This is a genomic window from Streptomyces sp. NPDC055254 (assembly GCF_053606025.1).
Window position 1 is genome coordinate 13,995 of the sequence record NZ_JBSGQV010000034.1, and the last position, 54,700, is coordinate 68,694.

52 protein-coding genes, 1 tRNA gene and 1 pseudogene (1 of these 54 running past the window's edge) are annotated in these 54,700 nt (G+C 71.4%); 17 read left to right on the forward strand and 37 right to left on the reverse strand.

The window, feature by feature from the left end; all coding sequences use genetic code 11:
* Positions 1-255: 255 nt before the first annotated feature.
* Genes fabI through ACWFQ8_RS25700 form a run of 14 tightly spaced genes read right to left on the reverse strand, consistent with a single transcriptional unit; the run spans position 256 to position 12,259 of the window.
* A complete protein-coding gene (gene fabI / locus ACWFQ8_RS25635; RefSeq protein WP_453788619.1) occupies positions 256-1,026 on the reverse strand; it encodes an enoyl-ACP reductase FabI in 771 nt (256 codons plus the stop codon).
* Positions 1,027-1,746 (reverse strand): 3-oxoacyl-[acyl-carrier-protein] reductase, encoded by a 720-nt coding sequence (gene fabG, locus ACWFQ8_RS25640; RefSeq protein WP_453788620.1) that lies wholly within the window; start codon positions 1,744-1,746, stop codon positions 1,027-1,029. It abuts the gene before it with no gap.
* Positions 1,746-2,072, reverse strand: coding sequence for a ferredoxin (gene fdxA / locus ACWFQ8_RS25645; RefSeq protein ID WP_453788621.1), 327 nt, complete (start codon positions 2,070-2,072; stop codon positions 1,746-1,748). The genes fabG and fdxA overlap by 1 nt, the downstream gene beginning before the upstream one ends.
* 30 nt (positions 2,073-2,102) lie before the next feature.
* On the reverse strand, positions 2,103-3,341 hold the full coding sequence (locus tag ACWFQ8_RS25650) for a beta-ketoacyl-[acyl-carrier-protein] synthase family protein (protein ID WP_453788622.1): 1,239 nt from the start codon (positions 3,339-3,341) through the stop codon (positions 2,103-2,105).
* Entirely contained in the window at positions 3,341-3,580 is a 240-nt protein-coding gene (locus ACWFQ8_RS25655) for an acyl carrier protein (RefSeq protein WP_453788623.1), read from the reverse strand. The genes ACWFQ8_RS25650 and ACWFQ8_RS25655 overlap by 1 nt, the downstream gene beginning before the upstream one ends.
* A gap of 45 nt (positions 3,581-3,625) precedes the next feature.
* Entirely contained in the window at positions 3,626-4,633 is a 1,008-nt protein-coding gene (locus ACWFQ8_RS25660) for a beta-ketoacyl-ACP synthase III (protein ID WP_453788624.1), read from the reverse strand.
* Positions 4,633-5,712 carry a fatty acid desaturase family protein gene (locus tag ACWFQ8_RS25665; RefSeq protein ID WP_453788625.1) on the reverse strand — a complete coding sequence of 360 codons (1,080 nt, stop codon included), beginning with the start codon at positions 5,710-5,712 and terminating at the stop codon, positions 4,633-4,635. The genes ACWFQ8_RS25660 and ACWFQ8_RS25665 overlap by 1 nt, the downstream gene beginning before the upstream one ends.
* Positions 5,709-6,668, reverse strand: a complete 960-nt coding sequence (locus tag ACWFQ8_RS25670) for a VlmB-like protein (protein ID WP_453788626.1) — start codon at positions 6,666-6,668, stop codon at positions 5,709-5,711. Before ACWFQ8_RS25670 ends, ACWFQ8_RS25665 begins: the two co-directional genes overlap by 4 nt.
* Positions 6,668-7,231 (reverse strand): flavin reductase family protein, encoded by a 564-nt coding sequence (locus ACWFQ8_RS25675; protein WP_453788627.1) that lies wholly within the window; start codon positions 7,229-7,231, stop codon positions 6,668-6,670. The genes ACWFQ8_RS25670 and ACWFQ8_RS25675 overlap by 1 nt, the downstream gene beginning before the upstream one ends.
* Complete coding sequence (locus tag ACWFQ8_RS25680; protein WP_453788628.1) at positions 7,228-7,710, reverse strand: hypothetical protein; 483 nt, start codon at positions 7,708-7,710, stop codon at positions 7,228-7,230. Before ACWFQ8_RS25680 ends, ACWFQ8_RS25675 begins: the two co-directional genes overlap by 4 nt.
* Positions 7,711-7,713: 3 nt before the next feature.
* Positions 7,714-8,229 carry a type II toxin-antitoxin system RatA family toxin gene (locus ACWFQ8_RS25685; protein WP_453788629.1) on the reverse strand — a complete coding sequence of 172 codons (516 nt, stop codon included), beginning with the start codon at positions 8,227-8,229 and terminating at the stop codon, positions 7,714-7,716.
* Positions 8,222-9,514 (reverse strand): aspartate aminotransferase family protein, encoded by a 1,293-nt coding sequence (locus tag ACWFQ8_RS25690; protein ID WP_453788630.1) that lies wholly within the window; start codon positions 9,512-9,514, stop codon positions 8,222-8,224. Before ACWFQ8_RS25690 ends, ACWFQ8_RS25685 begins: the two co-directional genes overlap by 8 nt.
* A gap of 11 nt (positions 9,515-9,525) precedes the next feature.
* Positions 9,526-10,668: an acyl-CoA dehydrogenase family protein gene (locus tag ACWFQ8_RS25695; protein ID WP_453788631.1), complete on the reverse strand. Its 1,143-nt coding sequence runs from the start codon at positions 10,666-10,668 to the stop codon at positions 9,526-9,528.
* A gap of 34 nt (positions 10,669-10,702) precedes the next feature.
* A complete protein-coding gene (locus tag ACWFQ8_RS25700; RefSeq protein WP_453788632.1) occupies positions 10,703-12,259 on the reverse strand; it encodes an aldehyde dehydrogenase family protein in 1,557 nt (518 codons plus the stop codon).
* Between the two features lie 299 nt (positions 12,260-12,558).
* On the opposite strand from ACWFQ8_RS25700, the gene ACWFQ8_RS25705 reads away from it, so the two are divergent.
* On the forward strand, positions 12,559-13,572 hold the full coding sequence (locus ACWFQ8_RS25705; protein WP_453788633.1) for a bifunctional lysylphosphatidylglycerol flippase/synthetase MprF: 1,014 nt from the start codon (positions 12,559-12,561) through the stop codon (positions 13,570-13,572).
* A gap of 461 nt (positions 13,573-14,033) precedes the next feature.
* Here ACWFQ8_RS25705 and ACWFQ8_RS25710 read toward each other — a convergent pair whose 3' ends face one another.
* A complete protein-coding gene (locus ACWFQ8_RS25710) occupies positions 14,034-14,528 on the reverse strand; it encodes an AfsR/SARP family transcriptional regulator (RefSeq protein WP_453788674.1) in 495 nt (164 codons plus the stop codon).
* Between the two features lie 6 nt (positions 14,529-14,534).
* A pseudogene (locus ACWFQ8_RS25715) lies at positions 14,535-14,807 on the reverse strand (AfsR/SARP family transcriptional regulator); the annotation flags it as partial.
* Positions 14,808-15,179: 372 nt separating this feature from the next.
* Here ACWFQ8_RS25715 and ACWFQ8_RS25720 point away from each other — a divergent pair.
* Together ACWFQ8_RS25720 and ACWFQ8_RS25725 are read left to right on the forward strand one after the other, a co-directional pair.
* Entirely contained in the window at positions 15,180-15,830 is a 651-nt protein-coding gene (locus ACWFQ8_RS25720; RefSeq protein ID WP_453788634.1) for a ScbR family autoregulator-binding transcription factor, read from the forward strand.
* Positions 15,831-16,041: 211 nt separating this feature from the next.
* A complete protein-coding gene (locus tag ACWFQ8_RS25725) occupies positions 16,042-16,677 on the forward strand; it encodes a TetR/AcrR family transcriptional regulator (RefSeq protein ID WP_453788635.1) in 636 nt (211 codons plus the stop codon).
* Between the two features lie 292 nt (positions 16,678-16,969).
* Here the strand turns inward: ACWFQ8_RS25725 and ACWFQ8_RS25730 are convergent, their stop codons facing one another.
* The 6 genes from ACWFQ8_RS25730 to ACWFQ8_RS25755 form a co-directional block, all read right to left on the reverse strand.
* On the reverse strand, positions 16,970-17,662 hold the full coding sequence (locus tag ACWFQ8_RS25730; protein WP_453788636.1) for an SGNH/GDSL hydrolase family protein: 693 nt from the start codon (positions 17,660-17,662) through the stop codon (positions 16,970-16,972).
* A 238-nt stretch (positions 17,663-17,900) separates the two neighbouring features.
* Positions 17,901-18,602, reverse strand: a complete 702-nt coding sequence (locus ACWFQ8_RS25735; RefSeq protein WP_453788637.1) for an SGNH/GDSL hydrolase family protein — start codon at positions 18,600-18,602, stop codon at positions 17,901-17,903.
* A gap of 40 nt (positions 18,603-18,642) precedes the next feature.
* Positions 18,643-20,100, reverse strand: coding sequence for a DHA2 family efflux MFS transporter permease subunit (locus ACWFQ8_RS25740; protein ID WP_453788638.1), 1,458 nt, complete (start codon positions 20,098-20,100; stop codon positions 18,643-18,645).
* Between the two features lie 109 nt (positions 20,101-20,209).
* Entirely contained in the window at positions 20,210-21,703 is a 1,494-nt protein-coding gene (locus ACWFQ8_RS25745) for an MmgE/PrpD family protein (protein WP_453788639.1), read from the reverse strand.
* Complete coding sequence (locus ACWFQ8_RS25750) at positions 21,700-22,701, reverse strand: diacylglycerol/lipid kinase family protein (RefSeq protein ID WP_453788640.1); 1,002 nt, start codon at positions 22,699-22,701, stop codon at positions 21,700-21,702. The genes ACWFQ8_RS25745 and ACWFQ8_RS25750 overlap by 4 nt, the downstream gene beginning before the upstream one ends.
* Positions 22,691-23,602, reverse strand: a complete 912-nt coding sequence (locus ACWFQ8_RS25755) for a class I SAM-dependent methyltransferase (RefSeq protein ID WP_453788641.1) — start codon at positions 23,600-23,602, stop codon at positions 22,691-22,693. Before ACWFQ8_RS25755 ends, ACWFQ8_RS25750 begins: the two co-directional genes overlap by 11 nt.
* Before the next feature lie 335 nt (positions 23,603-23,937).
* Between ACWFQ8_RS25755 and ACWFQ8_RS25760 the strand changes: the two genes are divergently transcribed.
* Positions 23,938-25,443: an MmgE/PrpD family protein gene (locus tag ACWFQ8_RS25760; RefSeq protein ID WP_453788642.1), complete on the forward strand. Its 1,506-nt coding sequence runs from the start codon at positions 23,938-23,940 to the stop codon at positions 25,441-25,443.
* A 262-nt stretch (positions 25,444-25,705) separates the two neighbouring features.
* On the opposite strand, the gene ACWFQ8_RS25765 is transcribed toward ACWFQ8_RS25760, so the two are convergent.
* From ACWFQ8_RS25765 to ACWFQ8_RS25775, 3 genes are all read right to left on the reverse strand, one after another.
* Positions 25,706-26,797, reverse strand: coding sequence for a ferritin-like domain-containing protein (locus tag ACWFQ8_RS25765; protein ID WP_453788643.1), 1,092 nt, complete (start codon positions 26,795-26,797; stop codon positions 25,706-25,708).
* Positions 26,798-26,897: 100 nt separating this feature from the next.
* Positions 26,898-26,986: transfer RNA gene (locus ACWFQ8_RS25770), tRNA-Gln, on the reverse strand.
* A 147-nt stretch (positions 26,987-27,133) separates the two neighbouring features.
* On the reverse strand, positions 27,134-27,748 hold the full coding sequence (locus ACWFQ8_RS25775) for a ScbR family autoregulator-binding transcription factor (protein WP_453788644.1): 615 nt from the start codon (positions 27,746-27,748) through the stop codon (positions 27,134-27,136).
* A 542-nt stretch (positions 27,749-28,290) separates the two neighbouring features.
* On the opposite strand from ACWFQ8_RS25775, the gene ACWFQ8_RS25780 reads away from it, so the two are divergent.
* Positions 28,291-31,539 (forward strand): tetratricopeptide repeat protein, encoded by a 3,249-nt coding sequence (locus tag ACWFQ8_RS25780; protein WP_453788645.1) that lies wholly within the window; start codon positions 28,291-28,293, stop codon positions 31,537-31,539.
* 129 nt (positions 31,540-31,668) lie between these two features.
* On the opposite strand, the gene ACWFQ8_RS25785 is transcribed toward ACWFQ8_RS25780, so the two are convergent.
* Positions 31,669-31,905, reverse strand: a complete 237-nt coding sequence (locus ACWFQ8_RS25785) for a hypothetical protein (protein WP_453788646.1) — start codon at positions 31,903-31,905, stop codon at positions 31,669-31,671.
* Between the two features lie 2 nt (positions 31,906-31,907).
* Positions 31,908-32,789 (reverse strand): mycothiol conjugate amidase Mca, encoded by an 882-nt coding sequence (mca, locus tag ACWFQ8_RS25790; RefSeq protein ID WP_453788647.1) that lies wholly within the window; start codon positions 32,787-32,789, stop codon positions 31,908-31,910.
* Positions 32,790-32,912: 123 nt separating this feature from the next.
* Between mca and ACWFQ8_RS25795 the strand changes: the two genes are divergently transcribed.
* Together ACWFQ8_RS25795 and greA are read left to right on the forward strand one after the other, a co-directional pair.
* Positions 32,913-33,317 (forward strand): DUF4307 domain-containing protein, encoded by a 405-nt coding sequence (locus ACWFQ8_RS25795; protein ID WP_453788648.1) that lies wholly within the window; start codon positions 32,913-32,915, stop codon positions 33,315-33,317.
* A gap of 149 nt (positions 33,318-33,466) precedes the next feature.
* Positions 33,467-33,964 (forward strand): transcription elongation factor GreA, encoded by a 498-nt coding sequence (gene greA, locus ACWFQ8_RS25800; protein WP_453788649.1) that lies wholly within the window; start codon positions 33,467-33,469, stop codon positions 33,962-33,964.
* A gap of 161 nt (positions 33,965-34,125) precedes the next feature.
* Here greA and ilvA read toward each other — a convergent pair whose 3' ends face one another.
* Positions 34,126-35,367 carry a threonine ammonia-lyase gene (gene ilvA / locus ACWFQ8_RS25805; RefSeq protein ID WP_453788650.1) on the reverse strand — a complete coding sequence of 414 codons (1,242 nt, stop codon included), beginning with the start codon at positions 35,365-35,367 and terminating at the stop codon, positions 34,126-34,128.
* A 249-nt stretch (positions 35,368-35,616) separates the two neighbouring features.
* On the opposite strand from ilvA, the gene ACWFQ8_RS25810 reads away from it, so the two are divergent.
* The 3 genes from ACWFQ8_RS25810 to ACWFQ8_RS25820 all read left to right on the forward strand — a co-directional run bounded on the left by ACWFQ8_RS25810 (position 35,617) and on the right by ACWFQ8_RS25820 (position 36,902).
* Positions 35,617-36,138: a MarR family winged helix-turn-helix transcriptional regulator gene (locus ACWFQ8_RS25810; protein ID WP_453788651.1), complete on the forward strand. Its 522-nt coding sequence runs from the start codon at positions 35,617-35,619 to the stop codon at positions 36,136-36,138.
* A gap of 90 nt (positions 36,139-36,228) precedes the next feature.
* Positions 36,229-36,651, forward strand: a complete 423-nt coding sequence (locus tag ACWFQ8_RS25815; protein ID WP_453788652.1) for a sigma factor-like helix-turn-helix DNA-binding protein — start codon at positions 36,229-36,231, stop codon at positions 36,649-36,651.
* On the forward strand, positions 36,648-36,902 hold the full coding sequence (locus ACWFQ8_RS25820) for a hypothetical protein (RefSeq protein ID WP_453788653.1): 255 nt from the start codon (positions 36,648-36,650) through the stop codon (positions 36,900-36,902). The genes ACWFQ8_RS25815 and ACWFQ8_RS25820 overlap by 4 nt, the downstream gene beginning before the upstream one ends.
* Before the next feature lie 37 nt (positions 36,903-36,939).
* Here ACWFQ8_RS25820 and ACWFQ8_RS25825 read toward each other — a convergent pair whose 3' ends face one another.
* Positions 36,940-38,097, reverse strand: a complete 1,158-nt coding sequence (locus ACWFQ8_RS25825) for a cystathionine gamma-synthase (RefSeq protein WP_453788654.1) — start codon at positions 38,095-38,097, stop codon at positions 36,940-36,942.
* A 76-nt stretch (positions 38,098-38,173) separates the two neighbouring features.
* On the opposite strand from ACWFQ8_RS25825, the gene ACWFQ8_RS25830 reads away from it, so the two are divergent.
* From ACWFQ8_RS25830 to msrA, 4 genes are all read left to right on the forward strand, one after another.
* Positions 38,174-39,280, forward strand: coding sequence for a hypothetical protein (locus ACWFQ8_RS25830; protein WP_453788655.1), 1,107 nt, complete (start codon positions 38,174-38,176; stop codon positions 39,278-39,280).
* A 198-nt stretch (positions 39,281-39,478) separates the two neighbouring features.
* A complete protein-coding gene (locus ACWFQ8_RS25835; protein ID WP_453788656.1) occupies positions 39,479-41,074 on the forward strand; it encodes a M48 family metalloprotease in 1,596 nt (531 codons plus the stop codon).
* Positions 41,071-42,225 (forward strand): hypothetical protein, encoded by a 1,155-nt coding sequence (locus tag ACWFQ8_RS25840; protein WP_453788657.1) that lies wholly within the window; start codon positions 41,071-41,073, stop codon positions 42,223-42,225. Before ACWFQ8_RS25835 ends, ACWFQ8_RS25840 begins: the two co-directional genes overlap by 4 nt.
* A gap of 104 nt (positions 42,226-42,329) precedes the next feature.
* Positions 42,330-42,992, forward strand: a complete 663-nt coding sequence (gene msrA, locus ACWFQ8_RS25845) for a peptide-methionine (S)-S-oxide reductase MsrA (RefSeq protein WP_453788658.1) — start codon at positions 42,330-42,332, stop codon at positions 42,990-42,992.
* A gap of 109 nt (positions 42,993-43,101) precedes the next feature.
* Here the strand turns inward: msrA and ACWFQ8_RS25850 are convergent, their stop codons facing one another.
* Positions 43,102-44,148 carry an NAD(P)-dependent alcohol dehydrogenase gene (locus ACWFQ8_RS25850; protein ID WP_453788659.1) on the reverse strand — a complete coding sequence of 349 codons (1,047 nt, stop codon included), beginning with the start codon at positions 44,146-44,148 and terminating at the stop codon, positions 43,102-43,104.
* Positions 44,149-44,348: 200 nt separating this feature from the next.
* On the opposite strand from ACWFQ8_RS25850, the gene ACWFQ8_RS25855 reads away from it, so the two are divergent.
* Positions 44,349-45,290, forward strand: a complete 942-nt coding sequence (locus ACWFQ8_RS25855) for a helix-turn-helix transcriptional regulator (RefSeq protein WP_453788660.1) — start codon at positions 44,349-44,351, stop codon at positions 45,288-45,290.
* A gap of 93 nt (positions 45,291-45,383) precedes the next feature.
* On the opposite strand, the gene ACWFQ8_RS25860 is transcribed toward ACWFQ8_RS25855, so the two are convergent.
* Together ACWFQ8_RS25860 and ACWFQ8_RS25865 are read right to left on the reverse strand one after the other, a co-directional pair.
* Positions 45,384-46,652 carry a L,D-transpeptidase gene (locus tag ACWFQ8_RS25860; RefSeq protein WP_453788661.1) on the reverse strand — a complete coding sequence of 423 codons (1,269 nt, stop codon included), beginning with the start codon at positions 46,650-46,652 and terminating at the stop codon, positions 45,384-45,386.
* Positions 46,653-46,784: 132 nt separating this feature from the next.
* Positions 46,785-47,126: a hypothetical protein gene (locus ACWFQ8_RS25865; protein ID WP_453788662.1), complete on the reverse strand. Its 342-nt coding sequence runs from the start codon at positions 47,124-47,126 to the stop codon at positions 46,785-46,787.
* Positions 47,127-47,233: 107 nt separating this feature from the next.
* Between ACWFQ8_RS25865 and ACWFQ8_RS25870 the strand changes: the two genes are divergently transcribed.
* Positions 47,234-47,563: a hypothetical protein gene (locus ACWFQ8_RS25870; RefSeq protein WP_453788663.1), complete on the forward strand. Its 330-nt coding sequence runs from the start codon at positions 47,234-47,236 to the stop codon at positions 47,561-47,563.
* A gap of 64 nt (positions 47,564-47,627) precedes the next feature.
* Here the strand turns inward: ACWFQ8_RS25870 and hutH are convergent, their stop codons facing one another.
* The 5 genes from hutH to ACWFQ8_RS25895 form a co-directional block, all read right to left on the reverse strand.
* Positions 47,628-49,169 (reverse strand): histidine ammonia-lyase, encoded by a 1,542-nt coding sequence (gene hutH / locus ACWFQ8_RS25875; protein ID WP_453788675.1) that lies wholly within the window; start codon positions 49,167-49,169, stop codon positions 47,628-47,630.
* Between the two features lie 97 nt (positions 49,170-49,266).
* Entirely contained in the window at positions 49,267-50,379 is a 1,113-nt protein-coding gene (locus tag ACWFQ8_RS25880) for a diguanylate cyclase domain-containing protein (protein WP_453788664.1), read from the reverse strand.
* 96 nt (positions 50,380-50,475) lie between these two features.
* Positions 50,476-51,276 (reverse strand): enoyl-CoA hydratase/isomerase family protein, encoded by an 801-nt coding sequence (locus tag ACWFQ8_RS25885; RefSeq protein WP_453788676.1) that lies wholly within the window; start codon positions 51,274-51,276, stop codon positions 50,476-50,478.
* A gap of 49 nt (positions 51,277-51,325) precedes the next feature.
* Positions 51,326-52,486 (reverse strand): adenylate/guanylate cyclase domain-containing protein, encoded by a 1,161-nt coding sequence (locus ACWFQ8_RS25890; RefSeq protein ID WP_453788665.1) that lies wholly within the window; start codon positions 52,484-52,486, stop codon positions 51,326-51,328.
* A 138-nt stretch (positions 52,487-52,624) separates the two neighbouring features.
* On the reverse strand, positions 52,625-53,488 hold the full coding sequence (locus ACWFQ8_RS25895; RefSeq protein WP_453788666.1) for a biotin--[acetyl-CoA-carboxylase] ligase: 864 nt from the start codon (positions 53,486-53,488) through the stop codon (positions 52,625-52,627).
* A gap of 349 nt (positions 53,489-53,837) precedes the next feature.
* Here ACWFQ8_RS25895 and ACWFQ8_RS25900 point away from each other — a divergent pair, with 349 nt between their 5' ends.
* Positions 53,838-54,700 carry the 5' portion of an acyl-CoA carboxylase subunit beta gene (locus ACWFQ8_RS25900; protein ID WP_453788667.1) on the forward strand. The gene runs 739 nt beyond the window's last position, so the window shows 863 of its 1,602 coding nt (coding positions 1-863); its start codon is at positions 53,838-53,840; the stop codon falls past the right edge of the window.

Here is a 54,700-nt window from a genome sequence, read left to right on the forward strand (position 1 = left end):
CGGTTTTGTCCAACCCCCGGCGGGGCCCCCTCCACTTTTCCTCGCGCCGGCGCCGCCCAGGACGTCGTGGCTCCGTACGGCTGTCTCGCGCCGGCAGCGACGACGCCCGCCACCGATGGCCCTCGTGCCCGTACGACAACACCCTCCTTGTCCGGCGGCCTCCGGTCCCTCCGAGCGAAGCAACCGCCCCGTTCCCGGCCAAGCCTCGGGAACGGGGCGGTTCTCGGTGTCCGTACACGGGGTGGGAAGGAGGGCCTAAGCCCCGATCGCGTGGACACCGCCGTCGACGTGGACGATCTCGCCGGTGGTCTTGGGGAACCAGTCCGAAAGGAGCGCCACCACGCCACGGCCCGCGGGCTCCGGGTCCTCCACGTCCCACTCCAGCGGGGAGCGCTGGTTCCACACGTCCTCGATGTCCGTGAAGCCCGGGATGGACTTCGCCGCCATCGAGTTGAGCGGGCCGGCCGACACCAGGTTGCAGCGGATGTTCCGCTTGCCCAGATCCCGCGCCAGGTACCGCGACGTCGCCTCAAGTGCCGCCTTCGCCGGGCCCATCCAGTCGTAGTGCGGCCAGGCGAACTGCGCGTCGAAGGTCAGGCCGACCACCGCACCGCCTTCTGCGGGCATCAGCGGCAGGCATGCCATCGTCAGCGACTTCAGCGAGTACGCCGACACGTGCATCGCCGTCGCCACCGACGCGAACGGTGTGTTCAGGAAGTTCCCGCCCAGCGCGTCCTGCGGCGCGAAGCCGATCGAATGGACCACACCGTCCAGCCCTCCCAGCTCGGCACGCACCACGTCCTCGAGCCGGGCCAGGTGCTCCTCGTTCGAGACGTCCAGCTCGACCACCTTCGCCGGCCGGGGCAGCTGACGGGCCACGCGCTCGGTGAGGCTGGGGCGGGGGAACGCGGTCAGCATGACCTCCGCCCCCTGCTCCTGTGCCAGGCGCGCCGCGTGGAAGGCGATGGAGGAGTCGAGGAGCACGCCGGTGACCAGGATGCGCCTGCCGTCGAGGATTCCACTCATTCAGTGCCCCATACCCATTCCGCCGTCGACCGGGATGACGGCTCCAGTGATGTACGAGGCTTCGTCGGAGGCGAGAAACACCACCGCCGCCGCGACCTCGTCAGGGCGCGCGTACCGGCCCAGCGGCACCCGCTCCACGATCCGCGCCCGCTGCTCGTCGGTCAGCGCCTGCGTCATGCCGGTGTCGACGTAGCCGGGTGCGACGACGTTGAAGGTGATGTTGCGCGAACCCAGCTCGCGGGCGAGCGAGCGTGCGAAGCCCACCAACCCCGCTTTCGACGCCGCGTAGTTCGCCTGACCGGCAGAGCCGAGCAGCCCCACCACCGACGAGATCAGCACCACGCGGCCCTTCTTGGCCCGCAGCATCGCGGAGGTGGCGCCCCGCACCACCCGGAAGGTGCCGGTGAGGTTGGTGTCGAGGACGGAGGTGAAGTCCTCCTCCGACATCCTGAGCAGCAACTGGTCGCGGGTCACACCGGCGTTGGCGATCAGCACCTCGACCGGACCGTGACTCTCCTCGACCTCCTTGTAGGCCTGCCCGACCTGCGCGGAGTCGGTGATGTCGCACAGGACCGGGAGGAAGCCCTCCGCTCTCAGGTCCGCCGGGTCACCCGTGCGGTACGTGATCGCGACCTTGTCGCCGACCGCGGCGAAGGCGCGGGCGATGGACAGACCGATGCCGCGGTTTCCTCCGGTGACGAGGATCGAACGGCCGCCCATCAGTGCGCCACCCCCTGCGGTTCCAGGGCGGCCACCAGCGTGGAGTCGCGGTCGTACGGCCCCGAGGAAGCGGCGCCGCCGGGGGCACCGACGGTCTCGAAGAACTCGGCCGTGGACGTGTGGAAGACGTGCCACCGCGCGGGGAGGTCCGTCTCGAAGAAGATCGCCTCCACCGGGCACACCGGTTCGCAGGCACCGCAGTCGACGCATTCGTCCGCGTGGATGTACAGGGCCCGCCGGCCTTCGTAGATGCAGTCCACCGGGCATTCGTCGATACAGGACTTGTCCTTGACGTCGACACAGGGCTGGGCGATCACGTACGTCATGAGGATCTCATCCACAGGGTCGGGGGCGGGTCACGCCCGGGAGAAGGCGAGCACGGCGTTCTGGCCGCCGAAGCCGAAGGAATTGCTGATGGCGACCTCCACGGTGGCCGTGCGCGCCGTCTTGGCGACGACGTCCAGCTCGACCTTGGGGTCCTGGCTGTCGAGGTTGGCGGTGGGCGGGATGACTCCCCGGCTGACGGTGAGGGCGGTGACGGCCGCCTCGATGGCGCCGGCGGCTCCGAGCGAGTGGCCCACCACGCCCTTGATGGAGGTGACGGCGGGCCGCTGACCCAGAACCCTGCGGATCAGCTTCGCCTCCGCCACGTCGTTGAGCGGCGTCGACGTGCCGTGCGCGTTGACGTGGTCCACGGCGTCGGGGGCGAGTCCGGCGTCGTCGAGCGCCGCACGCAGCGCGAGTTCGGCGCCCGCGCCCGTGGGATCGGGAGCGGTGGCGTGGTGGGCGTCCGCGGAGGCGCCGTATCCGCAGACGTTCGCGTACACGCGGGCTCCTCGGGCCTTCGCGTCGGCCGCACGCTCCAGGACGAGGACGGCGGCCCCTTCTGCGGGGACGAAGCCGTCGCGGTCGACGTCGAAGGGACGCGATGCCGCGCGCGGGTTGCCCTGGCGGCCGCTGAGTGCGCCCATCTGGCTGAAGCCGGTGATGATCGAGGGGATCAGGCACGCCTCCGTACCGCCGGTGATCACCACGTCGCAGACGCCACGGCGCAGCAGTTCGCGGGCCATGCCGATGGCCGTGGTGCCGGACGCGCAGGCGGTGGCGGTGACGAAGTTGGGGCCGCGGGCACCGTGCTCCATCGCCACGTATCCGGCCGACATGTTGACCGCCAGCATGGGGATCAGCAGCGGGGACACGTTCAGCGGGCCGCCGTCCAGGAGGACGTGGTGTTGCTTCTCCCAGCTGCCGGCGCCTCCGATGCCGCTGCCGAGGACGACGGCGACCCGGGTGCCGTCCCAGTTGCCCGGGTCGAGCCCGCTGTCGGCGACCGCCTCAGCAGCGGCGGTGAGGGCGAGCTGGCTGCTGCGGTCGTAGCGCCACGCCTTGCGTCGCCCGATGGCCTTGTCGGCGTCGTAGTCGGGGATCCAGCACCCGATGTGGGCGGGGGTGCCCTCCAGGGCCGGGACCTCCGAGGCGACCGTGCCCTCGGGGTCACGTATCACGTCCCAGGACGCCTGGGCTCCGATCCCCGCCGCGGTCACCATGCCGATCCCGGTGACCGCGGCGTCGAACGAGCCGGTGGAGCCTGACATCAGGCCACCACCAGCTTGCTCTCGATGACGGACGCGGCCTGGCCGAGGGTGTCCTCGGAGCCGAGGTCGTCGTCGGACAGCTTGACGCCGAACTCCTGCTGGACCGTCAGGGTCAGTTCCACCAGGGCCAGTGAGTCGAGTTCGAGCTTGCTGAAGGTGTCCTCGGGGCCGACCTCGTCGGTCTCGAAGCCGAAGTTCTTGACCAGCAGCTGGACCAGACGCGGGTAGGTGTCGCTCATGGCGGTACTCCTTGCGAGGTGATGGCCTACAGAGATGACGATCATTCAGACGGATGTGACTTCGGGCCACGTCAGGGTTGCCGCGCCCCAGGTCAGCCCGCCCCCGAACGCGGCGAGCGCCGTGCGGTGCCCGGCTCGCAGGGTGCCCGCGGTGACAGCGTCGGCGAGGGCCAGGGGGATGGACGCGGCGGCGGTGTTGCCCACCCTGTCGAGATGGACCGGGAAGCGTGATCGGGGCAGCCGCATCTGATCGGCGACCGCGTTGATGATGCGAAGGTTGGCCTGGTGGGCGACGAACACGTCGATGTCGTCGAGTGTCCACCCGGCCCGTGCCGCGGCTTCGAGGGAGGCGTCGACCATCCGCTCCACCGCGTTGCGGAAGACCTGTGCGCCCTCCATACGGAAGTACGGGTCGGCTCTTTCGGCGTGCTCGGCGCGGATCGGGTCGCGCGAGCCGCCCGAGGGGATCCGGATCAGCTCGCTTCCGGTGCCGTCGCTGCCGAGGACCACCGGCCCGAGCGCGCCGGGCTCGTCCGGTTCGCCCGCGCGCAGGACGACGGCGCCGGCCCCGTCCCCGAAGATCGCCCGGGTGGAGCGGTCCTCGGGGTCGAGGATGCTGGAGTACGTCTCGGCCCCGATGACCAGGACGCTGCGCGCCGTGCCTGCGGCGATGAGGCCGCCGCCCACGGCGAGGCCGTACAGGAAGCCGGTGCACATCGCCGCCACATCGAAGGCGGGCACGGTGCCCAGGCCCAGACGGGCCGCCACCGCCGGCGCTGTGGCCGGGCAGGAGTGGTCCGGGGTGCTCGTCGCCACGATGACGGCGTCCACCGCATCCGTCGAGGCGGACTTGAGCGCCCGTTGGCCCGCCTCGACGGCGAGGTCGGAGGTGGCCGTGCCGTTCTCGGCGATGTGCCGCTGCCCGATCCCGGTGCGGCTGCGGATCCACTCGTCGTCGGTGTCGAGCTCCCTCGCCAGGTCCGCGTTGGTGATCACCCGGGGCGGCAGATGGGTGCCCAGCCCGCACACCACCGCCGCGCGCCCCGCCGCCATCAGGCGCCTCCGACCTGGAGTCGCGCGGTCCGCTCCAGGGCAGTGACCTCGTCACTGACCTCGCCGAGGTAGTCCGACACGTCGAGATAGGAGCGCATCAGCGACACCTCTACGTACGGCATTCCGTGACTGACCAGATACTCCTTGATCAGCGGCTGGGCACGGCGCAGGTTGCGGCGCGGCATGGAGGGGAAGAGGTGGTGCTCGATCTGGTAGTTGAGGCCACCGTAGAAGAAGTCGGTGACCCGGTTGGGCAGGATGTTGCGAGAGGTCACCACCTGGCGGGTCAGCCAGTCGAGCTCCTCCTCCTCGCCGTCGCGCACAGGCAGGCCCTTGTGGTTGGGCGCGAAGAGCAGCCCCATGTAGAACCCGAAGAGGGCCTGGTGGACGACGATGAACGCGAGGGCCTTGACCGGCGGGAGGACCAGGAAGACGGCGGTGAAGTACGCCGCCAGGTGCAGGGTGAGCAGGACCAGGTCGGTGACCACGTAGCGCTTGATCACACCCATGCGGGCGGCGATGTATCCGGAAAGGTGCATGCGCAGCCCTTCCATCATGATCACTACGTAGAACATCCAAGCCTGGTGGCGCACGATGAACCGAGCCATGCCGCTGGTCTTCTTCGTGTGGTGCTTGGAGGTGAAGATGACCTGGCGACGTGTGATGTCGGGGTCGAGGGAGAGGTGGTTGGGGTAGTTGTGGTGCTTGGTGTGGTGCCCCACCCACCAGCCGAAGCTGACCCCGGTGAGAAGGTTGCCGTGGATGTAGCCGATGACGTCGCTGCCCTTGCGGGTGCGGAAGATCTGGCGGTGTCCGGCATCGTGGCCGATCAGGTCGGTCTGGCCGAAGCACATCGCCAGGAAGACCGCGACGGCCAGCTGCCACCAGCTGTCGCCCACCAGGGCGAAGGCGGTCCAGCCCGCGGCGAGCAGCAGCAGATTGACGGCGATCTTGAAGACGTAGTAGGCGGGCTCTCGATCCATCAGGCCGGCCCGCTTCACCACTTTGGTGACCTCGTCGAAGCTGGCCGTCGGGCTGTCGGCGCCGCCCGCGGCACCGGCCCCGCTGGCTGAAGTCATATCGCCTCCTCGAGCCCCATGTAGGCGAGCCGGGTGTGCTGCATCTTTTCGGCCCACGCCTTGCCGGTCTCCATGCGCTCCTCGGGAGTGGTGTCGGCCAAGCGCCGCCCCGGCCACGCCTCGTAGTCGCCGAGCAGATGGCCGTGTTCGTCGATGCCCTTCTGGAACAGCGTCTCCCGGCGCAGCACTTGCTCGGTGGTGGGCAGCCGGCCCCACAGTTCGTAGCCCTCCGCCATCAGCTCCAGGAGCCGCGGCTTGTCTTCGGGGTGCTTGAGCAGGTGCTCGCGCAGGATGGAGCTGCCGACGGTCAGGTGGCGGATCTCGTCGATGCCCGCGCCTCGCTCGATGTCGGCGGCCGCCGGGTCGAAGACCCGCCACTTGCGCTCGCTGAGCTCGGCGGCGGGGGCGAGGACGCCCTCGACCAGGACGGTCAGGACCAGGACGCCGCCGATGAAGTCCCGCTCGTCGCGCAGCACCCTGAGGCCGAAGTCCTCCAGCGGTACGAGGATGGACTCGCGGTCCTCGGCGGCGAGCCGGTCCACCTCGGCGAGCAGGTCGTCGGGGGCGGTGCCCAGCTGCAGCAGGTGGCTGCGGAACACCATCGCGTGCCGCGCCTCGTCGATGAGCTGGGTGGAGTAGAACTCCATGGTGTCGTTGTCGGGCGCCAGGGCGACCATGTATCCGATGGCCCGGGTCGCCTTCTCCTCGGCGATGGAGCGGAAGGCCAGCTCCTGTTTGATCGCCGCGTTGAGCGGACCTTCCTGCCGTACGACGTCCAGCGGCTGTACGTCGTCGGCGTGCCCGAGGATCCGGCCACGCAACGTTCCCTGCGGAACGGACCGCAACCAGTACGCCAGATCGCACGTCGCCGCCGAGAGCTCCAGGTTCAGTGCCCCGTCCATGAGCGAGGGGGCCTGCTCCCAGTCCGCCTCGGAGGGGATGTTCGAGGAGGTCATCACTGCTTCCTTTCGGTATTCATCGCATTGACGGGGTTCGCGGCGTGCGGGGCGGAGGACGGGCCCGCGTGCAGCACGCCGGCGAAGTTGACCAGAGGGGCGCCGACGGTGGCGGCGCCGGTCAGCACGCGGGCGATCACCAGTTCGTGATCGCCTGCGGCCACCGTCCGCTCAAGTCGGCATTCGAGCCAGGACACGGCTCCCCGCAGCCGTGGCGCACCGTGCGGTGACGGCTCCGCCCACACCCGGGGCGGCAGCTGGGCAAGGCCCCTGGGCCGGCGGCGCCGGGCGAAGTGACGGGCGAGCCACTCGTGGTCGGCGGCCAGGCCGTTGGCCACGAACGCCTCGGCGGCGAGAAGGGATGTGAGGCCCCGGCTTCCTTGGCGCAGCGCGACGCAGACCCTGGGCGGGTCGCCCGGGATCGTGGTCAGTGTGGAGACCGTGACCCCTTCGGCCTCGGCGGGTCCGCCGCAGGTGAGGACCGTCACGCCGGTGACGAAGTGCCGCATCGTGGTGTTCAGCGCGGCCTGAGCGGCGGCCGGGACCGTGGCGGAGTTCGTCATGTGACCGTGTGCAGGGCATCGTTGCTGCCCGTCGAGGCGGCGGCGGTGAACTCGCTGTGGAATCTGCGGTACGCCGGATGGGCTTCGGGTTCGAAGCGCAGTCCGAACGGCTTGAGGAAGTTGCCGAACAGCGCCCGGTCGCCGAAGAGGTGGATGGCCAGGGCGAGCAGCGCCCACTCGGCGCCCCACAGCCAGATCCAGGCCAGCGCCACGAGGCCCTGGGTGACCAGGCTGTGCATGACGTTGTAGGCCAGGTAGTACCCCTTGGGAATGTCGCCGTGCCCCTTGCGCCGGAACGCGATGGCGCCGGGGATGTAGCCGACGAGGTCGATGTAGAGGAACAGACCGATCGCGACCCACCAGCGGATCTCGCCGAGGTGGGCGAAGAAGAGAACGACGGACACCACGAGACCGAGGGCGTACTCCGCGCGTATGAGTCGGGCCGTGGTGGGCGTCATGAACAGGTTCTTGGTGTCCATGGCTCACTCCACCGGTGCGCCGGCGAGCTCGGGCTCGGCGGCCGGGCGGGCCACGGCCTGGGCCAGGGCCTCGTCGCCGACGACGGTTCCCCTGCCGCCGAACAGCCCGATGACGACGCGGGCGATGGTCTCCTTGATGACCCGTTCGGCGACGGGGTCGAGGATGCCGGCCAGGCTGGGGATGCCGAAGTCGAACTCGGCGCGGAAGTCGACCACACAGCCGTTCTCGGTGCCCAAGACGCGCCAGGTCCCCTCGAAGGAGTCGAAGTCTCCGTCGAGTTGGGTGAAGGCGATCGTCAGGTCGTCCGGGTCGAAGTGGTCGGACTCGGTCCAGCGCAGGATGCCGTTGCGGAAGTAGACCTCCCAGTCGCTGGTCTCCTTGTCGGCGCTGATCTCATGAATGGTCACGGCGCGGACCACCGGGGCGAGCTCGGGGTAGCGGGCGAACTGCTTCACCTGGTCGTACCCCCCGGCCGGTGAGGTCCCAGACAGCTCGACGGCCACGTGAACACTACGCATGGGCGGAGTCACCTTCGAAAGTCGATACGTATCGGGCAGCCTGCGCTCGGCAGGCGCGGTCGAATGCCTCGTACAGGAAGCTCGCGTCCGCGGCGCTGAGGACGGCGGGCGGCGTGAGCCTGATCACCAGGTGCGAGTTGAGCGAGTGGTTGGCCACCACGCCCTGCGAGATCAGTTCGATGAGCAGATCGCCCGCGGGGCCGGGGATCGCGAACTCGATCCCGATGAGCAGGCCCCGGCCGCGTACCTCGCGCACCACCGGACCGAAGTGGCGCTGGGCGATGTTGCGGATGGTGGTGAGCATCTCGGCACCGAGGTCGCGAGCCCGGTCGACCAGGCCGTCTTCCTCGATGGCGGCGAGGGCGCCGCGCACGGCGGCCATGGCCAGGGGCGTTCCGGAGAACGTCGAGGTGTGCAGGTAGGGGTCCTTGTCGAAGGCCGCGAACGCCTTCGGGGTCGCGATGACCGCGGAGACGGGCAGGATGCCGCCGCCGAGCGCCTTGCCGGCGAGCAGCACGTCGGGCGTGACGCCCTCTGCGTCGGCGCCCCACCAGGTGCCCAGGCGGCCGAGGCCCGTCTGGATCTCGTCGAGGACGAAAAGCGCGTCATAGGTGCGGCACAGCTCCTGCACGGCGCGCAGGTAGCCGGGCGGCGGCAGTACGACCCCGGCCTCGCCCTGGACGGGTTCGACGACGAAGCAGGCCCGCCCCGGCATGGTCTTGAGGAGTTCCTCCAGTGCGTCCGCGTCCCCGTAGGGCACGTGGTGGACGCCCGGCAGAAGCGGGCGGAACGGGTCTTGGAAGACGTCCTTGCCGGTCAGGCTGAGGGCACCCATGGTCTTGCCGTGGTACCCGCCGTGGGTGGCGATCAGCTGGTCCTTGCCCCGGGTTCGGGCGATCTTGATGGCGGTCTCCACCGCCTCGGCACCCGAGCAGGCGAAGTGCACCCGCTCCAGGCCGGCCGGGGCCCTGGCGGCCAGGGCCTCGGCGGCCAGGGCGGCCTGGGGTTCGAGGAAGACCCGGCTCGCGACGGGATGGCGCCCGAGCTGCTCGGTGACATGGCGTACGACGGTGGGGTGCCGGGCGCCGGTGATCAGCACGCCGTAGCTGCCGCAGTTGAGGAAGCGGCGACCGTCGTCGGTGGTGATCCAGGGGCCTTCGGAGCCGGTCTCGATGTGGCCGCCGAAGAGCTCGCCGAGGGTGGCACGGCCCTTGCTGAGGTGGGCGCGATACAGCCGCCCGACGTGCTCCCGGTCGTGAGCCGGCGCGTCCGTGATGGTGGTCATGTGACAGCTCCTCAGGCCAGCCGCAGCGGCTTGCCGCCGATGTGCTCGACGAACGGCTCGGCGAAGCTGGAGCGGGACGGTGGGTGGAAGGAGAGCCCGTTGGAGGCTGCTGCCAGATAGCCGATGTCGCCGCTGCTGATGAACGCCATTCCACCGAGGAGTTCCACGGCCCTGCGCACGGTTTCGCCGATGGCGTCCTGGGCACCGTAGCGGGCCACCAGGGACTTGCCGAGCGCGGCGTTGCCCGTCTCGCCGTCCTCGGTCATCCGGGCCACGCCTTCGAGCAGCAGGGCGGCCGTCTCCAGGCGGGTGACCAACTGCGCCCGCTCGGAGACCGAGCCGCGCCCGCCGGTGGTGACACGCTCTGCGAGCGCGCTGGCGATGCCGAGATACGAGGCGGAGATCAGCATCTCGAACCAGATGAAGCCGACGGTCTGGAGCTCGTCCAGCTCACCGCTGTCGCCCACCTCGGTCCGCATGACCTGCTGTTCGTCGACCAGTACGTCGGTGAGGCGAATCTCGTCGCTCTCAGCGCCCGCCAAAGCCCAGCTGGACCAGAAGGGATGGACGGTGACGCCCTCGGTCTGGCGGGGCACGAGCAGCACGGCCATCTCACTGGTGCCGTCCGGTCCGGGCAGCGCGACGCTCGCCGTGAGCAGGTCCATGGAGGAGGAGAGACTGCACGGCTTCTTGGAGCCGTTGATGCGGTAGCCCTTGCCGCCCTCGTCCAGTCGGGCCTCCATGGTCGGCGCGAGGATGCCGCGTCCTGGCCTTCCCTCGGCGAAGCCGGAGGCGACCAGCAGGTTCTGTTCCACGATCCCCTCGAGCAGCGCCCACTCGACACCACTGGACTGAAGGCTGCCGGCAAGCGAGAAGAGCGTGGCGACCGAGAAGTGGTGCATCGTGGTGGCCACGGCGAGGGAGGGCGATGCGGCGGCGAGCGCGCGGGTCACCTCGACCGCTTCCAGGGGGCCCGCGCCGAGGCCCGCATACGTCTTGGGGATGACCAGGGCGGGTCCGCCGTGCGAGCGGAACAGCTCGATGGCGGGGCTGTCGGGCCGCTCCAGGTCGTTGAGCGAATGCTTGGCGAGCGCGCCGAGCAGTCCGGGCAGATAGCGCTCGCAGGTGTCGCGGGCGGCATCCAGTGCACGCATGGGAACTCCTTCGCAGAGGCGGGATGCGGGGTGGTTACGAGGTCTTCTTCTCGCGCAGAGTCCGCCAGGCTCCGAAGACCGCGTCGCGTGGCCGGGAGCCCGTGGAGATGCTCACGCCCTGGACATGGGAGGTACGAAGAATCGGGTAGTTGGCCTCGCCGAACACGCCGCCGGTCAGCCCCGTGCCGCCATGGGTGGGCAGGCAGGGCAGGAAGCCGATGTGGGAGTCGTTGACCTTGAGCAGACCCCCGTTGTTCACCCGCGCCAGGAAGCGGTCCACGACCCGGGAGTCCCTGGCCCACAGGGAGTTGCGCAGTCCGTAGGCGTTGGAGTTGACGAAGTCGATGAAGTGTTCGAGGAGTTCGTCGTCCGGCGCGGGCTCCGCGACCACGATGGGCAGCAGCGGGAAGAACGTCTCGTGCACCACGGCTTCGACCTCGCGTGCGCGATCCAGGCCGCGGACGACGATGACGGTCGGCTCCAGGAAGATGCCGTTGGGATCGCGGCGCCCGTCCATCTGCATGGCGTGCCCGCCGCAGGCCAGCTCGGCACCCTTGGTCAGCGCGTCGTCCAGGCACGTGAAGAACTTCTCGTTGCGCAGCACGGGCGTGAGCAGTACGTCGGGCTCGGTCGGGTAGCCCGGCCGGATGTGGCCGACCTTGCGGATCAGGGCGGCGACCAGGTCGTCGGCGACGTCGGGATGGACCAGGACCTGGTTGGGAATCATGCAGAGCTGTCCGGAGCCGTAGAAGCTCTCGGTGAGCGCCTCGGCCGCCAGCTCGATGTCGGCGTCCTTCCAGACGGTCACGACATCGTTGCCCGCGAGTTCGAGGATGGGCTTCTTGCCTTCGGCCACGCAGCGCGCCTCGAACTTGGTGCCGTTCTCGCTGGAGCCGAAGTAGATGATGTCGTCGACGTCGGGGCTGGCGAGCCAGGCCGAGAGCATGGGGCCGGGGTCTCCGCAGACCACGTTGAGGGTGCCGGGCGGGGCGCCCACCTCGTCGAGTGCGGGGGCGACGATCTCCTGCATCACGTACATCACGCCGAGCGGGCCGCTGCGCGGGGCGCGGACGATCAGCGAGTTGCCGCCCATGATGGCGGTGACGCCGAGCAGCGCGCTCGAAAGCGGCGCGTTCTGGGGCGGGTTGAGGCACACCACGCCGTCGGGCCGCCTGCGCACCTGGAGCCGGCGCTCACCGCGGTGGAACTCCTGGAGCATCTGGGAGCGGTAGAACGCGTTGGATTCGGGGCTGAAGCACTCCAGCATCCCGGAGACCTGCCACTGGGCGAGCATCAGGGGATGCCCCTCCTGGACGAGGATCTCCGCTATCTCCTCGGCCCGTTCGGCAAGCCTGTCGTGCAGAAGCGCACCGAAGCGCCCGATGCGTTCGTCGAGGGGGAACGCACCCCAGGCGGGGGCGGCTTCCGCCGCGGCGTCGATCGCCCGCTGGACGGTGGCCCGATCCGCCTTGGCGACCCGCCCCACGACGACATCAGGCCGGTCCTCGGCCGTGATGCGCCCCTGTTCCAGTTTCCGCTTCAGCGTCAGGCTGGCGAAGACGTCATCGAGCAGGATGCTGGAATTGATCACATATACCCAGTCAGTGCTTTCCAGCGACTCACCCCTCACATAAGAGTGATAGGTGCGCAGAGAAGCGGCTTCTTGGGGTGGAGCAGACTGATTCTGCGACACCGGGCGAGACAGCTGTGTACTGCCCACGGACACTCCTCATCGTTCGAAAACTTACCAGCGCAAGCCTCGCGAACGATACTTTCAGAACCCTCTGATAGGTCGCTTAGATCTCACTGATACAGGCTTTTCAGCATCTCATCGTCACCTTGTGCTACATTCCCGCATACGCATAGGCGATTTGACGATGGAGTGGACTGATGAGCCCGTCGGTAGAGTCTTCTCAAGGCGCTCAGGGGAAACTTGAGTCAGTTCTGAAGTCGATCCGGGATTACGGTGAGAATCCCAGCGCTTTCCTTGCCGTCAATGACGGGAACGAACACTTCGAAGGAAGCGGTCAAGGGGTCATCACCTATCGTCGGGCGGGCAGGTACTTCATCCAGTTCGGCGGCGCGTTCGCCGAGAAGGAGCAGCAGCGCACACTGCTGGACGAGTTCGCCAGGTACGCGCGCGCAAAGCGGCGCAAGATCGTCGGGATCCAGCTCCAGCAGACGGACGTCGAACTGTTCGCAGCCGCAGGCTTCACCGTGAACCAGGTGGGCTCCTCGTACTCGGTGCATCTTCCGGAATTCACGCTGCGCGGCACGAAGTTCGTAAAGCTGCGCAACAAGATATCGAGGGCGAAACGCAGCGGCCTCGAAGTGCGCGAACTGCCGTACGACGAGGACGTCAGGAATCAGATCGCGGAGATCGACCGGAACTGGCTGCGCTCGAAGGGCAGGCACGTCAAGGAGATCGAGTTCCTGGTGGGGCAGATGGGCGGCCCGGCACAGGAGTACCGCCGGCTGTTCGTGGGGCTCATCGAGGGCAGGCCGGTCGCCTACATCTCGTACTCCCCGGCCTATGGCAGCCGACCGGGCTGGCTGCACGATCTGAGCCGGCGCCTTCCCGACGTGGGGCCGGGCGTCATGGAGGCCATCAACGCCGCGGCGATCGAGCGGTTCGTCGAGGAGCGCGCCGAGTGGCTGCACTTCGGCTTCACTCCGTTCACCGGTCTTGACCCGGCGTGCGAACTTCCCGGCAACAGCGCACTGACGGGGAAGTTCATGCGGCTGCTCGCGGATAAGGGGGGCTCGATCTATCCGGCGGCGACACAACTGGCCTACAAGGAGAAATGGGGGCCGCACCTGGTGCTGCCCGAGTATCTGGCGTTCCAGGGGGGCGCCAGCTTCGGGGCGATCTGGCAGGTCCTGCGCGTGACCAAGTCCATCTGACCACCCCTGCGGCAGGACGCTCCCGGGACGGGCGGGCGCCCCGGGGCGACCAGCCGGAGATCTTGTGGTGAAGCCGTCCCCGCGCACGGCCCGGCGCCTGGACCGGTGGAGCGGCGCGAAGGTCTGCCCGACGGCGTGGCGGAGCTGGATGCGGTGCGGCCGGTCGAAGACGCCGGACCGCATCCAGCGGTCCGGGCGCCGCCGGCAGGTCCGCCCGGATCCGAAGCCCAGCCCCGGGTGGACGGTCGGCCGCGACGGTGAACGAGATCAACAAGCGCTCGCCGGCCTCGCCCGGCACCAGATCCGCACGTGGACGCCCCGGCACCGCCACGTCACCGCCGGCGTGCCGGCCACCGCGTTCCCCACCGTCCAGCAGGTCGGCCCGCCCGGATCTCGCGCCGGGCCTCGGCCGCGGCGCCGGCGAGCCGCACGGGGGTCGGCCCGCCGGCCCGCCCAGCCCCTCAGCCGACCTGGTGCAGCAGGCTCGGCCCCTGACGCAGGATCTCGGCCATGGTCTTCTGCAGGACCGGCCCCGGCTCCAGACCGAAGTCCGCGGACAGACGCTGGCGCACCCGGTGGAAGGTGCCGATGGCGTCGGCCTGGCGGCCGCATCGGTACAGGGCGATCATCAGCTGCTCGCACAGCCGCTCCCTGAGCGGGTGGCGCGAGAGCAGTTGCTCCAGCTCCGACACCACCTCGTAGTGGCCACCGAGCGCGAGCTTGGCCTCGATGAGGAGCTCCCTGGCCATGAGCCGCGTCTCTTCGAGCCGGGCGGCGGCGGTGCGGCAGATCATGCCGTGCCCGGTGTCGAGCAGCGCGGGCCCCCGCCACATCTCGAGGGCGCCGGTGAGGAGGGCGATGGCCCTCTCCGGCTCGCGGGCCCTGACGCGGCTCGCCAGTTCGACGTCCAGGATGAACCGCGAGGCGTCGATGTTCTCCGGCGGAAGCACGAGCATGTATCCCGACCCCGACGTCCGGATCACATTCCGTGATTCCTCCTTTCCACTGTGCTGCACCAATGCCCGGCGCAACCGGGCGATATGGCCTTGAAGTGAATTCGCCGCGCTCCGCGGCGGCTGCTCGCCCCAGAGTTCGTCAAGCAGAGCGAAAGACGAAACCGTCATTCCGGGAGTGAGAGCGAGTGTGGCGATGATTGCCCTGAGCTTCTCACCCGGAATGTCGATCGGAATGCAGTGATCGGTGACGATCAATGGCCCGAGTAGTCCGATGCGCATCTTAAACCCCCCGTGGTTCGAACTGATGAATGGGCGTGTTACATTGAACTCGACCACACGCACGGAAACGTCAGAAAAGAAACCATAAGAACGCACAACCCTCAAGAATGCTGCTTGACGACGGAAGATCCGACCAACCCTTTCCGGACCGAGAGATGCGGCACCACTTTGAGCGAGCGACGTTTCGAACTTTACATCGATCCCAGAACATACACTCGTGCTGGTTTTGATCACAACCCTTCCCTCGACTCGATGTTGGGGCTCTTTTGGGTCAATGGAACAAGAATCAGCCAAGATCCACTCACCTTAAACATCGAATTCAAGCCTCGTTGGTCATGGCGGAACTCATCGACAGATTGACAAGGAGCGTGTGTGACCAGACAGGAACGGGCGGCCAGGACCCGCCAGCTCATCCTGGAGGCCGGGGCGGAGGAGTTCGCCGAACGCGGCTACGTGGCCGCGACATGCGTCGGAATCGCCGCGCGAGCGGGTGTCACCAGGGGGGCGTTCTACTTCCACTTCCCGTCCAAGCGCGATCTGGCGAGCGCCGTACTGGACGAGTGGATCGCCCGCCCGGCCGCCGCGGGACCGCTGCCGTTCAAGCTGGAGGAGTTGAAGGAGCGGGCGCTGGCGACGGCCCGCCAGCTGGAGAACGACCCGATAGTGAGCGGCAGCTTCCGGTTATGTCTGGAACAGGGGCTTGACACGGCGGAACGACAGCGTCCGTATCTCGTCTGGACCGGGCGCTACCAGCACCTGCTCGAAGAGGCCGGCAGGCAAGGGGCGTTGCGCCCCGATGTCGCCACCGGCGAAGCCGCAGAACTCCTGGTCGGCGCCTTCGCCGGCGCCCGCCTCGCCTCGCAGCTCCTGCCCGACGAGGCCGATCTGGGGCAGCGGGTGGTCTCCTTCATGCGTCACCTGCTGCCGCACATCGCCACCCCCGAGGCCCTCGACCGCATCGAGCTCGCCAGGGGCGCCGACGCGGCGGCCGAGCCCCGGACCACCACGGGGCAGGAGGCGTGAATGGCGGTTGGGCCACCCGGGAATCCGCATTCGAGCCGTCCGCCGTTCCGGACGTCGCCCCCATTGCAGATTCCGACTGTCGGTACGTAACCTAGACTGTCACTCACGTACGCGCTGCCAGGACGGTGGCCCCTTCAGGGGAGCATCGCGGCGGCGAAGGTCGGCTGCGACCCTGGTGGCGAAAGCCGGTCGTAAGGAGGAGTACAGGATCATGACTCAGCAGACGGTGACACGGCGAACCGGACGCCGCACCCAGCAGGAGCGCTCCTCCACGACCACACAACAGCTCCTCATCGCCGCACGGAAGCTGTTCGCCCGGGACGGATACACCCCGACCTCGCTCGACGCCATCTGCGATGCCGCCGAGGTCACCAAGGGCGCGTTCTACCACCATTTCAAGAACAAGGAGCAGCTCTTCCGAGCGGTGTACGAACGCGAACAGCAAGACCTCTCCAGTGCGATCGCCCAGAAGTACTCGCACTACAACGACCCCTGGGAAGCACTGTTCCAGGGAATGCGGGAATTCCTGGTCGGCTCCATGGAGCCCAGCACGCAACGCATCACCCTCATCGACGCGCCGGGTGCGCTGGGGTGGGAGGCGATGCGCGAAATCCGCACCGACTGTCGGCGCATGATGTTCTACGGCCTTTGCCAGGCCCTGGGCAAAGGGCGATTCCCCCGGCACGAAATCGAGTCGCTGGCCTCAATGGTCTACGGCGCCCAGTGCGAGGCTGCCATGGCCATGGCACACACGGACGATCCCGACGAGCTCCTCGAAGCCACCCTGCGCCAGTTCCGCTATCTGTTCGACTCCATTCGGCGCATGCCTGCCACGTTGGAGCCGTAGACCGGTCGACCGGCGGGTCCTCGTACCGGAGTCCATCCCCGCCGCGGGCACCCGGACGTCCGCCGCGGGCACCCGGACGTCCGCCGGCAGGTCCTCGCGAACGTCGGGTGCCGGAGGTCGCTGACCCGAGCGCGGTGGCGTCAGGGCTGCTCCGGGCCGGCGTCGCCGGCGTGGGGCACTGCCCGGCCTCGGGCATCGGGCCGGAGCCTGGACGTCGGGCGGCCCTCAAGGCGGACCGGCCACTCCGAGCGGCGCCCTGCGAAGGCCTCCTGGGAACGCCGGGGGTCGCGCCTCAGCGGAGGGACGGTGGGCCGTAGACGCCGAGGTGGACGCCCAGACGGCGGATCGTCGCCGCGGCGGCGATGGCGTGGCCCCGTGCGTTGACGTGCCGGCCGTCCGCATCGAAGATGCCGGGGTCGGCGTCGGCGGGGTGGGCGCTCAGGTCGACGTGGATCGCGCCGTTGCGCAGCGCCAGGCTGTAGGTGCGCTCCGACAGAAGTCGCAGGCGTCGACGCAGGACGTCCTTGGGTACGTCCTGGGCGCTGCCCCTGCCGAACGGCGCGAGGATGACCACCTCGACGCCCGCGTCCCTCAGCGGTGCGATGATCCGCGCCAGTTCCGCCTCCGTCGCGTCGGCGTCGAAGGATTCGCGCAGTACGTCGCTGCCGCCCGCCACCACGGCTGCGAGGTCGGGCTGGAAGGTCAGCGCCTTGCCGAGCTGCCTGGCCCGCACCTCGGCGGCGACCGGGTCCCGCTGGGCCAGGTTGAGATAGGCCAGGTCCGGATGGACCGAGCGCAGCGCGGCGGCCACGCGGTGTGCCCAGGAAGCGTCGTCGTACCCCTCGCACGACTCCCCCGGCCCTTCTGCGAAGGCGTCGCCCAGTACGACGAACCGCCGCCAGGGCGCCTGCGCCAGTAGCTCGGTGGCCATGCCCGGGGCGATGCAGTAAGGGTCGTACCGCTCGTCGGCAGAGCGCGCGTTCACGGTGTCCCACCTTCCTTCTTTCGGCGTCCTTCACCTTGGTCTTGCGGCCCGGAACGGCCTTCTTGGGACGAGCGTCGGATCGCCGGCACTCCCTTCATCGAAAATCCGGCCGGGCGTCCTGCGACACGCCGAAGCCCGAGCTCCTCCGAGGAGGAACCCGGCGGTCCCGGCGGGGCATACCGTTGCGGGGGGCAGAACGGTCTCGCGCCCGCCGGGACCGGGCCTCGGAGGCGGCGGATCAGGCGCTCTTGGCGGCCAGGTGCTTGCCCAGCGTGCGGATCACTTCGGTCGCGACGACCGCGTGCCCGCGCACGTTGAGGTGAAGGCCGTCCGCGGCGAAGATCGGCTCCTTGCCCGCGGGGTGGCTGGGAAGGTCGACGTGAAGGCCGCCCATCCGCTGCGTCACCGCCTGGGTGAGGTCGGAGAACTGCTGGAGCCGCTGCTTCATGACCGCCTTGTACTTGTCGGCGACGTACGGCGTCCAGGTGTTGTCGAACAGGCCCATCGTCACCACGGTGCAGCCCCGGCTGCGCAGCGCCGAGACCATGCGGGCCTGTTCCGTCTCCACGGCCGCCGTGTCGAAGTGCTTGCCCAGCAGGTCGTTTCCGCCCGCCACCACGATGGCGATGTCCGGCTTGAAGTCCAGCGCCGGGTCGAGCTGAGTGGCCCTGATCTTCGCTGCCGGGAGGTCCGGCACGCCGAAGTTGTGGTATTCGAGCTGCGGGTTGATCTGGCGCAGCGCGGCTGCGACGCGGTCGGCCCAGCTGAGGTCGGCGTAGCCCTCGACGGGTTCGCGGGTGCCCGCGACGATGCTGTCGCCGATGGCCGCGTACCGGGCCCAGGGGGCACCCTGGAGCTGGGCGGTGATCTCCTCCACGGTCAGGATGTGCGGGTCCTGCAGCTCCTGCGTGCGGTCCGAGGGCAACTCCGTGCTCGTCATGGCTGACATCTCCTTGGGGTGAGGCGGGGGGTGGGCCGTTCTAGTTCGCGGCGTCGGTGGTCGGGGTCTTCTGTTCGCCGGCGGCCTGCGCGGGGGGCTCGGCGGCGGGCGGGGTCGGCGGCAGCTTGATGGTGAGGCCGAACCCGAGGAGGGCCACCACCACCGAGGCGCACGCGGCGATCAGGTAGATGCGCTCGAAGTCGGCGATGTCCTTGAGGGCTCCGGAGACCACGGTGGCCAGGATCGCGATGCCGATGGCGCCGCCGATCTGCCGGGCCGTCTGGTTCAGACCCGTCGCCCCGGCGAACCGCAGCGGCGAGACGGAGAGCGCGGCGGCCGTGGAGGTACCGGTGGTGATGGCGCCCATGCCGACACCCGCCAGAACACCGAGCGGAAGCCAGTAGGCGAGGAACATCGAGTGGTCGGGGAGGGTGAAGGCGAGCAGGAAGCCGGTGCCTGCCAGGATGATCGCGCCGCCGGCGGTGGCGAGCCGCGGCCCGTACGTGGGCGGAAGCTTGCCGACCCGCATCGCGACGATCGTCGCCGCGAACGCGCCCGGCGTCATGGCGAGTCCGGCCTCCAGCTCGGAGTAGCCCCACACCTGGGTGACGTACAGGACGCCGACCAGGAGCCACGAGAAGAGCGCGATGCCGTAGAAGAACGCGGCGGCGTTCGCCAGGGCGAAGGTGCGGTTGCGCCACAGGGTGACTTCCACGGCGGGGGCCGGGTGCTTGGCCGAGCGCAGCAGGCACAGCGCGATCAGGACCGGGCCGGCGATGACGCAGACCAGGCTGGAGGGCTCGGTCCAGCCCCACTCACTGCCCTTGCTGATGCCGAGGCAGAACAGACCGACACCGGCGCCGAGCATGATCGTGCCCAGGAGGTCCGGGAGCTTGCGCTCGGTGGCCGGACCCGTCGAGCGCGGGATCGCGACGGCGCCGTAGAGGAAGAGCAGCCCGAAGGGGATGTTGATCAGGAAGAGGGAGCGCCAGCCGAAGGTGTCGACCAGAACGCCGCCGACAGCGGGACCGACCGCCGCCGCCAGGGCCGCCGCGGCGCTCCACTGGCCGATGGCCGCGCGGCGACGCTCGGGCGGGGTGTCCATGAGCACGATGGCGAGCGAGGCGGGGATCATCGCGGCCGCGCCGAGTCCCTGGATCGCGCGGGCCACCAGGAGGGTGTCGAGGTTGGGCGCTACGGCGCACAGCAGCGACGCCGCCGTGAAGACGCTGATGCCCGCGAGGAAGAGCGTGCGCCTGCCCAGAGCGTCCGCGAGGCGCCCCGCCGGGGCGAGGAGGGCCGCGAAGACGATCGCGTAGATGGTGATGACCCACGACAGGCTCTGGAAGGCGGAGCCCGTGAAGTCCTCGCGCAGGTCGGGCATGGCGAGGTTCACGACGGTGACGTCGAGCACCGCCAGGAACGAGGCTCCGGACGCCAGGAGCAGTAACGACGCCGTTGACCGTCGCTGTGGAGCGCCGGCATCGGTGGTAGCCACGGGATGCACCTCTTTCTTAGATACCGTTGGTAGGAATGTATTTAGCCCCGACAGCAGGTGTCAACGAGCTCCCGGCGACGTGACCCAGTTCACATACCAACAGTAGGTATTAATCCGCGAGGCGCAAGACCTGGCGCAACACCTCGGCGAGTTCCTGGGCCGTGAGCTCCTCCAGGCGCGCCAGGGCGTCGGCCGCGACCTCGTCCACGCCCGTGCGCAGCAACTTCTCGCGCACCAGAGCCGGATGGCCGCGCCAGGAAGCCGACCCGACGGCTCCGGTCCCGGCGGCCAGCTCGCAGGTCTCCTCGCGCCCGTCACGCATCCGCACCGTCATGCGGCAGCCCAGCATCTTGGTGGACTCCTCGAAGGAGGCGACGGGCGGGCCGAGCTCTTCCAGGAGCTTCTCCATGGGTATTCCGGGCAGCTCCGTCTCCCACTCCAGGGCGCGCCGCCCGGCGTGGCGCAGCGTCTCGCCGACCGGGGCGGTGGACATCACGCCCCGCCTGCTCAACTCCTCGTCCGCGTGCAGCCGCACCCGCTCCGCGAGCTGCCAGCGTCCCTCCTCGGCCAGGCCCGGAGGGGCGAGGTCGGCTACGGTGAGGCCGCCGGTGAGCAGGGCGGTGGCGACGTTGTACCCGGCGCTGAGGTTGAGGGCGGGCAGGGAGGTGGCGGCGCCCCGCACATAGCCGTCCGCGTGCCCGCTCATCACCATGGTCATCCTGGGCACGGCCACGTCGACCGAGGCGATGCCGGCCGGGTCCGCAGGGCGCAGCCTGCGATGCAGCTCGGCGGCGCACTCGACCAGCGCGTCCAGGTGGACGCCGACGGGCAGCAGTTTGAAGGAGAGGGTCTCGGTGTGCCAGCGCTCGCCGAGGCCGTACGCCACGAGCTCGGGCACGGCCGCCCCGGCGAACACCGCGAGGAGCCCCTCGGGATGCTCGATCACGTCGTCGCGGCCGGTGAGCCCGGCGAGCGCGGCGGCGCAGGCGTCGATCGCCGTGCGCACGGGAGCGGCGGCGGACAGCACCTTCGCGTCGCTGGCGAGCACGGCGGGACGCAGCGCGCGCGGGGGCGCGGCCAGCGCCAGGCCCCAGGCGTTCAGCAGCTTCCCGGCGTCCGCGCCCGCGCCGTGCAGCAGGGCGGCGCAGGCCGCCACAAGATGGGTGTGGCCGGCCCACTGGCCCCGGAACGGGCCGAGCGTGCCGGCGGCGGTGACGCGGGCGGCAGCCTCGTTGGCGGCGGTCACGGCGGTGATCAGGGCGCGCCCGGACAGCGCCTGGCGCCTCTGGTGGGCGACCGGCACGCCGACGGCGGCGTGCGAGACGTGGCCCGCGTACAGGGTGTCCTCCAGATAGAGGCTGGAGGACAGCGCCGCCATCAGATGCGCCGTACGAGCCGGGTCGCCATCGGCGTCGAGGGGGCCGTACGCCGTGAGGAGGGTGCGGCCCACCGGGTGTGCGGCGGTGGCGCGGACCGCCGCCAGGTGGGAGACGACCTGGCTGGTGACGATCGCGCGGACACGAGCGGGGATGTCGTCGTACCGCAGCCCCGCGGTCCACTGCGCGAGAGCCCGGGTGAGACCCCCGCCGCTCTCACCGCTCATGCGAGGCCCTCGGCGAGCTCCGCGAAACTCGCCTCGCGCGGGGAGCCCGCTACCGGCGTCCGCGGGGCGAGGACGGGAAGGACGGCGGGGAGCACGTCGATGGTGTAGCGCGAGGCGTCGCCCGTGCGCAGTTCACCGTCGTGCTCGAAGGAGAGCCGCCGGCCGTCGGTGCGCTCGATGACGAAGCGGGAGCCCCGCTCGTACACCACGCCGGGGCGCCCGATGTGGCTGCCGTCCTGGGTCAGTCCGGCCAGCTCGCGGACGCCCATCCGGCCGCCCACCACACAGACGTCGAGCAGGCCGTCGTCGATGACCGAGTGCGGCAGCAGTTTGAACCGGCCCGCCCGGTAGCGGCCGCCGCCGATGTTCACCAGGGTGACGGGGCCTTCGTGGACGACCCTTCCGTCCACGCTCACCCGGCCCTCGTACGGCGTGTACGTACTCATGATCCGAGCGACGGCCTGCTGGTAGCGGTCACGGCCCGGGACCTCGAACATGCCGTTGGCCGCCTCCAGGGCGTCGGCGACAAGGCCCGACCCCGCGCCGAGCAGCGCCAGGACGTCGATCTCCCGGATGTGCGCCATGTCCACCCAGCGCAGATGGGGGTGCTCGCCGGACAGGGCCTGGTCGAGGACCCGGCGCCAGGGGGCGTCGGCCCAGATCTCCTGGTAGAACGAATTCCCGGTACCGAAAGGGATGTTGACCATCGCGGGCCGCTTCCCCTCGGGCTGTACGAGGCCCGAGCGAGCCAGGCCCGACGCCACCTCGCGGGTCGTGCCGTCACCGCCGAGCACGATCACCGCGTCGCTGTGCGAGGCGGCGGCCTCGGCGGCACACTCCTCGGCGTGGCCCTGGTATGCGGTGTGCACGACGTCGATGTGCGGCACCAGGCTTTCGCAGTGCGCGATGACCTGGTCGATGCGCTGCCGATCGCGGGCCCCGGCCCGGGGGTTGGCGATCAACAGGGCGCGGGCCGCCCAGCTCGGCTCAGTCACCATGGCCGCTCACCTCTCGCTCAACGCGACGCGCCGTGACCAGGCCCATGAAGTCGTCGTCGCTGCAGTACGGGTCGGTGCCGCCGTAGCGTCGGACCAGGTCGGGCACGCGCAGCTGCTCCACAGGTTCGAATCCCGTGTCGCGGACCGCGGCGGCGGCGGAGTGCGGGGTCAGGCCGTTGATGTACGGCTCGCCCTGTTCGGCCACCTGGCGTGCCATCTGCAGCGCCCCCTCATAAGGGCTGGTGCCGTCCACGACGGCCTCGTCCATGTAGTCGAGGAGCAGCAGGCTGCCGGGCGCGACGGTGTCCGCCAGGTCGGCGAGGGTGGCGCGGCACGCCTCGGGCGGCAGGAAGAACGTCACCCCCAACCACCCCACGACGCACGGCGTGCCGATGTCGAAGCCGTGCGCGGTGAGCTCCGCACGCAGCGAGGCGCCCGCGGTGAAGTCGAGGGGCACCGAGGTGACCGGGGACGTGAGGCCCGCCGCGGCGAGCGCCTCCAGCTTGGCCGTCTGCGTCGCGGGGTGGTCCACCTCGAAGAACCGCACCGTGTCGGGGCCGGTGTAGCGCAGCGCCGTGGTGTCGTATCCGGCGCCGAGCAGCACCACCTGGCGCACTCCCGCGTCGACCGCGAGCGCGACCAGGTCCTCGAAGTAACGCTGACGCAGCAGGATCTCGGCGATGAATCCGCCGTGGGCGTGGTCCAGGCGCTGGAGTCGGTCGAGGGCCTCCTGCGAGGTGACGGGCGGGGGAACGGTGACGAACAGGTGCGCGTAGGTGTCACCGAGCAGTCGTCTGCCCGACTCGATGACGGCGTCGGCGGCACGGGCGCGGGCGGTGAGATGGGCGGTCTCGCTCGAGTGCCCGGACTGCAGCCGGGTGGGTGGAGGTGCGGCTGTCACGGCAGATGCCTCGCTCAGATATGGGTGCGGGTAAAGGGACGAACACTCCTGTTACGCGGGCGGCCACCGCACCCCTCAAAACAGTTCCGCCGCCCCGAGAGGGCGGCGAGCGACGCGATGTCCGGTTCGGGGAGGTCCCTCACGCGGACGCGCCCGCACGGCCGGTCCCTCCGGTCGGCGCCGATGCTGCGCTCGCACACGTTCCGACGACGACAGAGACGGCATCACGTCACATGCCGCCCACTGGGATGAGGGGCGGAGCCCTCTCGCGCGTAAGACACGCATAGGCACCGAAGCACGACGCGAGAGCACCCGAGAGGATTGAGGGAGACCAAGTGGCGACACTCACGGAAGAGCTGGCGGGATGGGCGAGCGTGCTGCGCCTCGACGAGATACCGGACGACGTCGTCACCACCGCCAAACACCAGATCCTGTCCCAGCTGGCCGCCGTACGGGCCGGCCTCGACCACCCCTTGGGCCGGCGCTTCGTCCAGGGCTTCGGTGCGCCGTTCCAGGACGACCCGGCCCGGTCCGCGTTCGTGCTCGCCGGTCTCGGGTCCTGGCTCCACTTCGACGACACGGCCTACGCCGGGCACCTGTCCAACTCGACCGTGGCCGTCCCCCTCGCGTACGCCACCAGCCAAGGGCTCACCGGTGAGCAGCTGCTCACCTCGATCATCGTGGCCAACGAGACGGCGGCGCGGATCACCGCCGCCACGACGCTGGGACCCTTCCGGGGCCAGAGCGCCGCGTTCACCCATGTCACCGGGGCCATAGCCGGGCGACTGCGCGGCGAGGGAGCATCGGCGCAGCGCTGGGTGGACACACTCGGCCTCGGCTTCGGGCTGCCTCCCCGCACCGTGCCGGTGGGCTTCCTCGACGGCGATGCCAAGCTCTTCGGCGCGTCGACCCCGGTGCGCGTGGGGCTCGACGCCTGTGACGCCTCGGCCGTGGGCCTCGCGGGCAGCCCGGTGATCTTCGAGCACCCGGAGGGGTTCCTCTCCCGGTTCGCCACCGTTCCGCTTCCCGAGGCCGTGGTGGCCGGGCTCGGCACGCGCTGGCACACCCGCACGACGTCCTTCAAGGTGCACCCCGGGGGACCGGGCATGGACTCCGCCATCGATGTGGGCCTGGAGCTGCACCGAGAGCTGTCCTCGCCGGACCGTCCGCTGCGCGCCGACGACATCGCCGAGATCAGCGTCGACACCTCCCTGTACACGGCGGTGGTGGAGCGACGGGCCGCCGAGTACCTGCGCGGCCCGCTGTCCCCGGTGAGCGCTTTGGTGTTCTCCCTGCGGTACACGCTGGCCACCGCGCTGCTCACGGGACAGTTGAGCACCGGCGACTTCACCGAGCAGGGGATGGCGGACACGGAGAGGTGGTCGCTCGCCGACCGGATGGACGTGCGCTTGGACCTGGACATGACGCGGGAGTTGTTCCACTGCGAGGTGCCCTTCGGCGAGGCGCTGCGGCAGGCCGGTGGACGGGGCAAGGAGTGGCTGCGGCAGTTCGGTGCGGGCTGGGAGGGCGACGGGCAGTGGCTTGTCGATCTGGTAGGCGAACTGCCCGCACCCAGCAGGGACTTCAGCGACGCACGCAAGGTGACCGGGGCACGAGTGCACGTGCGCCTGAGAGACGGGCGCAGCGTCAGCCGCGAGCTGCATGTACCCATGGGGGCCATCGGCGGCGAGGGCCGCCCGCCGATCGCGGGGGTGGTGCGGGACAAGTGGCTCGGTACGGGGGGCCGAGAGGAGTTCGCCGACGGGGTCGACCGCCTGGAGGAGGCGTCGGCGGACGAGGTGGGGCGGCTGCTGACACTGATCTTCGACGACGCCTCCTGAGGCGCACGGAGACCAGCCGTTGAGGACGACGAGGGCAGGGGCCCGGTGGTCACACCGGGCCCCTGCCCTCGGCCTGTTCGAAGACCGCGTACGCGGTGCACGAGGCCCACGTGACGTGAAGTGAAGCGACGTGAAGCGACGTCACGTCACGTCACGGAAACGGAAACGGCGCGGGACCGGTGGTCCGCCATGGACGGCACCGGCCCCGCGTCCGCGTCACCGTGCGGCCCCCCGCGTCCGGCTCCGCACGGAGGCTCCGGAATCAGCTGCCACCGGCTCCGCCGGCCGCGCTGAGCGCACCCTCGGCGATGGCCTCGTGGACCTCGGCACGCCTCGCCTCCATCTCACGGCGTTCCGCGTCGAGAGCATCGGCCTGGAGTTCGTCGGACTCCATCAGCTTGACCAGGTCGGCGCCCGCGAGATCCAGGACGCCCATGTCGTCATACGCCTGTCGGATCCTGGGGCTCCACAGGCCGATGTCCTTGACGCACGGCACGATGCGGGTGAAGAGCAGGGAACGGAACGCCCGCATGCGCGGCCCGTTGTTCATGTACTCCATGCACTCCTTCATGTCGAACCCGAGATTCTCCCAGACTTCCTGCATCCGCAGCCGGTCCCGCATCAGGTAGCAGCCCTCGATGATGAACTCCTCGCGCTCCGCGAGTTCCTGGCTGCTCAGGTTCTTGTAGTAGTCCCGCAGGGCCAGCCTTCCGAAGGCGACGTGCCGGGCCTCGTCCTGCATGATGTACGAGAGGATCTGCTTGGGCAGCGGCTTGGTGGTCTTGTCCCGCAGGATCCCGAAGGCGGCGAGCGCGAGCCCCTCGATGAGGACCTGCATGCCGAGGTAGGGCATGTCCCAGCGAGAGTCTCCCAGTGCCTGGCCGAGCAGCTCCTTGAGGTGGGGGCTGATCGGGTAGGTCATCTCGATCTTCTCCTGCACGAACCGGGAGAAGAGCTCCACGTGCCGGGCCTCGTCCATCACCTGCGTGGAGGCATAGAACTTCGCGTCCATGTCGGGGACGGATTCCACAATGCGCGCGGAACAGATCATCGCGCCTTGCTCCCCGTGCAGGAACTGGCTGAACTCCCAGGCCGCCATGTGCTGCCGCAGTTCCTGCTTCTCCCGCACATTGAGCTTGGAGTACTGCTTCGAGCCGTACAGGCCGAGCGTGTGCTCAGGGGTTCCGAGGGCGTCGTAGGGGTCGACTTCGAGGGACCAGTCGATGCGCTTCGCACTGTCCCACTGCTTGTCCTTGCCCTTTTGGTAGAGGTTCATCAGGGTTTCGCGCTCGGAATCGTATTCCCATGTGAAACGGCTCGTACCCGTCATGGGGAAGTTCCAGGCGAGTTCCATAAGAATGTCTCCTGCGGTCGCGATGAGCGCTGCACGGCGACGTGTCCGGCGAGATGTTCACATCGCCGGACACGTCGCCGTCCGCGTCTTGCAGGCGCAGCGGAGAGAGCAGGATTCGAACCTGCGTGGGGCGAAAGCCCCGGCCCGGAACAAGTCCGGGCCCCGTTAGGCCGCTACGGGAATCTCTCCTTGCCTCCACCGGCGTTCCCCGGTGACGAGAACAACAGTGCCAGACGGCTCTGACATGTCGCTGAGACGGGATTCTCAGCAGCTCACGGGCAGTATCGCCGCGGCCTGCCGCACGTATGCGGGACCACGGAACGAGGTGAGCGGTTCCTACATCTCCAGGAGCTTGATTCCCCGGTCCCGGTCGATGTCCAATTCGGCGTAGACGTCCGGGACGGCGATGTCGGACATGACGTTGCGCAGCAGGAGCGCGATCCGCCGCTCCATGCCCGTGTCGGCGTCGTCGATGACGGTCTGGGACATGAGTTGCAGACCCATGGAGGCACTGACCAGGAACTCCGCCGTCTCCCGCACTGACACGTGCGCGGCGAGCTCCCCTGCCTCCTGCGCTGCCGCCAGCAACTCCTGGTTGAAGACGACGCGTTCGAGAAACCAGCTCCTGCGCAGTTCGTCGTCGAGCCCCTGCTCCAGACAGAGCCGGAAGCATCCGCGCTCACGGGCGCCGTTGCGGAGTCTGCTGGTCAGGACGAGATGTCCGTCCACGAGCTCCTGGAGCCGGAACTTCTGTGGCGCCACCAGGTCCTGCCCCGGGCTCTGCTCCCTGAACAGAGCCCGGGCGACGTCCTCCTTGGAGGAGAAGTGAAAGTAGAACGCCCCCTTGGTCACCCCGGAGTGCGAGAGAAGGTCGACCACCGTCGCCCTCTTGTACCCCAGCGCGGCGAACAGCATGCCGGCCGCATCCAGGATCTGCCTTCTCGTCCTCATCGCGCGCTCTTGCCGCACCTCTTCACTCTCTTTCTGCGGGCGTGACATCTAGCGAATGCTCACGTTCAGGGCCGCTCAAGAGCCGCCGAGCCAAAAGCCTCACGTTGGAATTCGCAGCGCTTTCTTCCCCATCGCCGCCCGTGACACCGATCCGGAACGTAGCCGCTCAGGCCGGCTGCCGTACAGGGTTCTGTTCAGCCACGAGGTCTTCCACGTTGATGGAGCTCCCCCTCCCCTGATCACGGACAGCGGGCCGCACCGGCCCGCTGCCGTCCGCGATCCGGGCACCGGTGCGCCTTCCCGGGCCGCCGGCCGCCCCTGGCGGCGCCCGCCGCGCGGACGGCCGGCCGGCCGGGCCGGGGCCGGTTCGACGCCTGTCGTAACGTCATGACGGCGTTCCCTCACGGGACTTGGACGTGTGCGACCCGTCCGGGCGCACACCCGACCGCTTCCCTCTGAACTAGCTCAGATTCCCTCGCGCTCGCGACCGCCCCGCAGGACACTTGGGGCTCGTTGCCCGAGCTCTCTTGAGGGGGATGCGGATGCGGGACAGCCATCGTGGTGAGGCCGAGCGGCTGCTGGTGCGGGCGGTGGACGAGGAGCTCCGGCGGACGACGGCGGGCTCCCCGGTCGACAGGGCGGCCCTGCTGGCGCGCGGCAGGGAGGCCCTGGACGCGCTCGCCGCGAGCGCCGCACCGGAGTACGAGACCTACGTACGGGCCCTGGACGAGGCGGCGGCCGGCGACGAGTCGCTCGGCGAGGCCTTGCGGCGCGGTGACACCTCGACGGCCCTGCTCGTCACGGCCGTGGCGGCCGCCACCGCCTTCGGCGCGGACCTGGCGCTCGGCGTCGCGCCCGGTACGGCGGCGACGGCGGGGGCCGCGGTCGGCGTCGCGGGGGCGGTGGCGGCGGTCGCCAAGGTGACGGCCCGGCACCTGCCCGCCGCGAACCGGCGCGCCGGGGAACGGGGCCGCCCGGGTGGCCCCGAACAGCTGAAGCTGCAGTGGCTGACCGCCCTGGAGGTACGCGGCATACGGCCCTTCCTGACCCGGCAGCGCGCGGTCACCACGGCGGCCCCCACCCCGCGCCCCGCGCCCCGGACCGCCCCCGCGCTGCGCGGGACCGACCGCAGTGCGCAGGCCCGGCGGCGCAGCGTGCTGGAGCAGTCGTTCGGACAACTCCCGGACCCCGGAGCCGCCTTCGCGGGCCGGCGGCCGGAGCTGACCCGGATCGCCCAGTGGGTGCAGGCGGCGCGCGCCAGTACGGAGACCCGGCCGGTGGTCGTGGTCCTGCACGGCGAGCCCGGGGTCGGCCGTACGGCGCTGGCCCTGCGCGCGGCGCACGCCCTGCGGGACCAGTTCCGGGGCGCGTGCGTGGTGGACCTGCGCGGCGGATCCCCCGGCGGGGAGGCGCCGCTGTCGACCCGCGAGGCGCTGCTGCACCTGTTGAACCGGCTGGGCGCGCCGCGCGAGCAGTTGCTGTTCCGCGAGGGCGCGTCGGCGGAGCAGCAAGTGCGGCGCCTGGGCGAGCTGTACCACCAGCACCTCCAGGGGCTGCCGGTGACGGTGGTGCTGGACGACGCCGTGGACGCGGCGCAGGTACGGGCCCTGGTGCCGGAGCGTTCCGAGAGCCTGGTGCTGGTGACGGCGCGGGGGCCGCTGGACCTGCCGGCGGACCTGGCGGCATGGGTGCACCAGCTGCCGGTGGAACCGCTGGCGGCGGCGGAGGCCGCGGAGCTGGTCCGGGCCGCCGCCCCGGAATCCCGGACGGGTCCCGGTCCGCACCCGGGCCCCGACCCGGCGGCCGCCGGGGCCGCGCTGGCCGCCGTGCTGGGGGTCGGCGGCGGGCTCCCGCTCGCGCTGCGGATGCTGGCCCCGCTGGCCCGGGCCGGCCGGACCCCCGGCCCGGATTCGGGGCCCGCCGTGGAACGCGCGCTGCGCGCCGCCGACGCCCTGCTGGCGGAACCGGCCCGCCTCCTGCTGCGGCGGCTCCCCCTGGCCGGCCGGGCCTCCCTGGGCGGCGCGGCCGCCGCCGCGCTGGCCGATGTGGCGGAACAGGCCGCCCTGCGCACGCTGGAGGACCTCTGGGAGGCCGGGCTGATCGAACGCGTGCGCGGGCAGCGGTTCCGGATGCACGACGTCGTACGCGCGTACGCGGCCCAGCGGCTGGCGGCGGACGAGGACCCGGCACAGGCATCGGCCGCGCACGAGCGGCTGATCCGCACCTACGCGCAGCTCGCCGACTCGGTGATCCGGATGGTCGACGGGAAGACGTCGACCCGGGCCGGCCACTTCGACGGCCACGGCTTCGGCTCGCTGGACGCGGCGCTGCGCTGGCTCGACGACGAGTCCAGCTTCATCACGGCGGCCCTGCGCCACTCGGAGGGCGTGGACCAGCAGGCGGTCCTGGACCTGCTGGGCGCGCTGTGCGACTTCTGCCTGCTGCGCGGGGACCTGTACCGGCTGGGTGAGATCGACGAGCTCACCCAGGCGGTCGGGGCGGGACACCAGGGCCGGCAGGGACACCTGGTGCGGTCGGTCCAGTGGCGCACCGGCATCGCGGCGCGCCAGCTCGGCGAGCTGGACAAGGCCCGCACCACGCTGACCTCGGTGGTGGACCAGTACCTGGAGGCCCACCAGGAGGCGGGCGCGGCGATGGCCCTGGTCTCCCTCGGCATCACCCTGCACCACCAGGGCAACCTCCCCGAGGCCGCGGCCCGCATCCGGGAGGCGCTGGCCCTCCAGGAACCGCCGGAGCTGGCGGGCGACCGGGCGTGGGGGCTGCACGCGCTGGCGGCGGTGGAACGGGACCTCGCCCGCCTCGGCGAGGCGAGCGCCCTGCTGGAGCGGTCCCTGGCCCTGCACCGGGAGAGCGAGAGCGTGCACGGGGAGGCGTGGGCGCACTTCCAGCTCGGCCAGGTGCACCTGCGGTACGGCGATGTGCCGCGGGCGGAGGAGGAGCTGCGGCTGGCCCTGGACCAGTACGGGCGCACCCGCGACGACCGCGGCCGGGCCTGGGCGCTGACCCAGCTGGGCCGGGCCCGGGTGGTGGACGGGGACCCGGTCGCCGCGGTGGAGCGGCTGGGCGCGGCGCTGGCCCGGCACCGGGAGGCGGAGGACGCGCGCGGCGAGGCCTGGACGCTGTACTACCTCGGACATGCCCTGGAGGAGAGCGGTGAGCGGGACCGGGCGGTGCGGGAACTGGAGCGGGCCCGGACCATGTTCTCGCGGATGCGGGACGTGTACGGGCTGGCGCACGCCCGCCACCACTCCGGCCGGGTCACCCGCGACCAGCGGGCGGCGCAGACGGGCAACCTGCGCAACTCCGGCTTCGCCCGCCAGCTGCTGGTGGACGCGCGCGCCGACTTCCGGCGGATCGGCCTGGCCCACGGCGAGGCGTGGACCTGCGTGGAGCTGGCCGTGGTCGACGCGGGCAACGGCCGGCTGCCGCAGGCCCTCGGCCTGTGCGAGGAGGCGGTCCGGCTGTTCGCCTCGTACGGGGACCGGCGCGGCGAGGACTGGGCCCGCTTCCTGCGCTGCACGCTGCTGCCCTACGCCGGTCTGACGGGTCCGGGCGCGCCGGACGAGGCCCGGGCGGAGCTGGACCGGCTGGCCGGGGCCCCGCACCCGGCGCGGGACGGGCGGCTGGTGGACTGCCTGGAGACGTACGGGGTGGTCCTGGGCCGGGGGGTCGACCCGGCGGAGGGCTGGCAGGCCTGGCGCCTGGGCCTCGTCCCCGACCTGCGCTCGCGGGAGGTCATGGGCGTCCCGCCGGCGGAGCGGACGGCCTGATCGACCGGACGGGCCGCCGAGCCGGCGGGGTCCGGACGATCCCGGTGGCCCGGACCGGCGGCCGTGCCCGCACAACGGCCGCCGCCCCCACCGGCTCGCGGCCGGGGGCGGGCCCTCGGGCGGAAGTCCTCAGCCGGCCCGCTCGGGAGCGGCCGGGCCGGGGGCGGTCGGGGCGCCGGGCTCCGGGGCCTCCTGGAAGTCCACGCGGCCCATGTGGCGGCTCATCGACTTCATCAGGAACCACACCCCGAGGGCGAGGGCCGCGAAGACGATGAAGCCCAGGATGCCGGGGGTCACCTTGTTCTTGTCGAAGGAGTCCCCGGCCAGCGGAAGGAGCTCGATCAGTGCTGCCTGCGTAGCGCTCATAGCTACGCATTCTCCCGGATGCCCGCGAACAGGTCGGACTCGGGGAGGGAGGTGTCGACGAGCGACTTCGCCAGCTCGTACTCCTCCGTCGGCCAGACCTCCTTCTGGATCTCCATGGGAACGCGGAACCAGCCGCCGTCCGGATCGATCTGCGTGCGGTGCGCGATCAGCGCCTTGTCGCGGATCTCGAAGAAGTCCGCGCACGGCACGTGCGTGGTCAGGGTCCGCTCGGTGCGCTCGAACTCCTTCCACCGCTCCAGCCACTCGCCGTACGGCGACTCCAGGCCGCGCGCCAGCAGCGCCTCGTGCAGGGCGATGGTGCGCGGCTTGTTGAAGCCCTGGTTGTAGTAGAGCTTCTGCGGCTGGTAGGCCGGGCCGAACTCGGCCTCCGGGTACTTCTCGGTGTCGGCCGCGCCGTCGAAGGCCACCATCGTGATCTTGTGGGTCATGATGTGGTCGGGGTGCGGGTAGCCACCGTTCTCGTCGTACGTGGTGACGACCTGCGGCCGGAAGGCGCGGATCTTCTTCACCAGACGGCCGGCCGCCCGGTCCACGTCCTCCAGCGCGAAGCACCCCTCGGGCAGCGGCGGCAGCGGGTCGCCCTCGGGCAGCCCGGAGTCGACGTAGCCGAGCCACTCCTGCTCGACGCCGAGGATCTCGCGCGCCTCGTCCATCTCCTTGGCGCGCACCTCGTGGATGTTCTCCTCGATGTACGTGTCGCCCTGGAGCTTGGGGTTCAGGACCGAGCCGCGCTCGCCACCGGTGCAGGTGACGACGAGCACGGGCACCCCCTCGGACACGTACTTGGCCATCGTGGCCGCGCCCTTGCTGGACTCGTCGTCGGGGTGTGCGTGTACGGCCATCAGTCGAAGCTGCTCGGTCACGACAGGATCCTCTGTGATTCGTCAGGGTGGGCGCATCTATAGTGACCGAACCGGGGGGCGGAAAATTTCCGGGGCAGGGCCGCGCCGGGCGCCGCCGGCCCTGGCCCACCGAAAGGAACGATCATGAGCGCGGTACGCGAAGGGCTTCCCGAGGGCCGTTACGGACGGTCCGCGGACGAGCGCGCGGACCGCAAGCTCAAGATCATCGGGGCCGCGCTGGGCGCGGTGCTGCTGGGCGTCGTCGGTTGGATCGGCTGGGGCTACGTGGCGGGGCAGAGCGTCAGCGCCGAGGTGATCAAGTTCCAGGTGGTCTCGGACACCGAGGTGAAGGTGCACCTGGAGGTTCGCAAGGACGCCTCGGTCACCGGTGTCTGCACCCTCAGCTCCCAGGACGAGGGGCACGGCGAGGTCGGCCGCGCGGACTACACCTTCGCCCAGCCCGACGCGCGCGTCGACGAGGTCGTCTCCCTGCGGACCACGAACCGCGCCACCATGATCGAACTGCTCGGTTGCCGCCCCGCGGCCTGACCGCGCGCGGTCCGGTAAGCCGCTCGCGCGGCGGCCCGCGGGGCACTGAGGCCCTCGGGTCCTCCCCCTTTTCTTCCCGAATTGTTAGGCTCGTGGTTTCGTCCGCCGCTGGCGGCTTGTAGTCCCCCTGTACCGACGAGGAGCAACCCGTGACCCAGACGAGCGAAAGCGTCACCTGGCTGACCCAGGCGGCGTACGACCAGCTCAAGGCGGAGCTGGACTACCTCTCTGGTCCCGCACGCACGGAGATCGCCACGAAGATCGCAGCCGCCCGCGAGGAGGGCGACCTGCGCGAGAACGGCGGTTACCACGCGGCCAAGGAGGAGCAGGGCAAGCAGGAGCTCCGCGTCCGCCAGCTCACGCAGCTCCTGGAGAACGCCAAGGTCGGCACCGCGCCGGCCGCCGAGGGCGTGGTCGCCCCCGGCACCCTCGTCAAGATCGCCTTCGACGGCGACGAGGACGACACCATGGAGTTCCTGCTGGCGTCGCGCGAGTACGCGTCCTCGGACTTCGAGACGTACTCCCCGCAGTCCCCCCTGGGCACCGGCGTGATGGGCAAGGCGATCGGCGAGGACGCCGAGTACGAACTGCCGAACGGCAAGAAGGCGTCCGTCAAGATCCTCGACGTCAAGCCCTTCACCGGCTGATCACCCCCTGATCCGAAGGCGATGCCCGGCCGGGTCCTCCCGGCCGGGCATCGTGCGTGACGGGCGCCGTGCCGCGGCTCCGGGACACGGGTCGACGGCCGCCGGGCTCACGACCGCCGGCTCAGGTCCCCCGGCCGGGCTCTCCCCCGGCCCTCCCTGGCTCAGGTCCCCTGGCTCATGACCCTGTAACCGGCGCCGTGCAGCGCCCGCGCGACCTCCGCGCAGTGCTTGGGGCCCTTCGTCTCCAGGTGCAGCTCCACCTCCACCTCCGTGAGCCCCAGCCGCGGGTCCGTCCGTACGTGGCTCACGTCCAGCACGTTCGCGTCCACCACCGACAGCACCCCCAGCAGCCCCGCCAGGGCCCCCGGCCGGTCGGCCACGCGCAGCCGCAGCGACAGGTACCGGCCCGCCGCCGCCATGCCGTGCCGCAGGATGCGCTGGAGCAGCAGCGGGTCGACGTTGCCGCCCGACAGGACGGCGACCACCGGCCCGCCCCCGTACAGTCCGGGCTCGCTCAGCAGGGCCGCGACCGGGCTGCACCCGGCCGGCTCGACCACCATCTTGGCCCGCTCCAGGCACAGCAGCAGGGCGCTGGAGAGCGCGTCCTCGGAGACCGTGCGCACGTCGTCGAGGAGCTCGCCGATGATGTGGAAGGGGACGTCGCCGGGGCGGCCGACCTTGATGCCGTCCGCCATCGTGACCGGGTTGTCCAGGGAGACCGGATGCCCGACCTTGAGCGAGGGCGGGTACGCGGCCGCGCCCGCCGCCTGCACCCCGATGATCCGCACGTCCGGTCGCAGCGCCTTCACCGCGACCGCGACTCCGGCCGCCAGACCGCCGCCGCCGATCCCGACCACGATGGTGCGCACCTCCGGGCACTGCTCCAGGATCTCCAGGCCGACCGTGCCCTGGCCCGCGATGATGTCGCGGTGGTCGAAGGGGTGGATGAACACCGCCCCGGTGCGGTCCGCGTAGTCCTGCGCGGCGGCGAGGGTCTCGTCGACGACGTGCCCGTGCATGCGCACCTCGGCCCCGTACTCCTGCGTCGCCGCCACCTTCGGCAGCGGCGCCCCGACGGGCATGAACACCGTCGAGCGGACCCCGAGGAGGGAGGAGGCCAGGGCCACGCCCTGCGCGTGGTTGCCCGCGCTGGCCGCGACGACGCCCGCGGCCCGCTGCTCGGGGCGCAGGCCCGCGATGCGCACGTAAGCACCGCGCAGCTTGAAGGAGCCCGTGCGCTGGAGGTTCTCGCACTTGAGGTGGACCGGGGAGCCGGTGAGCCGCGACAGGTGCCGGCTGCCCTCCATCGCGGTGACCCGGGAGACTCCGGACAGCATCTTCTGGGCCCCCCGTACGTCGTCGAGGATGACCTGCGGGACGGGCTGGGGCACGCGGTAGTTCATGCCGCCAGTCTCGCAGCCCGCGAGCGGCCCGGCGCGGGGCGTCCGAGGGGCGCGGACGGGTCCCGGCGGCCCGGGGCCGCAAGCCTGGCGGAAGGGGCGAAATCTCGCCATCCGGGACAGCCGGACGAGGGCCCCGGAGCGGGCGCGCGGGCGGCCCGTACCAGTTCTCGTACGCGGCGTACGAGCCGCCCCACGGCCGCGTACTCTGTCCCCCATCCTTGTCGGACCACGCGAAGAGAGCCCACGGCCATGCCTTCCTCCCCGGCCAATTCCGATCTGCCCGCCGTGGCCGAAGCGCCCGCCGGAGCCGGTCTCCTCGACGTGCTCCAGCATCAGGTGGCGGTCTTCGCCCGCCGTGCCGAGCAGACCCGCCTCGGCGGGGTCGGCCAGGCCCGCAACTCGATGGACCGTGCCGCGTACCTGCTGCTGAACCGGCTCGATCTGGAAGGGCCGATGGGTGTCAAGGCGCTCGCCGGCGGCATGGGCATCGACTCCTCGACGGTGACCCGCCAGGTCGCCCCGCTGGTCGACGGCGGTCTGGTCAAACGGACTTCGCACCCCGAGGACGGCCGCGCCGTGGTCCTCGCGCTGTCCCCCCGCGGGCTGGCGCGGCTGGAGGAGGTCCGCTCCTCGCGGCGCGAGCTGATGGCCCGGGTCACGGAGGGCTGGAGCGAGGAGGAGCGGGAGGCGTTCACGGCGCTGCTGACCCGCTTCAACCTGTCGCTCTCGGAGCTGATGGCCGCCGTCACGGACGCCGGTCCGGCTTCCTGAGACCCCCGGTCCCGCCCGTCCCGCGCCCCCCGACCTCGTACCGTCCGACCTCTTGACCGGGGTGGTCCCGCTGCCCGCACTATGTGGGCTATGCGGGCGGTTGACCACCGGGCGGGCCCCTACCCGGAGTTCGAGGCCTTCGTCGCGGGCGCGGCGGGGCGGCTGCTGCACGTCGCGATCCTGCTGACCGGCTCGCCGGAGCCCGCCCGCCGGCTGCTGGCGGGCGCTCTGGCCCGTACGTACGCCGACTGGCGCCGCCTGCGCGCCGACGACCCGTACGACTTCACCCGCCAGGAGCTGTGCGCCGCGTTCGCCCGTACGAGCAGGCGCCACCACGGCGGCACCGGGCCGCTGGCCCGCCTCGACCCGCTGGAGCGGCTGGTGGTGGTCCTGCGGATCTACGAAGGTGTCGCGGAGGAGGTCACGGCCGCGCAGCTGGGGCTGCCGCCCGAGCGGGTCCGGGTGCTCTGCAACCGGGCGGTGGCGGCGCTGCGTTCGCGGGAGGCGGCGTGAGCGGCGTCCCGGACCGCAAGGAGGCGCAGGTCCGCCGGCTCATGGACGGCCCGTACCCGGCGGTTCCGGCCGGCCTGGCGGCGGGCGCGGCCGCACGCGGGGACCGGCTGCGGCGGCGGCGCCGGGCGCTGCGGCGGTTCGGCTGGTGCGTGCTCTTCGCCGCGGCGGTGGCCTTCACGGTCTGGGCCTCGCTGACCCGCCCGTGGTCGACCCCGCCGGCGGGCATCTCCCCGCCCCTGGAGGGCTGGTAGCCCCCGCCGGACCCGGGCCGGGGCCGGCGGGGGGGGCCTAGCCCAGTGCGCGGGTCAGGTCCGCGAGGAGGTCGTCGACGTTCTCGATGCCGACCGACAGCCGCACCAGGTCGCCGGGAACCTCCAGCGCCGAGCCGGCCACCGACGCGTGCGTCATCCGGCCCGGGTGCTCGATGAGGGACTCGACGCCGCCCAGGGACTCGCCCAGCGTGAAGAGCTGCGCGCGGTCGCAGACCTCGACCGCCGCCTCCTCGCCGCCGGCGACCTGGAAGGAGATCATGCCGCCGAAGGACCGCATCTGCTTCGCGGCGATCTCGTGCCCCGGGTGGTCCGGCAGGCCCGGGTACAGCACGCGCGTGACCTTCGGGTGCCGGGTCAGCATGTCGGCGACCTGCGTGGCGTTCTCCGAGTGCCGGTCCATGCGCACGGCCAGGGTCTTGATGCCGCGGAGCACGATCCACGAGTCGAAGGGCCCGGCCACCGCGCCCATCGCGTTCTGGTGGTAGGCCAGTTCCTCGCCCAGCGCCGCGTCGGCGGTGACCAGCGCGCCGCCGACCACGTCGGAGTGCCCGCCCATGTACTTGGTCAGCGAGTGCACGACCACGTCCGCGCCCAGCGCGAGCGGCTGCTGGAGGTAGGGCGAGGCGAAGGTGTTGTCCACGACCAGCTTGGCGCCGGCGGTCCGCGCGATGTCGGCGACGACGGCGATGTCCGTGATGCCGAGCAGCGGGTTGGAGGGCGTCTCGACCCAGATGGCCTTCGTCTTCGGGGTCAGGGCGGCCCGTACGGACTCGGCGTCGGAGGTGTCGGCCACCGACCACTCCACGCCCCAGCGGGAGACGACCTTCGCGAAGAGGCGGAAGGTGCCGCCGTACGCGTCGTTCGGGATGACCACGTGGTCGCCCGGGGAGAGCAGCGTACGCAGCAGGCAGTCCTCGGCGGCGAGCCCGGACGCGAAGGCGAGGCCGCGCCGGCCGCCTTCCAGCGCCGCGAGGTTCTCCTCCAGCGCGGTGCGGGTCGGGTTGCCGCTGCGGCTGTACTCGTAGCCGCCCCGCAGCCCTCCCACGCCGTCCTGCTTGTACGTGGAGACCTGGTAGATCGGGGGTACGACCGCGCCGGTCAGGGGGTCCGCCGTGTTGCCCGCGTGGATCGCGCGGGTTTCGAAGCTCTGGTGCTCGTGGCTGTCGTCGCTCATGGGCAGAGCCTAATCCCCACCTCCGTTTCGCTCCCCTATTGGCCTGCGGCCCCCTCGGTCTGGTTCGCTTGGAGGCATGGAGATTCTGTGGTTGCTGTTCGCGATCGGCCTGATGGTGGCCCTCGTCACCCCGTACGTGCGGCGCAGACGTGGCGGTATCCGGCTGGTCGCTCCCGGCAGCCCCGATGCCGCCGACCCGGCGAACTACGGGTTCGACCGGCAGGAGGACCTCGACATCCGGATTCCCGGCCCCGACCCGGACCTGATGGACGCGCTCGACACCGTGCAGCGCACCGGGCAGTGGCAGGCGGCCTCGCAGCTGCTCGCCGGGACCCCGAAGGAGGGTGAGCAGCGCTGGCAGCGGGTGCAGGCCTTCGGCGGGGCCGCGGCCCTGGAACTCGTCCAGCAGCCCGGCGCGGGCGCCCGGTGGCTGAAGGCCTGGCGGCTGGAGGCGGAGAAGGACGCGGGCGGCGCCCAGGTGCACGCGGAGCTGCTCGTGCAGCAGGCGTGGCGGCACTCGGGCGGCGTCGGCTCCGCCGATCACCGGATCATCGTCGAGGAGGCGCGCGAGGCGTGCCGGCGGGCGGCGCTGCTGGCGCCGGGCGACCCGGTCCCGTACATCACGGAGCTGGCGGTGGCGCGGGCGCTGGCGTACTCGGAGGCGGAGTTCGACGACCTGTGGGCGAAGGTCATCGACCGGGCACCGCAGCACATGGGCGCGCACCTGGCGGCCCTGCACTACTGGTGCGAGAAGTGGCACGGCTCGCGGGAGAAGGCGGACGTGTTCGCGCACGCGGCCGCGGCCCGTGCCCCGCACGGATCGCTGCTGGCGGCGCTGCCGCTGTTCGCGGTGTACGAGCACCTGCCCGAGGTGATCCTGGTGCAGGGCTTCTACCGCAGCGAGGTCGTGACGCGGGCGGTGGAGGGCGCGCTGTACGCGGTGGGCACGGCGCGGGCGGACGATCCGATGCTGGCGCACGTACGGCACCTGCTGCTGGTGTTCCTGGTCAACATGGAGCGCTGGGCGGAGGCGATGGAGCAGGTGCGGCACGTGGACGGTTACGTGGGCGCGCTGCCGTGGTCGACGGCCGAGGACCCGGCGGCGCAGTACGCGGTCTACCGGGCACTGGCGGTCGCCGGCTACGAGGCCAACGGCGGCTCCCCGGCGACGCTCCCGCACTGACGGACCGGTCGGGTCCGCTTTCCCGGGCCCGACCGGGCCCCCCACCAGCGGAAATCGGCGGCGAATAAAGTTGCCGTAAGCGACCGCCGGGCCGCATGATGCCCGGTGAGCCCCCGCCACCCCGGACCCCGACCAGGTCCCGGCGCGGGGGCGCACGTCTGCACCGCACCGCTTCGTCCCGTGGGGGGATCTGTCCATATGGGCGCTTCACTGCGCGCCTTGCGCGCCCTCGTCCTGCTCGCCGGCTTCTATCTGCTCGGCGTCGTCCTGCTGGCCGTCCTCGTCGCCGTCGACGCGGCCGCCGTGACCTGGCTGGCCGGCGCGGCCGCCGCCAAGGTCCTCATCGTCTCCGTCGTCCTCTCGATCCCGATCGTGCGCGGCCTGTTCATGCTCCGCATGCCCAAGGGCGAGCCGCCGGCCGGCATCCCCGTCACCGAGGAGGACGAACCGCTCCTGTGGCGCACGGTGCGCGACACCGCGGCGCAGGTCGGCACCCGCGCCCCGGACGAGATCGTGCTGATCGGCGGCGTCAACGCGGCCGTCGGCGAGGACGCCACGCTGCTGGGCCTGCGGCCCGGCACCCGCCGCCTGTACATCGGCCTGCCGCTGATGACCGGCCTGGACGAGATGCAACTGCGCGCCGTGCTCGCCCACGAGATGGGTCACTACGCCAACTTCGACACCCGGCTCACGCCGCTGATCGCGCGCGGCCGCGCCCAACTGATCCGCACCGTCGACCACTTCCACCAGCGGGCCGACGCCAAGGTCGCCAAGGAGCGCGCCCGGCAGGAGAAGCAGGCCGCCAAGCGGATCGCCAAGGGCAAGAAGGCCGGCGAGGTCGACACCTGGGGCCAAGGCTCGATGTACCGCGGCATGGCCAAGATCTACCAGGCCTACGGCCGGTTCTACCTCCGTGCCACCCGCACCTCCGCCCGCCGCCAGGAACTCGCCGCCGACCTCGCCTCGGTGCGGGTCGCCGGCCGGGACGCCGCCGCGTCCGCGCTGCGTGAGGTCAACGCCCTCGCCCCGGCGCACGAGTTCTACATGGACTCGTACGCCACCCTCGGTGTCGGCGCCGGTCTGCTGCCCCGTCCCGGCCAGGTCTTCGGCGGGTTGAGCCGGCTCCTCGACGCCCGCTCGCAGGAGTTGGAGGGCCTGCGCCGGGAGCTGTCGGACGAGCCCGCCTCGCCCTACGACTCCCACCCGCCGCTCGCCGAGCGCGTGGCCCGCATCGAGGCCCTCCCCGACGACGGCCGGGCCGGGCAGTCCGCCCGCCCCTCGCTGGAGCTGCTGTCCGACGCGGACCGCGCGCTGGCGGCGCTGGAGCAGGCCGTCCTGTCCCCCGAGGCGCTCGCCTTCGAGCGGGCGGAGTGGGAGGACCTCGTCCACCGGTCCATGACCCTGTACGTCGGCCGGGGCTCGGAGGAGATCCGCGAGGCCGTGGCCGCCGAGGGCGCAGGCCCCGGCCTGGCCGGCCTGCTGGACGCCGTCGACGCCGACCCGGCGGTGCGCTGGCGGATCGCCGAGCGATTCCCGAAGTCCGACGAGGCGGCGGCGGCGACCGGCCGCACCGCCCGCGAGTTCGCCCGCCCCACCGTCCGGCAGGCCCTGAACCAGCTGGTCACGGTCGAGCTGACGGCCCGCGGCACCGCCCGCTGGCAGCTGTCCTGGTCCGATTCCGCCTCGCTGGGCTATCCGGACGGCGGTTTCGAGGACCGGCTGACCCTGGCGCTGGACGCCGCCGTCGCCGACCAGTGCGACACCGAACCGCTGCGAAAGCTGGTGCTGGCGTGATCGGTCTGGTCATCCTCGGCGTCATCCTGCTGGCCGGGGCCTACAAGGTCCTGCGCGGCGTGTACTTCCTGCGCAAGGCGAAGCGGCTGGAGGCGGAGATCGCCGTCCTGGAGGCGCGTACCGAAGCCACCAACGCCCGTACCGCCGCGATCACCGCCGAGGGGAAGGCGCGCAAGGCGGCGGAGGTCGTCGCACTGGGCTTCGTGCCGGAAGCGGACCTGGACACCGAGAACGCGCTGCCGGTCACCCCCGAGCGCACGGCCGCGCTCAAGGCGGTGCGCTCCGGCGACTGGGAGGCGGGCGCCGCCTACGTCGAGGCGGCCGGCCGGGACTGGGAGGAGCGCTGGCAGCGGGTCCGCGCGCTCGCGGACGCGGCGGCCGAGGACGACACCTGGCTGACGGCCTGGCAGGCCGCCCGGCCGGGCGACGCGACGGCGGCCGTGGTCCAGGCGGACACCTCGATCCGGGTGGCGTGGAACGTCCGCGGCTCCCAGGCGGGCAGCCGCACCACCCAGGAGCAGTTCCGGCTCTTCCACGACCTGCTGGTCAAGGCGCAGGAGCTCACGCACCTGGCGCAGCGGCTGGCGGACCCGGCGGACCCGGTCCCGTACATGGTGGAGCAGCCCGTCGCCCACGGTCTGGGCTACCCGCACGCGCGGTACCGGGAGCTGTGGGAGCAGATCACCGGGCGTGCGCCGAAGGTGCTGACGGCGCACACCAACGCCCTGCAGTACTGGTCCGCGAAGTGGCGCGGCTCGCACGAGCTGGCGTTGGAGTTCGCGCGCGCGTCCGCGTCGGCGGGCGCCCCCGGCGAGCTGCTGTCGCTGCTCCCACTGGTGGCGTACATCGAGCAGGAGGTGAAGGAGCCCGAGCTGAAGCCGGAGCACTTCTTCAAGGAGCCGGAGGTCGTCGCGGCCGTGGACGCGGCCCTGCTCGACCTGGCGGCGGCGGACCCGGACGACCCCCGCGCGCTGCGGCTGCGGCACGTGCTGGCGTGGCTGCTGTTCTGGCAGGACCGGGACGCCGAGGCCGTCGAGCAGTTCCGGCACATCGACGGGTACATCGGCGGGATGCCCTGGTACTACTGGCCGCGGTCGCGGTACGTGCACGCCCGGGACTGGGCGGTACGGGTGACCCTGCTGGAGGGCTGACCCCGGCCGGCCCCTCGGGGCGCGGCGGCGGGCGGGCCGGGAGTCCCCGATCGGGAATCCCGGCCCGCCCCCGTCCGTTGTGCAAGGCGAGAAGGAGGGAATCCATGTTCTCGTACCGCCGTACGCCCGAGCTGCCCACCCGCGAGGAGGCCCTGACCGGCCGCGCGGAGCCGCTCTTCGACCTGCCCGACCGCCACGTGGTGCTGGGGAACCCGCTGGCCGGTCCCTACCCGGACGGCCTGGAGGTCGCCGACTTCGGCCTGGGCTGCTTCTGGGGCGCCGAGCGAAAGTTCTGGCAGACCCCGGGGGTGTGGACCACGCTGGCCGGCTACCAGGGCGGCTTCACGGAGAACCCCACCTACGAGGAGGTCTGCTCGGGGCTGACCGGGCACACCGAGGTCGTCCGGGTGGTCTTCGACCCCTCCGCGGTCTCCTACGAAGCCCTTTTGAAGCTGTTCTGGGAGTCCCACGACCCCACCCAGGGCTTCCGCCAGGGCAATGACGTCGGCACCCAGTACCGCTCGGCGGTCTACACCCACTCCGCCGCCCAGCAGGCGGCGGCCGAGGCCTCCCGCACGGCCTACCAGCAGGTCCTGTCCTCGTCGGGCTACGGCGAGATCACCACGGCCGTCCTCCCGGCGGCGGAGCGCCCCTTCTGGCCCGCGGAGGGACCCCACCAGCAGTACCTGGAGAAGAACCCGGGCGGTTACTGCGGCATCGGCGGCACGGGCGTCTCCTGCCCGATCGGCGTGGCCGCCGCGGAGTAGGCGGCGGCGGCCGGCCCGCGCCGGCCGCCCTTCGCCGTGCCCGGGCGCCCCGGCGTCCTGCGGCACGGCGGCCGCGGGGCCCTTGGCCCCGTGGCCCCGTGGCCCCGTGTCAGATCGTGGACGCGTCGATCACGAAGCGGTAGCGCACGTCGCTCGCCAGCACCCGCTCGTACGCCTCGTTGATCCCGTCGGCCGCGATCAGCTCGATCTCCGCGCCCAGGCCGTGCTCGGCGCAGAAGTCCAGCATCTCCTGCGTCTCGGCGATCCCCCCGATCGAGGAACCGGCGAGGGTCCGGCGGCCGCTGATGACGGAGAACAGGTTGAGCGCGACGGGCTCCTCCGGCGCGCCGACGTTCACCAGCGCCCCGTCCACCTTCAACAGCCGCAGGTACGCGTCCAGGCCGATCGGCGCCGAGACGGTGGACAGGATCAGGTCGAATCGGCCGGCCAGCTCCTCGAAGGTGGCCGGGTCGCTGGTGGCGTAGTAGTGCGAAGCGCCCAGCTTCAGACCGTCCTCCTTCTTGCGCAGGCTCTGCGACAGCACGGTGACCTCCGCGCCCAGCGCGTGGGCGATCTTCACGCCCATGTGGCCGAGGCCACCGAGCCCGACGACCGCCACCTTCGTGCCGGGGCCCGCCTGCCAGTGCCGCAGCGGCGAGTACAGGGTGATGCCGGCGCACAGCAGCGGGGCGGCGACGTCGAGGCCCAGGCCGTCGGGGATGCGGACGGTGTAGTTCTCGTCGACGACGACGTGGGTGGAGTAGCCGCCGTAGGTGGGCTCGCCGTTCCTGTCCAGGGCGTTGTAGGTACCGGTGGGTCCCTCGACGCAGAACTGCTCCAGCCCGGCCAGGCAGTGCTCGCACCGCCGGCAGGAGTCCACGAAGCAGCCGACGCCGACCCGGTCGCCGACCGCGAACCTCGTGACGCCCGGGCCGACCTCGGCGACGACACCGGCGATCTCGTGACCGGGGACCATCGGGTAGATGCCCTCCCCCCAGCCGTCGCGGGCCTGGTGGATGTCGGAGTGGCAGATGCCGGCGTACTTGATGTCGATGAGGACGTCGTGCTCGCCGACCGGCCGGCGCGGGACCGTGGTGCGCTCCAGCGGGGCCTTGGGGGCGGGTGCGGCGTAGGCGGCGACCTGGGTGACGGACATGCGGGGTACTCCTCGACGTGGCACGGGTGTGCTGGCGCGCGCACCCCGGCCGGCGCCTGCGGGCCGGGGCGGCACCGTCCAGCCTGCCCCGCCGTCCCGTCCCCACCCAGCCCCCTGTCCTGCCTAGGACCGCCAGGCCTACCACTGGCAGGGTCAGGCTCATGCCCGGTGCGCGGCGGCCCGCCCGCGATACTGGAGTGATGGACCAGCTTGATCAGCGAGCCGAACTGGGCGAGTTCCTGCGTTCCCGCCGCGCCCGGCTGCGCCCCGAGGACGTGGGTCTGCCGGACTACGGGCGCCACCGGCGCGTACCGGGGCTGCGCCGCGAGGAGCTGGCGCAGCTGGCCGGGGTCTCGGTCGCGTACTACACGCGGCTGGAGCAGGGCAACGGGCACAACGTGTCGGCGGAGGTGCTGGACGCCATCGCGCGGGCCCTGCGGCTCGATGACACGGAGACGGCGCACCTGACCCACCTGGCCCGCCCCCGGGCGCGCAGGCGCCGCCAGAGCCCCCGCCCGCAGCAGGTGCGGCCGGAGCTGCGGACGCTGCTGGACGCGATGGACGGCGTACCGGCGTACCTGGTGGGGCGGCGGCAGGACGTCATCGGCTGGAACCGGCTGGCGGTGGCCGTGTTCGGCGACTTCGGGCGGCTCCCGCCGGCGGAGCGGAACCTGGCGCGGCTGGTGTTCCTGGACCCCGCCACGGCGGAGCTGTACGCGGACTGGGAGTGCCGGGCGTGCGAGGTGGTGAGCAACCTGCGCATGTACGCGGGGCAGCATCCGGACGACGAGCGGCTGTCGGCTCTGGTCGGTGAGCTGTCGGTGAAGAACGAGGAGTTCCGGCGGCTGTGGGCGGCGCACACGGTGGCCGACAAGACGCACGGGGTGAAGCAGTTGCGGCATCCGCTGGTGGGCGCGATGTCGCTGTCCTTCGAGACCCTGCGGCTGCCGGACGATCCGGAGCAGTCGCTGGTGGTCTTCCACGCGGAACCGGGTTCGGCGTCCGAGGACGCCCTGCGGCTGCTGTCGTCGTGGACCTCCGCGCCGGCGCCCGCCACCGGCCAGGACGGGGACGCACTCCGGGAGCGCAGTGGAGAAGGGGACCGGCCGCCGACCCGCCCGGGGCCCCGGGCGGCGTCCTAGTGCTGTGACGCCGTGCCGAGAACGCCGGACGGCGGGGAGCCCACGGGGCTCCCCGCCGTCCGGCGAGTCGGTGCGTACCGCTCGGGTGTCGTGTCAGGCGGCGGAGCCGGCCTTCCACTCCGCCCAGCTCATGTTCCAGCCGTTGAGGCCGTTGTCGGGCTTGATGGTCTTGTCCGGGGAGTTGACCACGGTGACCACGTCGCCGATGAGCGAGTTGTCGTAGAGCCAGGCGGCCGGCTGGTTCGGGTCGTTCGCGCCCTTCACGTCGTTCAGACCGACGCAGCCGTGACTGGTGTTGGCGCTGCCGAAGACCGAGTCCGGGCCCCAGTAGTTGCCGTGGATGAAGGTGCCCGAGGTGGACAGGCGCATGGCGTGCGGGACGTCCTTGATGTCGTACTCGCCCTTGCCGTCGTCGTCCGTGAAGCCGACGGTGGCGCCGTTCATCCGGGTCTCCTTGAACTTCTCGGAGATCACCATCTGGCCGTTGTAGGTCGGGTTCTCGGGGGAACCGGCCGAGATCGGGATGGTCTTGAGGACCGCGCCGTCACGGGTGACCGTCATCTGCTTCGTCTTGGCGTCGACCGTGGAGACCTGGCTGCGGCCGATCTTGAAGGTCACGGTCTTGCTCTGTACGCCCTGGACGCCGGGGGCGCCCTGGACGCCTTCCAGCGCCAGCTTGAGCGTGACGGTGGAGTTCGCCTGCCAGTACTTCTCCGGGCGGAAGTCCAGCCGCTGCGAGCCGAACCAGTGCCCGACGACTTCCTGGCCGCTGCTGGAGGAGACCGTGATGGCCGACTGGACGGCCTTCTGGTCCTTGATCGGCTTGTTGAAGGTGATCGAGACCGGCATGCCCACGCCGACGGTCTGGCCCTCGTCGGGGATGAACGAGCCGACGAAGCTGTTCTCCGGGGAGACGGTGGTGAAGGAGGCGTTCTCGTGCGCCTCGCGCCCGTCCGCGTCCTTCGCGGTCGCCGACAGGGAGTACTTCGTGGAGCGCTTCAGGGCGGTGTCGGGCTTCCAGCTCTTGCCGTCGGCGGCGATCTTGCCGGCCACGGCCGTGCCCTCGGAGGCCTTCAGCTCCACCTTGGTGAGCGTGCCGTCACTGACGGCGACGTTCGTCGCGTCGTTGAGGCCGACGTTGGTGGCGCCGTCCTTCGGGGTGATGGCTATTCGGGCCTTGGAGGCGTCCTTGGCCGCGGCGGCGTCCACCTCCGCCTGCGACTTGCTGGCCTCGCCCTTGCCCGTCGGCTCTCCGCCCCCGCCGTTGCACGCCGAGAGCATCAGTACACCGCCGAGCACGGCGGATACGGCCACCAGGGACCTTCTCCGCCGCATGCTGTCCGTCCTCACACGCCACTCCATCGTTGCCGGATATCCCGAGGCTGCCGTCCCGGGACTGGCCGGGCAGGGGGACGCACCCCCTGCCTCGCCCTGACAACGCGTTAACGGCGCGGGCCGGTTCCACATCCCGTTCGAATGTGGGCCACCCCACGGTCAGGCGTTGCCGGTTTCTTCGTCGAAGGGACCATCTTCCTCGTCCAGGTCCCACTCCATGGACTCGGGGTCGTATTCGACGGGCTCGCTGCTCCAGGAGGCCTGGGCGAGCTCGACGCCGGGGATCTCCGCGACCAGGTCGGTAGGGTCCACCAGGTAGGCGAGGGCCTCGGATTCGTCCTCCCGGACGGCGGACTCGGCGTGGCCGCGCTCCTCGTCCGGCATGAACTCGTCGGCCTGGATGTGCGCGAGGGCGGCTCCGGTGAGTGCCTCGGCGTTCGGCACCTCCAGCACCAAATCCACCCGAAGCCGTACGTATCGTGCTGTCTCAGTAGAGGTCATACGACGGAGAGTAAGCCCGTGGCAGCCCCGACTTTCCCACGACCCGCCCCTTTCCGTAGCATCACCGCACACGGCCAATTCGCTGCTGCCGCAAGGGGGATCGCACCGTGTCCGCACGCCGACCGCTGCTCACCGCTCTCGGAGCGACCACCCTCCTCGCCGCCCTGTGGTTCGTCCCCTCGGCGGGCGCCACCGCGCCCGGCCCCGGCGCGAGCGCACCCGCCGGCTCCGACGCCCCCGGCGGTTCCGGATCGGTGCCCGCCACCGCGCATACGACGGGCGCGCCCGACGGCGACCCGGCCCCGAGCACGGCGGCCGCCGTGCTCGCCGACACCGGCTCCGTCGACACCACCCCCTACCTCCTGGGCGGCACCCTCCTGCTGGGCGTCGGGGCCGGATTCGTCACCTTCTCCGTGCACCGCTCCCGCACCCCCTAGCCACGACGCGAAAGGGCCGCCCGGGAGACCTCCCGGACGGCCCTCGTACGCGTACGGAGACGCGTCAGGCGAGCGGTCCCGTCACCGATTCCACCGCGGCGACGAGAGCACCCGTACGGATGAACTCCTCGGCGGCGGCCAGGTCCGGGGCGAGGAAACGATCCGGCCCGGGACCCTGCACACCGGCCGCGCGGGCGGCCTCGATGGCGGCGCGGCTGGCCGGGGCGGCGGTGAGCCCGTGGCGCAGCTCGATGGCCCGGGTGGCCGCGTACAGCTCGATGGCGATGATCCGGGTCAGGTTGTCGACGGCGGTACGCAGCTTGCGCGCGGCCGACCACCCCATCGAGACGTGGTCCTCCTGCATGGCGGAGGACGGGATCGAGTCGGCCGAGGCCGGCACCGCGAGCCGCTTCATCTCGCTGACCAGCGCGGCCTGCGTGTACTGGGCGATCATCAGGCCCGAGTCCACACCGGCGTCGTCCGCGAGGAACGGCGGCAGGCCGTGCGAGCGGTTCTTGTCGAGGAGCCGGTCGGTGCGGCGCTCGGCGATGGAGCCGAGGTCGGCGGCCGCGATGGCGAGGAAGTCCAGCACGTACGCGACCGGCGCGCCGTGGAAGTTGCCGTTGGACTCGACGCGCCCGTCGGGCAGCACCACCGGGTTGTCGACGGCGGCGGCCAGCTCGCGGGAGGCCACGAGCGCGGCGTGCGCCATGGTGTCGCGGCCCGCTCCGGAGACCTGCGGGGCGCAGCGCACGGAGTAGGCGTCCTGCACGCGGGGCGCGGACTCCTCCTGGAAGTGCCCGGTCAGGCCGGAGCCCTTCAGTACGGCGGCCATGTTGGCGGCGGAGGCGCCCTGACCCGGGTGCGGGCGGATGGCGTGCAGCTCGGGCTGGAGCACCTTCTCGGTGCCGAGCAGCGCCTCCAGCGTGAGCGCGGCGGTGATGTCGGCGCAGGTGTAGAGCTTGCCGAGGTCGGCGAGGGCCATGACCAGCATGCCGAGCATGCCGTCGGTGCCGTTCAGGAGGGCGAGGCCCTCCTTCTCGCGCAGCTCCACGGGCTCGATGCCGGCCTCGGCGAGCAGCTCGCCGGCGGGCCGTACGACACCGTCCGGGCCCTCGGCGTCGCCCTCGCCCATGAGCGCGAGCGCGCAGTGGGACAGCGGCGCGAGGTCGCCGGAGCAGCCGAGGGAGCCGTACTCGTGGACGACGGGGGTGATCCCGGCGTTCAGTACGTCGGCCATGGTCTGCGCGACGGAGGGGCGGACGCCGGTGTGGCCGGAGGCGACGGTCTTCAGGCGCAGGAACATCAGGGCGCGCACGACCTCCCGCTCGACGCGCGGGCCCATGCCGGCGGCGTGCGAGCGGACGATGTTGCGCTGGAGCTGGGCGCGCAGCTCGGGACTGATGTGCCGGGAGGCGAGGGCACCGAACCCGGTGGACACCCCGTAGACGGGCTCAGGCTTGGCGGCGAGGGCGTCGACGATCTCCCGGGCCCGGGCGAGGGCGTCGAGCGCCTCACCGGACAGCTCGACGCGCGCGTTGCCGCGGGCGACGGCGATGACGTCCTCGGCGGTGGTCCCGGACGTCCCCACCACGACAGTGTGCATATCCATATTCAGCACCCTACGGACTGAATCCCTTCATGTCACTAGCCACTTCCGCGAGGGCCCCTTACGGAGCGCTACGGACTCCCGCGGCGCGCCGTCACCCCCGCCCCCGGAACCGGCGCCGCTCGCCCGAACCCTCCTGGGCGGCGTCGGCGAGCCGCACCACGGCGGTGTCCCGCCCGGCCACGACGGGTTTCGCGGAGCGCGCGGCCTTGGCCTTGTACTGGGCCGCGTCGGCCAGCCGGAAGAGCCTGCGCGAGGACTGCACCGGCCCGATGGGGTCCCCGGTGGAGGCCACCCCGCAGGCCACCCCCTCCCCCAGCTCCAGCTCGGCGGCCCGGGCGCAGACCTCTTCGGTGACCCGTACCACCTCGTCCGCCGTCGGACCCACCCCGACCAGGCAGAACTCGTCGCCGCCGAGCCGGGCCACCAGGGCACCGGGCAGTATGGCGCCGCACAGGCTGAGCACCGACCCGAACCGCTCCAGCAGCCGGTCGCCCATGGCGTGTCCCAGGGTGTCGTTGACCTTCTTCAACCCGTTCAGGTCGCACACCACGAGGCTGACCACCGACCCGGTCCGCCGGTGCTCCTCCAGGGCCTCGTCGAGGCGCATGTCGACGGCCCGGCGGTTGGCGAGGCCGGTCAGCGGATCGGTGAAGGCCAGGCGCCGGGCCTCCTCCAGCCGCTCGTTCTGCGCGAGCCCGGCCGCGACCACGGCCGCGAGGACGGCGGCGAACTCGGCGTCGTCCTCGTCGAAGTCGGGCAGCCCCTCGTCCCGGGCCACGTACAGCTCGCCCCAGGCGCGCCCGCTGAGCACGATCGGCGCCACCACGCAGGTCCCGCGGCCACGCCGGCGCAGGGCCTCCCCGCGCCGCCCGGGCCGGTCGCCGACGGCGCTCTCGACCCAGGCGTGCGGGCCGGCGCCGCCGACCCACCGCTCGTGCAGGAACTCGGTGATCTCCGGGAAGTCGTGCACGGGGTAGGACTCGTCCTCGGGGAACTCCTCCTCGCCGGGACGGCGCTCCCCCTCGTTCACCAGCACCCGCAGGCGCCCCCGCTCCCGCTCCCACGCGGAGATGGCGGCGAAGGACCCGTCCATCGCCACCCGCGCGCCCCGCGCGGCCGCCCGCACCATGTCCCGCGGCGCGCACGCCGCGGCCATCGCCTGCGCGAGGCCCACCACGGCCCGCAGCCGCCCGTCAAGTCCCATCACTCCAGGTTAGGGAGTTTTGTGGGACTTGTGATAATCGGCGCGCCTTTCGCTCCCTCCAAGATCACCAGGAGCCGGTCGGGCGCGCCCCCGCGGCTACTGCCCCGGCCAGTTCGGGCTGCGCTTCTCGTTGAACGCCGCCACACCCTCCGCGCGGTCGCCCGAGAAGGCCACCGTCCGCCAGGCCGCGTCCTCGATCTCCAGCCCCGCGGTCAGGTCCATGCCGTGCCCCAGGCGCAGGGCGCGCTTGGCCGCCCGCAGGCCGACCGGGGAGTTCGCCGCCATCCGGGCCGCCAGCTCCAGCGCCTCGGCCGTGTCCCGGCCGGCCGGGACCACCGAGTCCACCAGGCCCAGCGACAGCGCCTCGGCCGCCTCCACCCGGCGCGCCGTGAAGATCAGCTCGGCCGCCCGCGCCGCGCCCACCCGGCGCGGCAGCAGCTGCGTGCCCCCGCCGCCGGGGATCACTCCCACCGACACTTCCGGGAGGCCGACCACCGCCGTCTCGTCGGCCACGATCACGTCGCACGCGAGGGCCAGCTCGAAGCCGCCGCCCAGCGCGAACCCGTGCACCGCCGCGACCGTCGGCATCGGCAGCTCCAGCACTCCCCCGTACGCGCCCCGCGTGGTCGGCCGCTGCCGCACCAGCTCGGCGTCCGACAGCGAGTTGCGCTCCTTGAGGTCCGCGCCGACGCAGAACGCCCGCTCGGCGGCGGAGGAGAGCACGACCACCCGTACGGAAGGATCCGCCGCCAGGGCGGCGCAGGCCGATCCGATGGCGCGCGCCATCGCCGTCGACACCGCGTTCATCGCCTTGGGCCGGTCGAGGACCAGCTCCGCGACCCCGCCCTCGTGGCGGCGCACGGTCACGAACTCCGATCCGGATCCCGGCTCCGACACCGATTCCGACACCGATTCCGACATCACTGGCCCTCCCGGTTAACGAACGTTACCCGGGGATCTTAGGCTTCCGCCTCGTCAGCGACCAGGGCTCCACGACGCCCAGCCCGCGCACGGGCCGCTGCCACATCGGCTGGAGCGCGAAGCGGTAGGAGCCGCCGCCCTCGGCCTCGGCCTCCTTCTCGGACACCGGCGCGGCCCCGGTCCGGCCCAGCTCCTCGGCCATCGCGCCGTCCACCAGCACCGCGTCCTTCGGCGCTATCGACGTCAGCCGGCTCGCCAGGTTCACCGTGGTCCCGAAGACGTCGCCCATCCGGGTCGTCACCGTGCCGAAGGCGATCCCGACCCGGAGCTCGGGCATCTGCGGGTCCGCGCCCATCGTCTCGATGAGCCGCAGCGCGATCTCCGCCGCCGTCGCCGCGTCGTCGGCGCAGTAGAGCACCTCGTCGCCCAGCGTCTTGATCAGCCGGCCGCCGTGCGCGGCCACCAGGTCCGCCGCGGTCGTCTCGAAGGACTCGACCAGCTCGCCGAGCTCCTCCTCCTCCAGCCGCCGGGTGAGGCGGGTGAAGCCCACCAGGTCGGCGAAGCCCACCGCGAGCCGCCGGTCGACCATCTCGTCGTCGTCCGCCACCTGCACCACACGGCCGGTCGCGGCCGCGAGCTGGCGCCGCCACACGTAGACGAGGAACTCCTCAAGCTCCGGCAGCAGCAGCTCGACCAGCGGGTACGTGACCTCCGTACGGGTCATGCCGGGCTCCGGTGGCTCCGTCAACCCCTCCAGGAAGGAGTCGATCTGCCACTCCGCGAGCCGCGCCGTGGTCTGCCCGGTCGAGCGCGCCACCTGCACCGCCATCGGCTCGGACAGCAGCCCGGCCTCCACCAGGCCGGCGAGACGGCGCAGCGCCAGTACGTCCGCCTCCGTCAGCGCCCTGGCCTGACCGATGTCGGCGAAGCCCATGGCCCGCCAGAAGCGGGAGGCGAGCTCCATGGAGACGCCGGCGCTGCGGGCGGCCTGGAAGGGGGTGTAGCGGCGCTCGGCACCGAGGATCAGCTGTTCGAGCCGGATGGCGAGCGGGTCCGCCGTCGGCTGCGCGGTGTGGTCGACCTCGTGGTGCGGGGTGTGCTGGTCGCGTCCGATCGGCGTGGCCGGACCGGACCCGGAGCCGCCCGCACCGAAGGACGCGCCGGACGTAGAGTCGTCGACGGTCAAGAGCCGCCTCCTGTCCATTCCGTGCGCACTGCCCTGCCGAACCGGTTGATCACCGCGAGCACCGGGGTCGCCTAAACCATACGGCAGGTGTGCCGTACCTCACTCCCCCTTCCGCGGGGCCGCCCGCCCGGTACCGGATCAGTGGACGGAGCGGAGGTGGATCACGTCACCTGCGCCTACGGCCTCGTGCTCGCCCGCGGCGGTGCGGATCAGCAGCCGGCCGTCGGTGTCGACCGCTTCGGCCGTTCCGGTGAGCGTGCGCCCGCCCGGGAGCTCCGCGCGGACGTGCCGGCCCAGGGTGGCGCAGCCCGCCGCGTAGGTCTCCTGGAGGCCGCTGGCCGCCGGGTCGCCGCCGGTCGCGCGCCAGTTCCCGTACCACTGCTCCAGGGAGCGCAGTACGGCCCTCAGCAGCGGGTCCCGGTCGGTCACGGAGGCCTTGGCCAAGGCCAGCGAGCCGGCGGCCGGCACCGGCAGCTCGTCCTCGGTCAGGGTGACGTTGAGCCCGATCCCCAGGACGATGCCGTCGGCGACCCGCTCGGCGAGGATCCCGCCGGTCTTGCGCTCGTCCCCGTCGACGGCGACCAGCAGGTCGTTGGGCCACTTGAGGGCGGTGTCCACGCCCGCGGCCCGGGACAGTCCGGTCGCGGTGGCCACCCCGGCGAGCAGCGTCAGCCACCCCCAGCGCTCCTGCGGCACCGCGTCGCCCGGCTTGAGCAGGACGGAGAAGAACAGCCCGGACCGGGCCGGGGCCACCCAGCTGCGGTCGAGCCGGCCGCGCCCCGAGGTCTGCTCCTCGGCGACGAGCACGGCGCCCTCGGGCAGCGTGGCGGCCCGGGCCGCCAGGTCGCTGTTGGTGGACCCGGTGGAGGCGACGACCTCCAGGGAGGTCCACAGCCCGCCCTCGACGACGAGGGCGCGCCGCAGGCTCTCGGCGTTCAGGGGCGGCCGGCCCAGGCTGGACCAGCGTCCGGCGGAAGCTCCGGGTGAGGGCTCTGATGACATGGTCGGGTCCTTATGTCGCCGTGGGTGTCCGGTGACCCGAGGCTGTGGTCGGATCGTGACCGACCCTAACTTCCGGGCGGCGGAGATTTCAGTGACAAAGGGGGCATTCGGCTCCCGTTTCTCCGGTGACGGCCCGGTGCGGGACCTCCGACGTGTCGGGGCGCGCGATCCGGAGCATCCTGGAAGGAGCCGTTCCCTAGAGAAGGCGGCGACGGCAAGCAAGCCACAGCAGGTGTGTCAAACGCCGCACTGCCGAGCGCCATGCCCGCCGATACGCTACGCACCAGTAGCCAGCAGTGGTCATTGAATTGACCAGGCAGTTGACACCACGCAGGGAGCCGCGACCCCGATGTCACAACCGTCAGAGCCGATCGACATGCACACCACCGCGGGCAAGATCGCGGACCTGCAGCGCCGCATCGACGAAGCCACCCACGCAGGATCCGCGCGTGCCGTGGAGAAGCAGCACGCCAAAGGCAAGCTGACGGCGCGTGAGCGAGTGGCCCTGTTGCTGGACGAGGGCTCCTTCGTCGAGCTGGACGAGTTCGCCCGGCACCGCTCCACCAACTTCGGGCTGGAGCAGACCCGTCCGTACGGCGACGGCGTCGTCACCGGCTACGGCACGGTGGACGGCCGCCCGGTCGCCGTGTTCTCGCAGGACTTCACCGTCTTCGGCGGTGCCCTCGGCGAGGTCTACGGACAGAAGATCATCAAGGTGATGGACTTCGCGCTGAAGACCGGCTGCCCGGTCATCGGCATCAACGACTCGGGCGGCGCCCGCATCCAGGAGGGCGTCAGCGCCCTGGGCATGTACGGGGAGATCTTCCGCCGCAACGTCCACGCGTCGGGCGTCATCCCGCAGATCAGCCTGGTCGTCGGGCCCTGCGCGGGCGGCGCGGTCTACTCCCCCGCCATCACCGACTTCACGGTCATGGTCGACCAGACCTCGCACATGTTCATCACCGGCCCGGACGTCATCAAGACGGTCACCGGCGAGGACGTCGGCTTCGAGGAGCTCGGCGGCGCCCGCACCCACAACTCCACCTCGGGTGTGGCGCATCACATGGCGGGTGACGAGAAGGACGCCATCGAATACGTCAAGTCCCTGCTGGCGTACCTGCCCTCGAACAACCTGTCCGAGCCGCCCGCCTTCCCCGACGAGGAGTACGCCGACCTCGACGTCTCCGACACCGACCGGGAGCTCGACGTACT

What these genes read in the sequence shown, in the direction of transcription:
- fabI (WP_453788619.1), bottom strand. Translation starts at nt 1,026, where the DNA reads ATGAGTGGAATCCTCGACGGCAGGCGCATCCTGGTCACCGGCGTGCTC.
- fabG (WP_453788620.1), bottom strand. Translation starts at nt 1,746, where the DNA reads ATGGGCGGCCGTTCGATCCTCGTCACCGGAGGAAACCGCGGCATCGGT.
- fdxA (WP_453788621.1), bottom strand. Translation starts at nt 2,072, where the DNA reads ATGACGTACGTGATCGCCCAGCCCTGTGTCGACGTCAAGGACAAGTCC.
- ACWFQ8_RS25650 (WP_453788622.1), bottom strand. Translation starts at nt 3,341, where the DNA reads ATGTCAGGCTCCACCGGCTCGTTCGACGCCGCGGTCACCGGGATCGGC.
- ACWFQ8_RS25655 (WP_453788623.1), bottom strand. Translation starts at nt 3,580, where the DNA reads ATGAGCGACACCTACCCGCGTCTGGTCCAGCTGCTGGTCAAGAACTTC.
- ACWFQ8_RS25660 (WP_453788624.1), bottom strand. Translation starts at nt 4,633, where the DNA reads ATGGCGGCGGGGCGCGCGGCGGTGGTGTGCGGGCTGGGCACCCATCTG.
- ACWFQ8_RS25665 (WP_453788625.1), bottom strand. Translation starts at nt 5,712, where the DNA reads ATGACTTCAGCCAGCGGGGCCGGTGCCGCGGGCGGCGCCGACAGCCCG.
- ACWFQ8_RS25670 (WP_453788626.1), bottom strand. Translation starts at nt 6,668, where the DNA reads ATGACCTCCTCGAACATCCCCTCCGAGGCGGACTGGGAGCAGGCCCCC.
- ACWFQ8_RS25675 (WP_453788627.1), bottom strand. Translation starts at nt 7,231, where the DNA reads ATGACGAACTCCGCCACGGTCCCGGCCGCCGCTCAGGCCGCGCTGAAC.
- ACWFQ8_RS25680 (WP_453788628.1), bottom strand. Translation starts at nt 7,710, where the DNA reads ATGGACACCAAGAACCTGTTCATGACGCCCACCACGGCCCGACTCATA.
- ACWFQ8_RS25685 (WP_453788629.1), bottom strand. Translation starts at nt 8,229, where the DNA reads ATGCGTAGTGTTCACGTGGCCGTCGAGCTGTCTGGGACCTCACCGGCC.
- ACWFQ8_RS25690 (WP_453788630.1), bottom strand. Translation starts at nt 9,514, where the DNA reads ATGACCACCATCACGGACGCGCCGGCTCACGACCGGGAGCACGTCGGG.
- ACWFQ8_RS25695 (WP_453788631.1), bottom strand. Translation starts at nt 10,668, where the DNA reads ATGCGTGCACTGGATGCCGCCCGCGACACCTGCGAGCGCTATCTGCCC.
- ACWFQ8_RS25705 (WP_453788633.1), top strand. Translation starts at nt 12,559, where the DNA reads ATGAGCCCGTCGGTAGAGTCTTCTCAAGGCGCTCAGGGGAAACTTGAG.
- ACWFQ8_RS25710 (WP_453788674.1), bottom strand. Translation starts at nt 14,528, where the DNA reads ATGCTCGTGCTTCCGCCGGAGAACATCGACGCCTCGCGGTTCATCCTG.
- ACWFQ8_RS25725 (WP_453788635.1), top strand. Translation starts at nt 16,042, where the DNA reads ATGACTCAGCAGACGGTGACACGGCGAACCGGACGCCGCACCCAGCAG.
- ACWFQ8_RS25735 (WP_453788637.1), bottom strand. Translation starts at nt 18,602, where the DNA reads ATGACGAGCACGGAGTTGCCCTCGGACCGCACGCAGGAGCTGCAGGAC.
- ACWFQ8_RS25745 (WP_453788639.1), bottom strand. Translation starts at nt 21,703, where the DNA reads ATGAGCGGTGAGAGCGGCGGGGGTCTCACCCGGGCTCTCGCGCAGTGG.
- ACWFQ8_RS25750 (WP_453788640.1), bottom strand. Translation starts at nt 22,701, where the DNA reads ATGGTGACTGAGCCGAGCTGGGCGGCCCGCGCCCTGTTGATCGCCAAC.
- ACWFQ8_RS25765 (WP_453788643.1), bottom strand. Translation starts at nt 26,797, where the DNA reads ATGGAACTCGCCTGGAACTTCCCCATGACGGGTACGAGCCGTTTCACA.
- ACWFQ8_RS25775 (WP_453788644.1), bottom strand. Translation starts at nt 27,748, where the DNA reads ATGAGGACGAGAAGGCAGATCCTGGATGCGGCCGGCATGCTGTTCGCC.
- ACWFQ8_RS25780 (WP_453788645.1), top strand. Translation starts at nt 28,291, where the DNA reads ATGCGGGACAGCCATCGTGGTGAGGCCGAGCGGCTGCTGGTGCGGGCG.
- ACWFQ8_RS25785 (WP_453788646.1), bottom strand. Translation starts at nt 31,905, where the DNA reads ATGAGCGCTACGCAGGCAGCACTGATCGAGCTCCTTCCGCTGGCCGGG.
- ACWFQ8_RS25795 (WP_453788648.1), top strand. Translation starts at nt 32,913, where the DNA reads ATGAGCGCGGTACGCGAAGGGCTTCCCGAGGGCCGTTACGGACGGTCC.
- ilvA (WP_453788650.1), bottom strand. Translation starts at nt 35,367, where the DNA reads ATGAACTACCGCGTGCCCCAGCCCGTCCCGCAGGTCATCCTCGACGAC.
- ACWFQ8_RS25810 (WP_453788651.1), top strand. Translation starts at nt 35,617, where the DNA reads ATGCCTTCCTCCCCGGCCAATTCCGATCTGCCCGCCGTGGCCGAAGCG.
- ACWFQ8_RS25815 (WP_453788652.1), top strand. Translation starts at nt 36,229, where the DNA reads ATGCGGGCGGTTGACCACCGGGCGGGCCCCTACCCGGAGTTCGAGGCC.
- ACWFQ8_RS25825 (WP_453788654.1), bottom strand. Translation starts at nt 38,097, where the DNA reads ATGAGCGACGACAGCCACGAGCACCAGAGCTTCGAAACCCGCGCGATC.
- ACWFQ8_RS25830 (WP_453788655.1), top strand. Translation starts at nt 38,174, where the DNA reads ATGGAGATTCTGTGGTTGCTGTTCGCGATCGGCCTGATGGTGGCCCTC.
- ACWFQ8_RS25835 (WP_453788656.1), top strand. Translation starts at nt 39,479, where the DNA reads ATGGGCGCTTCACTGCGCGCCTTGCGCGCCCTCGTCCTGCTCGCCGGC.
- msrA (WP_453788658.1), top strand. Translation starts at nt 42,330, where the DNA reads ATGTTCTCGTACCGCCGTACGCCCGAGCTGCCCACCCGCGAGGAGGCC.
- ACWFQ8_RS25850 (WP_453788659.1), bottom strand. Translation starts at nt 44,148, where the DNA reads ATGTCCGTCACCCAGGTCGCCGCCTACGCCGCACCCGCCCCCAAGGCC.
- ACWFQ8_RS25855 (WP_453788660.1), top strand. Translation starts at nt 44,349, where the DNA reads ATGGACCAGCTTGATCAGCGAGCCGAACTGGGCGAGTTCCTGCGTTCC.
- ACWFQ8_RS25860 (WP_453788661.1), bottom strand. Translation starts at nt 46,652, where the DNA reads ATGGAGTGGCGTGTGAGGACGGACAGCATGCGGCGGAGAAGGTCCCTG.
- ACWFQ8_RS25865 (WP_453788662.1), bottom strand. Translation starts at nt 47,126, where the DNA reads ATGACCTCTACTGAGACAGCACGATACGTACGGCTTCGGGTGGATTTG.
- hutH (WP_453788675.1), bottom strand. Translation starts at nt 49,169, where the DNA reads ATGCACACTGTCGTGGTGGGGACGTCCGGGACCACCGCCGAGGACGTC.
- ACWFQ8_RS25880 (WP_453788664.1), bottom strand. Translation starts at nt 50,379, where the DNA reads ATGGGACTTGACGGGCGGCTGCGGGCCGTGGTGGGCCTCGCGCAGGCG.
- ACWFQ8_RS25895 (WP_453788666.1), bottom strand. Translation starts at nt 53,488, where the DNA reads ATGTCATCAGAGCCCTCACCCGGAGCTTCCGCCGGACGCTGGTCCAGC.